Origin of the sequence: Qipengyuania flavescens (assembly GCF_029688735.1) — a bacterium.
GTDB lineage: Bacteria > Pseudomonadota > Alphaproteobacteria > Sphingomonadales > Sphingomonadaceae > Qipengyuania.
On the sequence record NZ_JARULD010000001.1, the window covers coordinates 786,200 to 843,870 of the forward strand.

At 60.3% G+C, this 57,671-nt stretch carries 43 protein-coding genes (2 of these 43 running past the window's edge); 22 read left to right on the top strand and 21 right to left on the bottom strand.

Going from position 1 to position 57,671, the window contains the following annotated elements; genetic code table 11:
• A protein-coding gene (locus P8R33_RS03855) for a calcium-binding protein (protein ID WP_278327666.1) crosses the window boundary here: on the bottom strand, positions 1 to 10,203 show its 5' portion. The gene continues 213 nt to the left of window position 1, outside the view; the window shows 10,203 of its 10,416 coding nt (coding positions 1-10,203); the start codon lies at positions 10,201 to 10,203; its stop codon lies off the left edge, out of view.
• 373 nt (positions 10,204 to 10,576) lie between these two features.
• Between P8R33_RS03855 and P8R33_RS03860 the strand changes: the two genes are divergently transcribed.
• Positions 10,577 to 11,748 (top strand): IS3-like element ISEli1 family transposase gene (locus tag P8R33_RS03860; RefSeq protein ID WP_278327667.1). Its coding sequence is split into 2 segments (ribosomal slippage): positions 10,577 to 10,829 and positions 10,829 to 11,748, totalling 1,173 coding nucleotides; the frame shifts between segments, so codons are not numbered across the junction.
• A gap of 29 nt (positions 11,749 to 11,777) precedes the next feature.
• Here P8R33_RS03860 and P8R33_RS03865 read toward each other — a convergent pair.
• From P8R33_RS03865 to P8R33_RS03880, 4 genes are all read right to left on the bottom strand, one after another.
• Positions 11,778 to 12,119, bottom strand: coding sequence for a hypothetical protein (locus tag P8R33_RS03865; protein WP_278327668.1), 342 nt, complete (start codon positions 12,117 to 12,119; stop codon positions 11,778 to 11,780).
• Positions 12,120 to 12,625: 506 nt separating this feature from the next.
• The gene (locus P8R33_RS03870) at positions 12,626 to 13,969 is read right to left on the bottom strand and encodes an efflux transporter outer membrane subunit (RefSeq protein ID WP_278327669.1); all 1,344 of its coding nucleotides are present in this window, start codon (positions 13,967 to 13,969) and stop codon (positions 12,626 to 12,628) included.
• Positions 13,966 to 17,082: an efflux RND transporter permease subunit gene (locus P8R33_RS03875; RefSeq protein ID WP_278327670.1), complete on the bottom strand. Its 3,117-nt coding sequence runs from the start codon at positions 17,080 to 17,082 to the stop codon at positions 13,966 to 13,968. The genes P8R33_RS03870 and P8R33_RS03875 overlap by 4 nt, the downstream gene beginning before the upstream one ends.
• Complete coding sequence (locus P8R33_RS03880) at positions 17,072 to 18,070, bottom strand: efflux RND transporter periplasmic adaptor subunit (protein WP_278327671.1); 999 nt, start codon at positions 18,068 to 18,070, stop codon at positions 17,072 to 17,074. Before P8R33_RS03880 ends, P8R33_RS03875 begins: the two co-directional genes overlap by 11 nt.
• Positions 18,071 to 18,549: 479 nt before the next feature.
• Between P8R33_RS03880 and P8R33_RS03885 the strand changes: the two genes are divergently transcribed.
• On the top strand, positions 18,550 to 19,902 hold the full coding sequence (locus P8R33_RS03885) for an MBL fold metallo-hydrolase (protein WP_278327672.1): 1,353 nt from the start codon (positions 18,550 to 18,552) through the stop codon (positions 19,900 to 19,902).
• 220 nt (positions 19,903 to 20,122) lie between these two features.
• On the opposite strand, the gene P8R33_RS03890 is transcribed toward P8R33_RS03885, so the two are convergent.
• Positions 20,123 to 21,544 carry an aldehyde dehydrogenase family protein gene (locus P8R33_RS03890; protein WP_278327673.1) on the bottom strand — a complete coding sequence of 474 codons (1,422 nt, stop codon included), beginning with the start codon at positions 21,542 to 21,544 and terminating at the stop codon, positions 20,123 to 20,125.
• A gap of 127 nt (positions 21,545 to 21,671) precedes the next feature.
• On the opposite strand from P8R33_RS03890, the gene P8R33_RS03895 reads away from it, so the two are divergent.
• Positions 21,672 to 22,808: an acyl-CoA dehydrogenase family protein gene (locus P8R33_RS03895; protein WP_278327674.1), complete on the top strand. Its 1,137-nt coding sequence runs from the start codon at positions 21,672 to 21,674 to the stop codon at positions 22,806 to 22,808.
• Positions 22,805 to 23,533, top strand: a complete 729-nt coding sequence (locus tag P8R33_RS03900) for an acyl-CoA dehydrogenase family protein (protein WP_278327675.1) — start codon at positions 22,805 to 22,807, stop codon at positions 23,531 to 23,533. The genes P8R33_RS03895 and P8R33_RS03900 overlap by 4 nt, the downstream gene beginning before the upstream one ends.
• Here P8R33_RS03900 and P8R33_RS03905 read toward each other — a convergent pair.
• On the bottom strand, positions 23,530 to 24,546 hold the full coding sequence (locus tag P8R33_RS03905; protein WP_278327676.1) for a helix-turn-helix transcriptional regulator: 1,017 nt from the start codon (positions 24,544 to 24,546) through the stop codon (positions 23,530 to 23,532). The genes P8R33_RS03900 and P8R33_RS03905 overlap by 4 nt on opposite strands.
• Before the next feature lie 23 nt (positions 24,547 to 24,569).
• Between P8R33_RS03905 and cysD the strand changes: the two genes are divergently transcribed.
• Together cysD and cysN are read left to right on the top strand one after the other, a co-directional pair.
• Complete coding sequence (gene cysD, locus P8R33_RS03910) at positions 24,570 to 25,547, top strand: sulfate adenylyltransferase subunit CysD (protein WP_278327677.1); 978 nt, start codon at positions 24,570 to 24,572, stop codon at positions 25,545 to 25,547.
• Positions 25,547 to 27,454 carry a sulfate adenylyltransferase subunit CysN gene (gene cysN, locus P8R33_RS03915; RefSeq protein WP_278327678.1) on the top strand — a complete coding sequence of 636 codons (1,908 nt, stop codon included), beginning with the start codon at positions 25,547 to 25,549 and terminating at the stop codon, positions 27,452 to 27,454. The genes cysD and cysN overlap by 1 nt, the downstream gene beginning before the upstream one ends.
• Positions 27,455 to 27,518: 64 nt before the next feature.
• Here the strand turns inward: cysN and P8R33_RS03920 are convergent, their stop codons facing one another.
• From P8R33_RS03920 to P8R33_RS03930, 3 genes are all read right to left on the bottom strand, one after another.
• Positions 27,519 to 27,935, bottom strand: a complete 417-nt coding sequence (locus P8R33_RS03920) for a hypothetical protein (RefSeq protein ID WP_278327679.1) — start codon at positions 27,933 to 27,935, stop codon at positions 27,519 to 27,521.
• Positions 27,936 to 27,996: 61 nt separating this feature from the next.
• A complete protein-coding gene (locus tag P8R33_RS03925) occupies positions 27,997 to 30,111 on the bottom strand; it encodes a peptidase domain-containing ABC transporter (protein ID WP_278327680.1) in 2,115 nt (704 codons plus the stop codon).
• Position 30,112: 1 nt separating this feature from the next.
• Positions 30,113 to 31,345, bottom strand: coding sequence for a beta-barrel domain-containing protein (locus tag P8R33_RS03930; RefSeq protein ID WP_278327681.1), 1,233 nt, complete (start codon positions 31,343 to 31,345; stop codon positions 30,113 to 30,115).
• A gap of 253 nt (positions 31,346 to 31,598) precedes the next feature.
• Between P8R33_RS03930 and P8R33_RS03935 the strand changes: the two genes are divergently transcribed.
• Positions 31,599 to 32,228, top strand: coding sequence for a LuxR C-terminal-related transcriptional regulator (locus tag P8R33_RS03935; RefSeq protein ID WP_278327682.1), 630 nt, complete (start codon positions 31,599 to 31,601; stop codon positions 32,226 to 32,228).
• Between the two features lie 96 nt (positions 32,229 to 32,324).
• Here the strand turns inward: P8R33_RS03935 and P8R33_RS03940 are convergent, their stop codons facing one another.
• The 4 genes from P8R33_RS03940 to P8R33_RS03955 all read right to left on the bottom strand — a co-directional run bounded on the left by P8R33_RS03940 (position 32,325) and on the right by P8R33_RS03955 (position 36,244).
• Positions 32,325 to 32,486, bottom strand: a complete 162-nt coding sequence (locus tag P8R33_RS03940) for a hypothetical protein (protein WP_278327683.1) — start codon at positions 32,484 to 32,486, stop codon at positions 32,325 to 32,327.
• A 96-nt stretch (positions 32,487 to 32,582) separates the two neighbouring features.
• The gene (locus P8R33_RS03945) at positions 32,583 to 34,724 is read right to left on the bottom strand and encodes an ATP-binding protein (RefSeq protein ID WP_278327684.1); all 2,142 of its coding nucleotides are present in this window, start codon (positions 34,722 to 34,724) and stop codon (positions 32,583 to 32,585) included.
• 414 nt (positions 34,725 to 35,138) lie between these two features.
• On the bottom strand, positions 35,139 to 35,918 hold the full coding sequence (locus P8R33_RS03950; protein ID WP_278327685.1) for an SDR family oxidoreductase: 780 nt from the start codon (positions 35,916 to 35,918) through the stop codon (positions 35,139 to 35,141).
• Complete coding sequence (locus tag P8R33_RS03955; protein ID WP_278327686.1) at positions 35,915 to 36,244, bottom strand: nuclear transport factor 2 family protein; 330 nt, start codon at positions 36,242 to 36,244, stop codon at positions 35,915 to 35,917. Before P8R33_RS03955 ends, P8R33_RS03950 begins: the two co-directional genes overlap by 4 nt.
• Before the next feature lie 123 nt (positions 36,245 to 36,367).
• Between P8R33_RS03955 and P8R33_RS03960 the strand changes: the two genes are divergently transcribed.
• Positions 36,368 to 37,276, top strand: coding sequence for a LysR family transcriptional regulator (locus P8R33_RS03960; protein WP_278327687.1), 909 nt, complete (start codon positions 36,368 to 36,370; stop codon positions 37,274 to 37,276).
• Between the two features lie 171 nt (positions 37,277 to 37,447).
• Here the strand turns inward: P8R33_RS03960 and P8R33_RS03965 are convergent, their stop codons facing one another.
• Together P8R33_RS03965 and P8R33_RS03970 are read right to left on the bottom strand one after the other, a co-directional pair.
• Positions 37,448 to 39,286 (bottom strand): AMP-binding protein, encoded by a 1,839-nt coding sequence (locus P8R33_RS03965; protein ID WP_278327688.1) that lies wholly within the window; start codon positions 39,284 to 39,286, stop codon positions 37,448 to 37,450.
• Between the two features lie 55 nt (positions 39,287 to 39,341).
• Positions 39,342 to 41,846, bottom strand: a complete 2,505-nt coding sequence (locus P8R33_RS03970) for a TonB-dependent receptor (protein WP_278327689.1) — start codon at positions 41,844 to 41,846, stop codon at positions 39,342 to 39,344.
• A 105-nt stretch (positions 41,847 to 41,951) separates the two neighbouring features.
• On the opposite strand from P8R33_RS03970, the gene P8R33_RS03975 reads away from it, so the two are divergent.
• Together P8R33_RS03975 and P8R33_RS03980 are read left to right on the top strand one after the other, a co-directional pair.
• On the top strand, positions 41,952 to 42,605 hold the full coding sequence (locus tag P8R33_RS03975; RefSeq protein ID WP_278327690.1) for a TetR family transcriptional regulator: 654 nt from the start codon (positions 41,952 to 41,954) through the stop codon (positions 42,603 to 42,605).
• A gap of 44 nt (positions 42,606 to 42,649) precedes the next feature.
• The gene (locus P8R33_RS03980; protein WP_278327691.1) at positions 42,650 to 43,744 is read left to right on the top strand and encodes an acyl-CoA dehydrogenase family protein; all 1,095 of its coding nucleotides are present in this window, start codon (positions 42,650 to 42,652) and stop codon (positions 43,742 to 43,744) included.
• On the opposite strand, the gene P8R33_RS03985 is transcribed toward P8R33_RS03980, so the two are convergent.
• Positions 43,741 to 44,970 (bottom strand): acyl-CoA dehydrogenase family protein, encoded by a 1,230-nt coding sequence (locus P8R33_RS03985; RefSeq protein ID WP_278327692.1) that lies wholly within the window; start codon positions 44,968 to 44,970, stop codon positions 43,741 to 43,743. The genes P8R33_RS03980 and P8R33_RS03985 overlap by 4 nt on opposite strands.
• A 91-nt stretch (positions 44,971 to 45,061) precedes the next feature.
• Between P8R33_RS03985 and P8R33_RS03990 the strand changes: the two genes are divergently transcribed.
• Genes P8R33_RS03990 through P8R33_RS04000 form a run of 3 tightly spaced genes read left to right on the top strand, consistent with a single transcriptional unit; the run spans position 45,062 to position 47,718 of the window.
• Positions 45,062 to 45,955: an oxygenase MpaB family protein gene (locus P8R33_RS03990; RefSeq protein WP_278327693.1), complete on the top strand. Its 894-nt coding sequence runs from the start codon at positions 45,062 to 45,064 to the stop codon at positions 45,953 to 45,955.
• 25 nt (positions 45,956 to 45,980) lie between these two features.
• Positions 45,981 to 46,766: a glutathione S-transferase family protein gene (locus P8R33_RS03995; RefSeq protein WP_278327694.1), complete on the top strand. Its 786-nt coding sequence runs from the start codon at positions 45,981 to 45,983 to the stop codon at positions 46,764 to 46,766.
• Positions 46,767 to 46,788: 22 nt separating this feature from the next.
• Positions 46,789 to 47,718 (top strand): glutathione S-transferase family protein, encoded by a 930-nt coding sequence (locus P8R33_RS04000; RefSeq protein ID WP_278327695.1) that lies wholly within the window; start codon positions 46,789 to 46,791, stop codon positions 47,716 to 47,718.
• Positions 47,719 to 47,960: 242 nt separating this feature from the next.
• Here the strand turns inward: P8R33_RS04000 and fixJ are convergent, their stop codons facing one another.
• Both fixJ and P8R33_RS04010 read right to left on the bottom strand, forming a co-directional pair.
• Positions 47,961 to 48,584: a response regulator FixJ gene (gene fixJ, locus P8R33_RS04005; RefSeq protein ID WP_103022816.1), complete on the bottom strand. Its 624-nt coding sequence runs from the start codon at positions 48,582 to 48,584 to the stop codon at positions 47,961 to 47,963.
• Entirely contained in the window at positions 48,574 to 50,124 is a 1,551-nt protein-coding gene (locus P8R33_RS04010) for a two-component system sensor histidine kinase NtrB (RefSeq protein ID WP_278327696.1), read from the bottom strand. Before P8R33_RS04010 ends, fixJ begins: the two co-directional genes overlap by 11 nt.
• 81 nt (positions 50,125 to 50,205) lie before the next feature.
• Between P8R33_RS04010 and P8R33_RS04015 the strand changes: the two genes are divergently transcribed.
• From P8R33_RS04015 to P8R33_RS04035, 5 genes are read left to right on the top strand one after another with little or no spacing between them, the layout of a single operon-like run.
• Positions 50,206 to 50,895 (top strand): alternative oxidase, encoded by a 690-nt coding sequence (locus P8R33_RS04015; RefSeq protein WP_278327697.1) that lies wholly within the window; start codon positions 50,206 to 50,208, stop codon positions 50,893 to 50,895.
• Positions 50,896 to 50,924: 29 nt separating this feature from the next.
• Positions 50,925 to 51,284 carry a response regulator gene (locus tag P8R33_RS04020; protein ID WP_278327698.1) on the top strand — a complete coding sequence of 120 codons (360 nt, stop codon included), beginning with the start codon at positions 50,925 to 50,927 and terminating at the stop codon, positions 51,282 to 51,284.
• 1 nt (position 51,285) lies between these two features.
• The gene (locus P8R33_RS04025) at positions 51,286 to 51,630 is read left to right on the top strand and encodes a TehB family protein (RefSeq protein ID WP_048884285.1); all 345 of its coding nucleotides are present in this window, start codon (positions 51,286 to 51,288) and stop codon (positions 51,628 to 51,630) included.
• A complete protein-coding gene (locus P8R33_RS04030; protein WP_278327699.1) occupies positions 51,617 to 52,117 on the top strand; it encodes a group III truncated hemoglobin in 501 nt (166 codons plus the stop codon). Before P8R33_RS04025 ends, P8R33_RS04030 begins: the two co-directional genes overlap by 14 nt.
• Complete coding sequence (locus tag P8R33_RS04035; protein WP_278327700.1) at positions 52,110 to 52,586, top strand: hypothetical protein; 477 nt, start codon at positions 52,110 to 52,112, stop codon at positions 52,584 to 52,586. Before P8R33_RS04030 ends, P8R33_RS04035 begins: the two co-directional genes overlap by 8 nt.
• A gap of 40 nt (positions 52,587 to 52,626) precedes the next feature.
• On the opposite strand, the gene P8R33_RS04040 is transcribed toward P8R33_RS04035, so the two are convergent.
• Entirely contained in the window at positions 52,627 to 53,109 is a 483-nt protein-coding gene (locus P8R33_RS04040) for an MgtC/SapB family protein (protein WP_048884282.1), read from the bottom strand.
• Positions 53,110 to 53,293: 184 nt separating this feature from the next.
• The gene (locus P8R33_RS04045) at positions 53,294 to 53,773 is read right to left on the bottom strand and encodes an Lrp/AsnC family transcriptional regulator (protein ID WP_146029793.1); all 480 of its coding nucleotides are present in this window, start codon (positions 53,771 to 53,773) and stop codon (positions 53,294 to 53,296) included.
• 143 nt (positions 53,774 to 53,916) lie between these two features.
• Between P8R33_RS04045 and P8R33_RS04050 the strand changes: the two genes are divergently transcribed.
• The 4 genes from P8R33_RS04050 to P8R33_RS04065 form a co-directional block, all read left to right on the top strand.
• Complete coding sequence (locus P8R33_RS04050; protein ID WP_278327701.1) at positions 53,917 to 54,861, top strand: DMT family transporter; 945 nt, start codon at positions 53,917 to 53,919, stop codon at positions 54,859 to 54,861.
• A 14-nt stretch (positions 54,862 to 54,875) separates the two neighbouring features.
• Positions 54,876 to 55,277 carry an META domain-containing protein gene (locus tag P8R33_RS04055; protein ID WP_278327702.1) on the top strand — a complete coding sequence of 134 codons (402 nt, stop codon included), beginning with the start codon at positions 54,876 to 54,878 and terminating at the stop codon, positions 55,275 to 55,277.
• Between the two features lie 56 nt (positions 55,278 to 55,333).
• Positions 55,334 to 57,010, top strand: a complete 1,677-nt coding sequence (locus P8R33_RS04060) for a mechanosensitive ion channel family protein (RefSeq protein WP_278327703.1) — start codon at positions 55,334 to 55,336, stop codon at positions 57,008 to 57,010.
• A gap of 85 nt (positions 57,011 to 57,095) precedes the next feature.
• Positions 57,096 to 57,671, top strand: partial view of an META domain-containing protein gene (locus P8R33_RS04065; RefSeq protein WP_278327704.1) — the 5' portion only. The gene runs 117 nt beyond the window's last position; only the first 576 of its 693 coding nucleotides appear in the window; it begins with the start codon at positions 57,096 to 57,098; its stop codon lies off the right edge, out of view.

A 57,671-nucleotide genomic window follows, 5' to 3' on the forward strand; every position in this document is an offset into this window, starting at 1 on the left:
GGCGACAAAACGGCGGACTCGCGGATGAAGCTCACCGATCATGTCAGGTCTGAGTTCAGCTAGCAAATCCTGCAAATCCCGACCGAAGTTCGAGCGCCAATCCGCCAATGGGTCAGTGAGTGCGTCTGACTGCTGCGGTCCCGAGAAATACGTTAAGGCAGCATCTGCAAACTGAAGGCTCGTTCCATTCGAGAGAGTGAAGGTGCCGTAATTCAGGATAGCAGTTTCGCCGAACCCGGTTCGCGCCTCAACGCTTTCGCCCGCAAGATCGATTGATGCAATCCCCAATGATGCGAGTGTCGCTGTTTCTCCTTCGTCAACGATTCCGTCCCCATTGGCATCGCACCAGACACCGAACGCCATGAACGCTTCGTCATCGGAGCTCAGGATGCCGTCTGCGTTGCTATCGAATGCGCGGAGCCCGGCCAGATCGGAAGGCGCACCAGGCACATCGTCAGTAAAGCTGATTTCCGAGGCATCCGTCATCGTCCCGTCCCCGTTGCGGTCGAGGAAGAGGAAGCCATCACGAGAGCCGATCCAGCTCGTGTCGTCGCCTATGCCATCGCCATCGAGGTCGAATGAAGCTCGGCTATCGGAAGCGCTTACAGTCTGGATACCATCACCGCCGAGATCGAGGATGATTGGTGAAGTAACTCCCACGGTGGTGCCACCCTGAAACTCGAGCGTCTCGATACTAATGATCCGATCGACCCCGTCATCGCCATCGATGGCGGCTTCATCGTCGGTAACGTAGACAGCGCCGCCGCTGGTCGTGATCGAGTAGTCCGTGGACAGGCCGCTATATACTGCGCGGTCGGTATGTCGCCCGCCATCGAGCCAGTCGTCGCCGGTCCCGCCGAATAGGATGTCGTTTCCATCCTGGCCGTAAAGCGTGTCATTGCCAACGCCACCGCTCAGGCTGTCCGCACCTGCCGTGCCGTAGAAGACATCATCGCCGCTGGTCGGTGCAATCGATAGGGAGACGAGATAGCTATGATCCCAGATTGTACCATCGGCGAAATGCACTTCTTCGATCTGGTTGCGACTGTCCGTCACCGCATTGTCGAGCGTGATGCTGTCGGTCGATCCTGCAAATGTCAGTACCAGGTCATTGCCACTATCGCCTTGGGAAACCGTGACATTGGCCGGATCGATCCCGATCCCCAATTCGAGAACGTCGAAGCCGCTGTGTCCGCCGACGAACCTGTCGACCGTGTCTCGGATGATATCCTGGCCGTCTCCGACCTCGAAAACGAAGATATCGTCGCCACCTTCGCCTGACAGCAGGTCGTTGCCCGTCCCGCCAGTGAGTATGTCATTGCCATGGCGACCGCGAAGCGTGTCGTCACCACCTGCCCCGGCGATAATCTCGGCTGCCTCGCTGCCATGGAAAATGTCGTTGCCTGGGGTCGGAGTCATCGATCTCGCCATGAGATCGTCGTGAGACCAAACCGTACCGTCTGCAAAGTGTACTTCTTCAATTCTGTTACGAGTATCGGTAATCGCGTTGTCGATGGTGATTTGGTCAGTCGATCCGGCGAATGTCAGGACAAGGTCATTACCGTTATCCGCCTGACTGACGGAGACATTGGCCCAATCTATGCCAGCCCCCAATTGCAGGATATCGAAACCACTGTGTCCACCGACGAACCTGTCGACCGTGTCCCGGATGATGTCCTGACCGTCTCCGACCTCAAACACGAAGGTGTCGTCGCCGCCTTCGCCTGACAGCAGGTCGTTGCCAGTCCCACCAATAATCGTGTCGTTGCCGTGACGACCGCCGAGCGTGTCATCACCACCTGCCCCAGCGATGATTTCGGCTGCCTCGCTGCCATAGAAAATGTCGTTGCCCGCCGTCGGTGTCATCGATCTAGCCATAAGATCAGTGTGCGACCAAACCGTACCGTCTGCAAAACGCACTTCTTCAATTCTGTTGCGAGTATCGGTAATCGCATTATCGATCGTGATGCGGTCGGTCGATCCGGCGAAACTCAGTACAAGGTCATTACCGTTGTCCGCCTGAGAAACCGTGACATTGTTCGGATCGATCCCAATACCCAATTCGAGAACGTCGAAGCCGCTGTGTCCGCCTCCAAAGCGATCCACCGTGTCCCGAATGATATCCTGACCGTCTCCAGCCTCGAACACGAAGGTGTCATCACCGCCTTCGCCGGAGAGAAGGTCGTTGCCCGCTCCGCCTATCAGAGTGTCGTTCCCTTGACGTCCACGGAGCGTATCGTCTCCTGCTTCGCCAGAGATGGTTTCTGCGGCTTCGCTACCGTAGAAGGCATCGTTGCCCGCCGTCGGCGTCATCGATCTTGCCATGAGGTCACTGTGCGACCAGACCGTGCCGTCTGCAAAACGCACTTCCTCGATCCTATTCGGTTCGTACGTGATGGCGTTGTCGATAACGATTTGGTCTGTCGAATTCGCGAAGGTCAGGACCAGGTCGTTGCCGTTATCTGCCTGCGCTACCGAAACATCGGCTGCATCGATCCCAGCACCGAGAAGCAGTACGTCATTGCCCCCGTATCCGCCGCCAAAGGTGTCGACCGTATCTCGGATGATGTCTTGGCCATCTCCAGCTTCGAAGACGAAGGTGTCGTCGCCGCCCTCGCCCGAAAGCAGATCATTGCCCGTTCCGCCGATTAGCGTGTCATCTCCCTGACGTCCGCGTAGAGCATCGTTCCCAGCCAATCCAACCAACGCGTTCGGATTTTGATCTCCGAATATAGTATCATCGCCTGTAGTTGCGCCAGTTGCCAGAGACAGCATGTATTCGTGCGTCCAGACTGTGCCGTCGGCGAAATGAACCTCCTCGATGCGGTTGCGATCATAGGTGATAGCGCTGTCAATCGTAATCTGGTCAGTCGACCCGGCGAAGGTCAGGACAAGATCATTGCCGTCACCTGCTTGCGAAACAGTTACGTCAGTCGAATTGATGCCCACGCCAAATTCTAAGACATCGTTCCCGCCATAGCCGCCGCTATAAACATCGAAAGTATCGCTGATCGTGTCTTGGCCATCGCCTGCGTCGAAGAGGTACGTGTCGTCGCCCCCTTCGCCCGATAGGATGTCATTGCCAGTGCCGCCGATCAGCGTGTCGTTACCTTGACGTCCACGCAAGATGTCGTTGCCAGCCAGCCCAGCAAGAGTCTCCGTGTTTACTGTCCCGTAGAGCAGATCATTGCCGGTAGATCCGACGGTCGCGCTTGCTAGCAGGTCGTCGTGGGTCCACACTGTACCGTCGGCGAAGCGAACCTCCTCTATAGCATAGCGGCTATCGACAATCGCCTGATCGAGGGTGATGCTGTCACCGTTTGTTCCTATTGTCAGGACGATGTCGTATCCGCTGTCCGCTTGGCTAATCGTTACATCGCCTGGAGCAATTCCGGCACCGAGCTCGATGATATCGAAACCCCCGGATGTGCCACCGAAATATTCGCTGATGGTATCTTGGCCGTCTCCTAGGGCAAAGACATAGGTATCGTCGCCGCCCTCGCCCGAGAGCACATCGCTACCCGCACCGCCGATAAGGACGTCGCTGCCATCCCGCGAGCGGATAATGTCATCGCCCGCCTCGCCGGAAAGCGACTCTCCGCTGCTACTGCCATAGAGCACATCATCTCCGGGCGTTGCAATCATGACCCGGGCGACAAGATCGGCATAAGTCAGCACCGTTCCGTCAGCAAACTCCAACACTTCGATCGTCGAGGCTTCGTCGGTGGCGACATTGGCCAGAGTGATCTGATCGCTGGAGTTGGTGAAGGTGAGAATGATATCGGAGCCCGTGACGTTTCTCGAGAAGACAAGCTCGCTTTCCAGGATGCCGGTGCCAAAAAGAAGGCGATCATTGCCTCCACCCAGGACGGTTGCGCTATTGTCGCTAATCGTGTCCTGACCGTCTCCGCGCGAGAAAATATAGGTATCATCGCCAAGACCGCCATGAAGGACATCGTTTCCGCCGTTTCCTGCGAGGACATCGTCGATCCAGAAACCTTCGAGCGTTTCGTCGGCTGCCGTCCCTTGGAGCAGGATGGCCATGACGTCTTCTTTGGAAAGCACCGTACCGTCGGCAAATTCGAACCGCTCGATGTCGCGCCATGTCCAATCGTGATTGCCCTCACGTTCGAGACCGCCTTCGACCGTGAGTGTATCCGACGAGCCAACCAAGCCGATAATGAGGTCGCCGCCGCTTCGAGACCAGATGACATCGGCTTGCGTTACATCTGTACCAAAGAGGATGCGATCGTCGTCCGCTGACAGGACATTACCGACGCTTTCGCGGATGATGTCATTGCCCGAGCCATAGCCAAAGACGTAGGTGTCCGAACCATCGAGTCCGCGAAGGATGTCGTTGCCAGCGCCGCCGTCGATATGATCATCCGTATTGAACCCGAGGATCGTCTCGTCCGCCTCGGTTCCGGTAGTGAGGATATTCTGGATATCGGTCTTCGTCATGACCGAGCCATCTGCAAACTGGATTTGCTCGATATCATGGTTCGAGAAGCCCGAACTCATGTGGAACTGATCGACGATGGTTATCGAGTCCGTCGTCCCGGCAATCGATATGGTCAAGTCATTCCCGTCACGCACGAAAGTGAGATCGTTTGCGGCGATCCCGGCGCCGAAGACGATCTGATCGAAATCAGAGAAGAACTGGTGTCCGACAGATTCCTCGATGATGTCCTGCCCGTCGCCGAGATTGAAGTAGTATGTGTCCGATCCATCACCGCCACGCAGAATGTCGTTACCACCCAAGCCAGTAAGCTCATCGTTCTCAGAGGTACCATCGATAGTGTCGTCGCCGCTCGTGCCCGCCATCACGAAATTCGCGACATCTCGTTTCGTCCATACGGTGCCGTCGGCGAATTCGAAGAACTCGATATCTTCCCAGGTGAAACCGAGCGAGTAAGAGAACTGACCGATAATCGTCACGGAATCCGATGTGCCATCAATCGAGACGATGAGGTCTTCGCCATCACGGGAAAGACGGATGTCCAACGGAGTTATTCCGCTTCCGAAGACAAGGCAATCGCTGTCGTCCAAATTGGCGAAGCGAACACTCTCGACGATCGTGTCCTGACCATCTCCGAGATTAAATTCATAACGGTCCGACCCGTCGCGTCCGAACAGTGTGTCGTTACCTAAACCGCCAGCGAGCGTGTCGTCGGTATGATAGCCCTCGATGATGTCATCACCATCGGTCGCAGCGAGTAGCTGCACCATGATGGCCTCCTTCGTGATCTCAGTGCCATCTTCGAAACGAAAAAGCTCGATGTCGTAGTTCGTAAAGCCGATATAGTTCCTGAACTGGTCAACGATCGTGAGCGTGTCGGTCGTGCCGATGATCCGAACAATGAGGTCCGATCCATTTCTTTCGAAAGTCAGGTCATCGGCAGTCAGGCCAGGGCCGAATTCCACCACATCGAAATGACTGAAGTTGAGGTCGCCTACGCTTTCCTCGATCCGGTCGGAACCTGAGCCGATCCCGAAAACATAGGTATCATCGCTATCACCCCCGCGCATGATATCATCACCAGCGCTCGCCTCGAAACGATCTTCCATGGCAAAGCCGGTGATGACGTCATCACCGGAAGTCGTCGCGGCCTCTATCGCGAGCCGGTTCAGATCCTGCCAAGTCCAGACCTCTCCATCTGCGAATTCAATTCTTTCGATGCGACTGTTCGAAAACGCGCCGAAGACGCCGGTGTGGTAGTAATCGTTCTGGCCATGGAGGGTGACCGTATCTCCGCCCGAGCCTATCGCGAGCGTAAGATTTGTCCCGCTGGTGATGATCGATATGTCACTGGGCGTAATTCCGGCACCAAGCCTGAGTATATCCGGTGTCGTATCGACGGACACGAACCCTGATCCGAGGATAAATGGGTTGTTGTCATCGATGACGTCCTGGCCGTCGCCCAGATTGAAGATGTACGTGTCGGCGAAGCCGCCACCGGACATGTAATCGTTGCCAAGACCGCCGGTAAGCGTGTCTTGGTAGAGATCACCCCAAAGACTGTCGTCGCCATCCGTGCCGGTCGTGACGTCCAGCAACACATCTTGCCAGCTGATACGAGTACCGTCGGCAAATTCGAACCATTCGATCCGGTCGAACCACTGCGAGCCCAATGTGCCAGTCTGGAAACCGTCGAACTGGTTGAGGACAGTCAGCGTTTCGCCCGTATCGAGCGTAATCGTCAAATTTGGTGCGGACGAAGCGCGCGTAAAGCTGACGTCGGAGAGATCGATGCCCTCTCCGAAAACAATAGTGTCCGCGCCGTGAAGGAGCGACAAACCGCCGAGGCCGACATTGATATCGATAAAGACCGCTTGCTCATCGATGGTGTCGTTGCCGAACCCCCGAGCGAAGTAATAGGTGTCGTTGCCGTCGAGACCGATCAAGAGGTCATCGCCCAGGCTCGGCCCAAAGACATCGTCGTCGCCGAAGCCGCGCGTCACGTCATCGCCATCGGTTGTTTCCGCAGCGATCAGCATCTGCTGAACGTCGCGGTGGGTGTAGACCTCACCATAGTGGCGGAACGAGAAAATCTCGATCCGCGAGTTTGGCGCCAAGGGATCGTTGTAACCTAGGGAGAGATACCCGAACTGGTCTTCGATCGTGACGCTGTCGCCGCCGGTGCCGATCGTGATCACAAGGTCGTTAGGATTTGTCCCACGCGTGAAGACCAAGTCTTCGGGCGCGATATCGTCGCCGAAGATAACCATGTCGGCTGCACGAAGCAGCGGGGTAGTCTGGAAATCGCGAATGATGTCCGCGCCGTCGCCGAGATCGAAAACGTAGAGGTCGGCATCGTCACCGCCGCTCAGGATATCGTCGCCCTCGCGCCCCTGGAATACGTCGGTGTGCATGGTGCCTTCCATGACATCGTCGCCTGACGTTCCCTCACCGATTGCGATGGCGATGTCCGGGATTTCCATAACCTCGCCGTCGGCGAACTGGATTTCTTCCAGACCGAGATTGTTGCTGAGCAGTGTGTCCGTACCGATCGGGACTACGTCTGCAAATTGACCGATTATGGTAACCGTATCGCCGGTCGCATCGACCGTGAGCACCAAGTCCGCTCCGACCCTATCGACCGAAACTTCCGACCGGTCGATATCGACGAAACGGATGCGGTCGCCGGTCTGTGCGCCTTCTTCATCATAGATGGTAACCGCACCGAAGCCGCGGGACAGCAAATAGACATCCTGCCCCGCACCACCATTGACAGTATCGCCGTCGCCGATGCTCGAAAAGATCGTACCGCCCTCGCTTTGGACGAGCGTTTCCGCAGCGGACGTTCCGACCACGAGATTGTCGATACCAAGTGCGGGCGCGAGGCTCGCGATATCCAGCGAGGTTCCGCTGGCTACGATCGCGGCTTGCAATTGCGCCGCCGCAAAATCGGCTCGCACGATATTACCGTCGAACCGGTGCGAAGCATCCTGTATGGCGGACAGTAACTCGCCCCAGCTTTCCCATTCGGCGAGGGCGGCGGTCAAATCGCTCGATAGCCCGCTTAGGATTGCGGAATACACGTTTTTGAGGGAGTCTGCGCCGTCCAAGACGATAAGGTCGAGGTCGGAGCGGTAGGTCAGCCCGGCAAATGCGGGCAGCGCGTCGCTCTGCACGATGAGGCGTAGCGTCAGGCTCTGCAGGGTGTCCGTCCAGCTCGCTTCGAGCTCTGGCAGGTTGTCAAGCAGCACTTCGCCAGTGGCTGGATCGCGCGGAGCGATTTCTTGGCCGCTGAACGCTTCGAGGAAGGCCAGCTTGCGCATGTCGAAGCCATCGGTTCCGAGCGCATCGGGTGCCATTCCATCGACGCCGGCCCAAGCGTAGAGGATCGCCTCGGCGCTTGACTTCAGAAGAGAGAGGTCTGTGGTGGCCAGCTGGTCGAAAGCATCGACCTGAGACAGGATTGCGGCGTCCTCGCTCATAACAACGCGCAGATCGGCGACATTGCCGAAACCGCGCAATTCCGGCAGCGCGGCTGCGGCAGCCGAAACGCTCGTTCCGCCAAGATAGCGCGTATCGATATGGCTGATATCAAGTACCGCATCGCCCGCCATGCGGGTCGAGCCGTCGGTCATGGTGACGAGTGCTTCCGCGGCGATCGTATTGCCGCCGATGTTTATCGGATCGGTCGGAGCGGCTGCAGCAAGACTGATCGACTGGATTCCAAGCTCTGCCAGCGTGAACAGCTCGCCCGCATCGGTCTCGCCGTCGCTGTCGAGATCGCGCCAGACGCGCAGTTCGTTGAAGACGGCATCTGCAGCGTCGATCACGCCATCCGCGTTCACATCGTGCGTCGCAAGTTCGGCGAAACCACCCTGAGTCTCGTCGCCGAAGAACTCGGTGCTGTCGTCGACGATGCCGTTGCCGTTTGCGTCCAGCACAAGAAAGCCATCGTCCGGCCGAACCCAGCCGGTTTTCTCGGCAAAGCCGTCGCCATCGAACTCGAAGTGGACGCCGCTGTTGCGCTGGGTGGTCAGTTCATAACCATCGCCGTCGAGGTCGAGGACGATCGGGTCCCAGCCGTTGAAACCGACACCGAAAGCGGCCTTGAGCGATAGATTTATATACTGGGTGAAGGTATCTAGTGTCGGATTTTCCGTGAGGCTTGACTGAAAGACGACCACTCCACCGCTGGCTGCGCCTGAATCGAGGTCGAGGTGGTAGTCATCGATTCTGGCAACGCCCCCAAGGCCCCAGCCGATATTGATACCGAGGCTTCCGTCTGCGTTCTTCTGATAGCTCGCGAACTTCATTGTCACTGCGTCGACGAAGAAGGAAGCAGCCAGAAGCATAGACGCGCCGGCGACAGGGAATGCGTTGACCAGATTGGAGAACGGCGTCCAGTAAGCCGTGCCGCCTTCCATCCACCATTGCTTCGTTCCGCCGAACAGTCTTATGCCATAGTACGTGGTGTCAGCCGCCTCCCCGTCAGCGATTACGGTATTGGAGCCTATGTGAAACTCATCCGCCCCCTGCCCGCCGTACATGACTGTTGAGCGACCTGCTGAATGCAGCTCGTCGTCATCAAAACCACCATCCAACACGTTAAATGCACTTCCGCCGAATAGATGATCCGAGCCAGATCCACCATGAAGAACATCTGTTTGTGTTTGTGACGGATTGGAACCGTTAAGTTCAGGATAGATCCATTCCTCCTCCTCGGTCGACGTTTCGGAAAGCGACCACCAAGATGAAATTGAACGATTGGCCGCAAATGCCCGACCATCACCGTAGATGCGATCAGCCCCTCCACCCCCAACAATATTGTTAGACGCCAAATTTCCGATCAAAACATCGTCAAATGCTGATCCCTCAGCATTTTCAACGACTGTACCAAAAGCAATCCCAATATTGTAATTTCTGCCTTGCAGGCTATCTATGTCACTGAGCGAGCCCTGGCGCAAATCTATAAGCACGCTCGTTGATTGGTTTGATCCACTGAATGTGTCAGATCCACTAGCATCCCATACAGCAAGCTGATCGTAATCAGAGTCAAGCTCACTTGAATGGCCCACACCCATATTCTGAAAGTTCGTAGACGAGGAAAATTGATAGAAATCGCTAGGATTGTATCCTGCGTTTATTCCATATCGACTTTGAAGCGCATATATATCGAAAATAGCTAAGTTGGTATTCACTCTATCAGAAATACCTTGCGTGTACGATGTTACCGTATATCGATCATCAAAGCTGCTTGAAAATGTACCGTTCACAGAGTCTGTAAGACCGAAGACATGAAGTATTTCATGCAGAACGACATAATCGGTGGGACGTATAAGATTACCCTGATTTAAGGGGAAAAAGAAAATTTCGTTATGATACAAACCAGTATTAAGATCAAGCAGAGATGGCGCCGTCTGCCCCATGTGATTTAAAGTCGAATTCGCCGTATAAAAGTTGATATTCGCGGTACGGGCATCACCTTCAAGAAGCTCTTCAAATTGTATGCCCGCTATTACGTTCTGTATCTCAGTAAAAGATCGATATATGCTTTCTCTATACTCATATATTGAATTATTTAAATACTCAGACCACGGCGCGTCATTTAAAAGACTTTGATGTATCTGACCGTTACTGTCCAGCCATACCTCATCTAAATCAGATCTCAATCGAAAAAGAGTGATTTCAGGGAGTATTTCAATACCATTATTGACGATGGCAAGTGCGTTCGATGAACTTGTCATTTCATTTGTCGCTTTCCGATGGAGCTTCAAGTAGCAAAACGTCGTCGCACGTGAATGGATTGCCGTCTATCTTGCAAGAATAAGGAGCGTAGCGATACAATGCCGTGGCATATCCAGCGAAAAAACTCACGGTAATAAGCACTATCGCGTATAATAACTGCCTCATATTGGAAGCTCCAATTTCTCTCAGAAGGCGAAACCTAGGGATCTACCCTAACAAATGATGGCCGTCTTGGCGACATGAGATTTCGTACTTCACATATACTGACGTAACTCCCAAGCTTCCCACCAGCTAGTCAGAAGCACGTGACGTGACCCCCTGATTTTCCTCCAAGTTGGATTAGAGTCCGGCCCTGACAGAAGGACGGACGAGATGAAGAGAACGAGGTTTTCAGAAGAGCAGATCATCGGCGTGCTCAAGGAGGCGGAGGCGGGAGCGAAGACCGCCGACCTGGCCCGGCGACACGGGGTTTCGGAAGCGACGATCTACAACTGGAAGTCGAAGTATGGTGGGCTGGAGGTGTCTGATGCCCGGCGGCTCAAGGAGCTCGAGAGCGAGAACGCCAAGCTCAAGCGCCTGCTGGCCGACACGATGCTGGACAAAGCGGCGTTGAAGGATCTTCTGGCAAAAAAGTTCTGACGCCCGCCGCGCAGCGGGAAGCTGTCGCTCATCTTCAGGCATGCCACGGGATGAGCGAGCGGCGGGCGTGCCGTGTCATCGATGCCGATCGCAAGAGCGTGCGTTACCGTTCCACCCGGGGCGATGACGCCGATCTGCGTGAGAAGCTGCGCGAGCTGGCCAACCAGCGACGGCGGTTCGGCTATCGCCGTCTGCACATCCTGCTGCGCCGGGAGGGGATCATGATCAACCGGAAGAAGACCCAGAGGCTCTACAAGGAGGAAGGCTTGGCGGTGAGGCGTCGACGCAGTCGCAGGCGCGCAGTCGGCACGAGGGCACCTGCTCCGGTGCTCGCCTTACCGAACCAGCGCTGGAGCCTGGACTTCGTGCACGACCAGATGGCGTCGGGCAGGAGGTTCCGGGTGCTCAACGTGGTCGATGACGTGACAAGGGAGTGTCTGGCAGCGGTGCCGGACACGTCGATCTCTGGTCGCCGTGTCGTTCGAGAGCTGACCGAGCTGATCGCCCAGCGTGGCAAGCCCGGCATGATCGTCAGCGACAACGGAACCGAGCTCACCAGCAACGCCGTGCTGGCATGGTGCGGCGAGATCGGCGTCGAGTGGCATTATATCGCGCCCGGAAGGCCGATGCAGAATGGCTATGTCGAGAGCTTCAACGGTCGCATGCGGGACGAACTGCTCAACGAGACGCTGTTCATGAGCATGGCCCATGCCCGTGTCGAGATCGCCGCCTGGGTGGATGATTACAACCGGGAGCGACCGCACTCATCGCTTGGCTACGCAACACCGGCGGCGTTCGCCGCCGAACTGGATAAGCAATGGCCTGCTTCGCTACGCCCTACGGGCTCCACTACGCAGCCCATTGCTTCAATCGCGCTTATGCGCAAAACAACCGCCCAGCTCTAATCCCAGCTGGGGGAAAGCTGGGGGTCACGTCACACGAACTGCATGCGGTCGTTGGGGAGATCGACCGCCACCGCTTCTCCGCGCAGGCTCTTATGACGATCGGCCATATCGGGCAAAAACGCTGTCCGGTTTCCCGCAGTTACTTCGTGAACCGATAATCCCGCCCGCAATTCGTCAGGCGTCTCGACTTCCAAAGTCATTCGGAATCGATGTGAATCGTCGGTTAGTGGTGAAACGAAATCGCATGAGGGGAGGAGCAGACTGAGAACGCCAAGTGCCGCAATTTTCGCGAAAAATCTGCGCTCAAGGACTTGTGTTCGAGCCGAGCTGCAAATTAAAGATTGACGAAGTTTTTCATAGAACTGCAACATTGCGACCGCCCTGCCTCTGCTGTTAATCTCTAATGTGGAAAATATTGTACCCAATATTGGAAAAACGGACACGGCTCAGTGCGCTCACTAAATTTCTTCACGGCTCGATAGTTGCACTCGATCTTCACCGTTGTCATGCAAAAATCGGCATTGTGACAGCTCTAGTGATCGTAGTGACCCACACGGGTGGCGTTCGGGCCGACCAGTAAGAATGTTTACCAGCAACCGATCGCCATAAATTGATGTGTAGATGGACTGACCGCTTCCAGCCCTTCCCCTCGTTGTCTGGCAGAACCGTAATAGCTTCGATAATATCCGGGACAGTCCATCCCAGACCTTACCATAGACTTTGGCTCAATTTATGTCGCAAGGAATATTTGAAAAAATCCCCTTTACTTTCAATCATTTTTGCATCCCTCCTGCTCCGCCACACATAGCCTTGCCCTGGCCGTATCGCGCCCCAGTTTCGCTCGTTCCGGGAACGCGCCCCGGACATGCGGGAAAGATCAGTCCGAACCGATGCCTGCGTGGAACGCGGTGTGGGAACTGGCCAATGCAGCATCGCTGTCGATCAACGACTGCCTGCTCGCAATCAGTTGGCGTTGCGCATCCAGCACATCGAACAGCGATGCGAGACCTTCGCGATAAAGAGCATTGGATTGCGAGAGGGCGACCTCGCTCTGTTCGATTGCTTCCGACAGCGCCTCGCTGCGCTGTTGATAGGCTTCGATCGCGACCAGAGCGTTTTCGACTTCGCCCAGCGCGTTCAGGAATACGCTGTTGTACTCCGCGAGCCGGGCTTGGGCCTCGAACTCGGCAGCGGCGACTTCCGCCCGGCGCCGACCACCGTCGAACAGCGGCAGATCGAGCGCGGCGCCGATCCCGACGAGAAAGTCGCTGAACAGGCCGCCGAGCGTGCCGTCACCGATACCGATCGTCCCTGGAATGGTCAGCGAAGGTCGCAAATCCGCTCGTTCGATCCCGATCGCGGCTGCCGCTTGCGCGAGCCGCGCTTCGGCCGCGAGAATATCGGTCCGCCGCCGCATCAGGTCTGCAGGAACACCTGCGGGCGGACCCAGTCCGTAATCGGGGATTTCGGCCTCTTCACGTGTCGGAACAGCGAAAGCGCCTGGCGGCTCGGCCAGAAGGATCGCGAGGGCGTTCTGCGCTTCGTTGCGTGCGATCTCGATGAGACCGCGCCGGGCCCGCGTCTGCGCGAGGTCGGCTGCGGCTCGCCGCACGTCGAGGTTGGCGGCAAGACCGGCTTCGAACCGCAAGGTGACGATCCGGAGCGTCTGTTCCTGCAAGTCGGTCGATTGCTCCAGCAGTTCGAGCTGCGCTCCGGTGCGACGATACTCGATATACTGGCTGGCGATAGCCGCGGCCACGATGCGCCGTTGATCCGCAAGCAAATATTCCGCTTCGGCATAATCTGCAGCGGCAGCGCGGACTTCGGCCGCAAGCCTGCCGTTGATATCGGGATTGAACAGACCGAAAAGGCCCGCACTCGCAGTGATCGCGCTGTCGTTTGTCAGGGATGCGCCAATCTCCGCCGTTCCATCGACCGAAGGAAGGAGGTCCGACCGTTCGGCGCGCAACAGTTCCGCTGCCGAACCGAGCCGGTCGGTCGCCGCGTCGATATTAAGGTTGGCGGCAAGGCCCTGGCGCACGAGCGTGTCGAGCACCGGGTCGTTGTAGCCAAGCCACCAGTCCCGCTCGATGCCCGAGGGCGGAAGGTCCGTCGCATAGGCCGGCGGTGCCTCGACGACCGGGATCATCACCTCCGGCTCGACGCCCGCACAGGCGGACACCATCAGAGCCACTCCGGTGGCAGCCAACAGCCTCTTCATGCCGGAGCCATCGTCATGTCTTCGTCCACGTCCTGGATCTCGCTATTCAGGCGCTCCAGATCGACGTTGCGCGGTTTGCCGAAACGCGCGATGGCGAGGTAGATGACCGGCGTGAGGAACAGGGTGAAGATGCCCGCGATGCCTAGACCGCCGAAAATTACCCAGCCGATCGACTGGCGCGCTTCCGAGCCGGCTCCGCTCGCCAGGATCAGCGGTACTGCGCCGAGCACGGTCGAAATGAGCGTCATGGCGATCGGGCGCAGGCGAATGGCGGCGGCTTCTTCGACTGATTCGCGCACGCTACGGCCCTGCTGGCGCAACTGGTCGGCGAATTCGACGATCAGGATGCCGTTCTTCGCCATCAGGCCGATCAGCATGACGAGGCCGATCTGCGAATAGATATTGAGCGACACGCCCGAAAGATACAGCGAGAATATGGCCGCTGCGAGAGCGAATGGCACGGTCAGCAACACCACGAACGCGCTCGTGAAGCTTTCGAACTGCGCCACCAGCACGAGGAATACGATGATCAGCGAGAAGCCATAGGTCAGCAGCAGATCGTTCGAGGTCTCTTCGAGGCTTTCGGCCTCGCCTTGCAACAGCATGTCGATGCCCGGACCCACGGCGTCTTCCGACAGGCGTTCGATTTCATCTACCGCATCGCGTAGCGGCGTGCCCGCTTCGATGTTCGCGCTGACCTCGATCGCGCGGCGCTGTTCGGTGCGGTCGAGTTCGGCGGCGATGCCCTGTTCTTCGATCTGGGCCAGCGTGGAAAGCGGGACCAGGCTACTCTCGCCGCCGACTGTGCCCCGAACGTAGAGGTTGCGCAGGTCGGAAGGGTTGGTGACCGTCACCGCCTGCGCTGTCAGGAAGATCGGCACCGCCTGGTCGCCTACGTTAAGATCGACGAGGTCCTCTCCCCCGATCATCGCCCGCAAGGTTTGGGACAGATCGTCCAGATCGACGCCGAGATCGGCAGCGCGCTGCCGGTCGATCTGCACCGACAACTGTGGCTGTGTCGGCTGGTAGGAGATTTCGGCATTCGAGAGGATATCCGACTGGGTGTCGATCGCGGTCGCGAGCGCCTGCGCCGATGCGTAGATCGTATCGTATTCGGCGCCGGTCAGGGCGACCTCGATCCCGTTGCCGCCGCCGCCGAAGCTCAGCGTCCCGCGCCCGCGCGCGTTGGTGCGTGATCCCGGGATTTCCTGCAGCGGTTCGTTGAGTTCGTCGACGATCTCCGTCTGGCTACGGTCGCGGTCGCTCCAGTCGGCGAGCTGTGCTGTCACGCGCACGCGGTTGGGATCGTATCGGCCGACGATGGAGAACGTGCTCTCGATTTCGCCACTGTCGAGATAGGGCTGGAGGACGCGCTCCACCTCGTCGAGTTCGCCGTCCATGAAGTCGAGGCCGACCCCGTCCGGTCCGGTCGCATCGACCGTGATCACTCCGCGATCCTCGTCCGGCACGAGTTCGTTGTCGAGCTGCGAATAGAGCAGGCCCGCGGCCACTGCGACCACAATAGACGCGATGCCGACCAGTTTCGGCCGGTCGAGGCAGCGCCTTAGTGCGCTTTCGTACCAGTTGTTCGCCTTGTGCCCCCAGCGAGAGAGGTGTCCGCCTTCCGTCTCCTCCTTGTCGCTCGTCAGATCGAAGCGGGCGGCGAGTGCGGGCACGAGGGACAGGGCAACGAAACTCGATATGATGACTGCAACCGCGAGGACGAAACCGAATTCCCGGAACAGCCGGCCGGCCTCCGACGGAAGGAAACTGATCGGCACGAAAACCGACACCAGCACTGCCGTGGTCGCGACCACTGCGAAAAACACCTGCCGCGTCCCCAGCACGGCGGCCGCGCGCCTACCAAGCCCCTTGTTCTGCAATCGCTGCGCATTCTCGAGCACGACAATGGCATCGTCCACGATAAGACCCGTCGCCAAGACCAGAGCTAGCAAGGTCAGCAAATTGATCGAGAAGCCCATGAGCCAGATACCGGCGACCACGCCGACAAGGGCAACCGGGATCGTCGCACTCGGGACGACGGTCGGCCGCCATGCCCGGAAGAACACCAGCATCGTCCCGACCACGACGAGGATCGTGAAGCCGAGCGTGATGAGCACTTCGCGCACGGAAATCCGGATGAATTCGGCGTCGTCGGATACGACTTCGATGGATATGTCGGAGAAGCGCTCGTTCAGCCGGTCCACACCCTGCCGGATGCCGTCCGAAATCTCGATCGTGTTAGAACTTGCCTGCCGCACGACGCCCAGTCCCACGATGGGCCGTCCGTCGAGCCGCACGAAATTCGTGGCATTGGCGGGCGCGAAATCGGCCTGGGCGACGTCGCCGACGCGGGTGGTTCCGTTAATGACGACGTTCTCGATCAGTGCAGGGCTCGTCGCACTCGCTTCGGCGCGCACCACCAACTCCTGCGCATCCGAGCGGAACGAGCCGACCGGTACGTCGTAGGGCGCATTCTCCAGCGCGTCCGCCACGTCGGTCAGCGTCAGGCCGAAACGATTGAGCCGCGCCGGATCGACCGAGACCCGCATCTGCCGTGCGCGGGTCCCGAACTGCTCGATGCTCGCCACACCTTCGGCAGCCAGCAATTCCGGCACGATGTCGTTCTCGACGATGCGTGTCAGCTCGGCTTGGTCGTATTCGGTCGATTGCACCGCCAGCGTCATGATGGGCTGGGCATCCTGATCGGCCTTGACCACGGTCACCTGCTCCACCCGCTCGGGCAGGTCGCGATTGACGCGGCTCACCGCCTCGCGCACGTCCGATGCCGCCGTATCGAGATCGATGCCGGGATTGAACTCGACCCGGATGCGCGAATTGTTTTCCTCGCTGGACGAGCTGATCTGGCGTACGCCGGAAACACGCGCGACCGCATCTTCAAGGATGCTCGTCACTTCGGAATCCATCGTCTCGGGCGCGGCCCCGGGCAGGCTCGCCGTGACAGAGACGATGGGGCGGTCGACATTGGGCAGTTCGCGGACCTCCGCGCCCAACAGCGCTGCAATCCCGGCAATGACGATCAGCAGGTTGAGCACGCCGATCAGCAGCGGTCGCTTGACCGCCAGCATGGGCAGGTCGAACTTATTCTTCATCGGCTGCGGATTGCGGGGCCGCGCCTTGCCGGTCGCGAACCCGGACCTGCTGCTCGCCCGATCCCCCATTGCGCACGATCCGGATATCCTGACCGTCGCGAACCTTTTGCACGCCTTCGACGATCACGCGGTCCTGCCGGCGGATTGCGCCGTTGACGAAGACACTTCCTTCCCGCCGCGCCGTGATGGTGACCGGCACCCGGACCGCTTTCGCCTCGCGGATCACGAAGAGGTGCGAACCTTCGCCGCCCCACACGATCGCTTCTTCGGGGACGACGGGCCGGGTTTCGCCTGCGCGATTGAAGGTTACGCGAAAACTCATGCCGGGACGCAGCCGGTCGTCCTCGTTCGGAATCGCTGTGCGTACGATAAAGTCGCGGCTGTCCTGCGAGATGCGGGTGTCGGTTGCCACCACCCGAGCATCGATTTCGCGCGAGGGGTCGGAGAATGGCGTAACCTGCACGACCTGCCCCGGCCGAAGCGCGCTAAAGACAGCCTCCGGCGCAGGAAAATCGACGTAGAGCGTGCCGCGCTGGTCGATCTGGGTGATAGGCGTCGCATCGTTCACCCGGTCGCCCGGATCTATCTCGGTCAGGCCGACATGGCCACTGAACGGCGCGCGCACGACCCGATCGGCCAGTGCGGTTCGAGCCTGTTCGAGGGCGACACGGGCGGACGCGAGCGCGGTTTCGCCCGCCTCGATCTGGCTTTCGGAAATGGCCCCGGTATCTTCGATGCGCCGATACCTCCCGAGAAGCTGATCCGCCTCGCGCACGTCGACTTGCGCCGCTTCCACCGCGAGCCTCTCCTGTCTGGAATCGAGACGAACGAGGGGTTGCCCGCTGCTGACGAAATCGCCTGCGCTGAACAGCACGTTCGTAACACGGCCGTCGGTCTCGGCATAGATTTCGGCCGAGGTGGCAGCCCGCGCGGAACCGATCGCTTCGACTTCCAGCTCCTCGGGAAGAAGGCGGATAGTCTGCGCCACGACCGGAACGGCCTCTCGTTGAGGCTCGGTTTCGGATTCTCCGCAAGCCGTGCCGAGAAGCGCAAGAGCGACGGCGCTAAGTCGAAAGATCGGACTGGGCACCCTTGCGACCTAACGAATATACAGGGCCGGGGGAAGCAGGATAGGCAGACTCTACGAAGAATTTGGCGGATCGCTGTGACCAGAAAAACTGCACGGCGGGAATTGGTATTTCCAAGTCGAAACGTACAAGTCTAGCCCGCTGGCCGGGCATTCCCTTCCGCATCCGGCTCGATCGAGGAGTTGGTGCCGGTTGCAATCGACGATTAAAAGCTACGGCAACACGAAAAGCGTTCCCGGGACGGTGCGGCTGCTGTGGAGCGACTCCTGTTTTTTCGCCGCTAGCGCGAAGGCTGTGCCGTCGGCGTCAGACGTGTAGCTTGTCCGAGGGACGGGATCGGTTCGCGCCGGTCCCGCTTTTTCCTTACGAAGGAGGCACCATGCTGCTCGAGAAAATCAAGACACCCGGCCTGTCCCACCTGTCCTACCTGATCGGTTCCGGCGGCAAGACGGCCGTTATCGATCCGCGGCGCGACTGCGAATGCTACGTGGAAATGGCACGCGCCGAAGGGTTGGAGATTACCCATATCTTCGAGACCCATCGCAACGAGGATCTGGTGTCCGGAGCGCCGATCCTGAAAGAACTGACCGGCGCGCGCGTCTTGCACGGTCCCAATTCTGCCGGCCCTGTCGAGTATGCCGAAACGGCGCATGAGGGTGACGAGTTCGAAATAGGCCAGCTTAAAATCAAAGTGCTGGAGACACCGGGACACACGGACGATCATCTTGCTTTCGTGCTCCACGACACGGCCTATCCCGAGGGACCGGTCGGCGTGTTTACGGGAGATGCGCTGTTCGTCGGGGACGTTGGCCGCACGGACTTCTATCCCGATCGCAAGCGCGAGGTTGCTGGCCTTCTCTACGATTCCCTGCAGAAAATTCTGGCGCTCGGCGATCAGGTCATCCTCTACCCGGCACATGGGGCAGGATCGGTCTGCGGGTCGGGCATGGCGGAACGCGAGTTCTCGACCCTCGGCCACGAACGCGCAAACAATCCGCGGCTGCAATTCGAAAGCCGCGATGCTTTCATCGACTTCAAGGTGGAGGAAAACCACTACCAGCCGCCCTATTTCCGGCTGATGGAGCGCCTTAACCTGGAGGGCGGCGATGCTGCACCTCGCGTGATGCGGCCCAAGCGGCTGTCGCTGCCCCAGTTGGGCGACATCGAGGTCGAGCATCTGGTGGATGTGCGCGAGCCGCTTGCCTTTGCTTCAGGCCATCTTCCCGGTTCCACGAACCTGCCGGTCGGGATGATTTCGGCATTCGCAGGATGGTTCATTCGCGAGGGCGAGAAGGTCGCTCTTGTTGCTTCCGATGAAGACCAGCTCGAAGCTGCCATGACGCATCTCGTGCGGATCGCTCTCGACACTATCGAAGGCGGCTATGTCGGCGTCGTGCCTGCCGCTGCGCAGGGCCAGGCGATGCGGACCATTCCGATGATCGGAACCGAGGAAGTCGAGCGTCGCCTCAGAGGCGGCAGGGATAATTGGACGCTGCTTGATGTAAGGGATGCGGACGAACGCGCAGAAGGCGCTATCGAAGGCTCTCGGCATATCTACGTGGGCGAACTTAACGAGCGTTATCGCGATCTCGATCCGGCACAACACTACACTTTGATGTGCGCCAGCGGAATGCGGGCCACGGTCGCTGCCGGCTGGCTTGCGAGCCGCGGTTTCGACAAGCTGGACATCTATCTCGGCTCCATGGGCGCATGGAAAGCGGCCCATGGCTGAAGCGGATCAGGCGACCTTCTGGAGTGAGCGATACGCGAAGGACGAGTATCTGTTCGGGACCGCACCGAACGCCTTTCTGGTGCGCGAGGTGAGAGGTTCAACCTCCGTCGCCCGATTTCACCGCCGATAAAGCTTTTTACCAGCCCGAGATGTCGAAACGACTACGCCAGCAGCTGCATGCCGCTGGCGTAGCCTGTAGAATTGACGCAGTCCGATGTGCTCAGACGACCGCGTCGCGCTTGACCGTGATCACCTGCGGGTAGGTGAATTCCTTCAGCCCATCGACGCCGTATTCCGCGCCGAAGCCCGACTGCTTGTGCCCGCCGAAGGGCGAGAAGGGCGACAGGTGCATGAATTCATTGATCCAGACGGTACCGGTTTCGAGCTGCTCGGCGATCTCGACGCCCTTGTCGGTATCCTTGGTCCAGACCGCACCGGCGAGGCCGTATTCCGAATTGTTCGCCCGCTCGATGACTTCGTCGATGCTGTCGAACTTGAGCAACGGCATGACCGGGCCGAACTGTTCCTCGGCCACGATCCGCGCATCTTCGGGCGGATTGTCGAGGATGGTGATCGGCACGTAATAGCCGGTGCCCGACGGGTCCTTGTCGCCGCCGGTCAGGAACTTGTAGCCATTGTCCTTGGCGTCCTGGATCAGCTCCAGGACGCGGTCGTACTGCTTCTTGTTCTGGATCGGGCCGACGCCCGTCCCCTGATGCGAGCCATCGCCCACGACGACGCTCTTGGCATATTCGGCAATTGCCTTGCTGAGATCGTCGTAAATGTCCTTGTGGATGTAGACGCGCTTGGCGGCGATGCAGACTTGGCCGGCGTTTGAGAAGCTGGACCAGAACAGCTGCTCGGCCACCTTCTCGACATCGGCGTCGGGCAGCACGATCGAGGCATCGTTGCCGCCGAGCTCCAGCGTGATCCGCTTGAGGTCGCCCGATGCGCCCTCCATGATCTTCTTGCCGGTCGCTGTGGAGCCGGTGAAGGTAATCTTGTCGATATCCGGATGCTCGGTGATTATCGGGCCGAGGTGATCCTCGCCGGTGATGATGTTGACGGTCCCTGCCGGAACCACGTCCTTGATCAGCTCGGCAATGCGCAGCGTCGTCAGCGGCGTGAAGGGCGAAGGCTTCAGCACGATGGTGCAGCCCGCGACCAGCGCGGGGACGATCTTCTGGATCGCCATCATGACCGGGAAGTTCCACGGCACGATGCCGCCGACCACGCCTACCGGCACGCGGCGCGTGCGGCTGAGGCGCTGGTCGTCGTCCTGGTTGACGACATCGTCCAGCGTCAGCGTCGACTGTGCTGCGGCGAGGCCCGCGGCACCGTAAATCTCCTGCTGGGCCTGCGCGTGCGGCTTGCCCTGTTCGGTGGTCAGCAGGCGGAACAGTTCATCGGCATTGTCCTTGATCGCTGCGGCAATGCCCTGGACGACTTTCTGGCGCTCTTCTTGCGAGGTCTTGCGCCAGTCCTTGAACGCACGGCGGGCGGCGGCGACGGCGCGGTCCAGCTCGTCCTTGCCGCAGGCGGGCACCCGGCCGACGACCTGCTCATTGGCCGGGTTCAGCACGTCCAGCCATTCGCCGTTGTCGACCATCTTGCCGTCGATGAGGTTCTTGTAATCGGTCATGGGCTCTCTCCTCGCAAATTGGGGGACTCGTTTCTCTTGCCGATACACTGTCGGGATTCGTTGCTCGTTGCAACGGGTCTTGCGGTGCGGCGGCAAATTGGTGAGAGAGGCCGTGAGAGGAGAATGCGTGCAGACCTTCGTCACCGAAGCCGTCGATTGGCCGGACAGCGCACCCGAGTTGCGGGCCGGGGTCCGCGGGCTGGTGGCCGAGCATGGCGAGCGCGATCCGGTCTGCCGGGCCAATTGCTGGACCAAGGCCGATCCGGACTTCAGCCGCAGGCTCGGTGAGGCAGGGCTGCTCGGCATGACCTGGCCGAAAGAGTATGGTGGCCATGAGCGCAGCCAGCTCGAGCGCTATGTGGTGATCGAAGAATTGCTGGCCGCCGGCGCTCCGGTCGGCGCGCACTGGATCGCCGACCGGCAGAGCGGGCCGCTGCTGCTGCGGCTCGGCAACGACGAACTGAAGGAGCGCTGGGTGCCCGGCATGGCGTGCGGCGAGGTATTCGCATGCATCGGACTGTCCGAACCGAATTCGGGCTCGGACCTTGCCTCCGTCAGGACATCCGCACGGCGGGATGGAGACGATTGGATCATCAACGGGCAGAAGGTCTGGACCACCGGCGCGCACTGGTCGCATTTCATGATCGCGCTGATCCGCTCCGAAGCCGGTTCGGAGCGCCAGCAGGGCCTGTCGCAATTCGTCATCCCGATGGATGTGCCGGGTGTCTCGGTGAAGCCGATCATCGATCTCACCGGTGCGCACGAGTTCAACGAGGTGTTCTTTGAGGATGTGCGCCTGCCTGCCTCGGCATTGCTCGGCGAAGAAGGCCAGGGCTGGCGACAGGCAACGGCGGAGCTGTCGCTCGAGCGCTCCGGGCCGGAGCGGTATTTATCGTCGATGGTGCTGTTCCTGGAACTGGTGCGTCATGGCGAGAAGCACGCCGATCCCTCGGTCCGCGACCTCGTCGGCAGGATGGCATCCGATGCCTGGACCTTGCGCATGATGAGCGCATCGGTCGCGGCCAAGCTCGCGCGGGGCGAAGATCCCGCGCTGGAGGCGACCATGGTCAAGGATCTCGGCAATGCCTACGAACAGGCGATCCCCGAGCTGTTGCAAGGTGCGATCGAGATGGACCTGTCCGGCGACGAGGTCCTGGCAAGCGTCACGGCCTATCTACTGCAGGTCGCGCCCAGTTTCTCGCTGCGCGGCGGAACGCGCGAAATCCTCAAGGGTATCATTGCGCGGGGACTTGGACTGAGATGAGCGATACCCGCCGAATGCTGGCCGAGATGGCCGATCCGCTGTTCGCCGAGCTGGGGCCTACGGCGAGCGAGAGCGACTGGTCTAGGCTCGATGAGCTCGGCCTGCCACTGCTGCTTGTGCCCGAAGCGGACGGCGGCTTCGGCGGCAATCATGTCGACGCACTGACTGTCTTCCGGCTCTCCGGCTATCACGCGCTCGGCCTGCCCTTGGTCGACCGGATCGTCGCCAGCCGCGAAGAGGAAGGAACCGAAGCGCATTTCCATCTCGGTGCTTTTGCCCGCGCGGCGCAAATCGCCGGCGCTCTCGATGCAGCATTGGCGATGAGCGTTGCTTACGTGAACGAGCGCCAGCAATTCGGCCGCCCGCTCGGCAAGTTCCAGGCGGTGCAGCAGGAGCTGGCAACGTTCGCCTGCGAAGCGGCAGCCGCCAACTGCGCCACGATGGGCGCGGCCGAAGCGCTCGACCGCGGCGATGCTGCGTTCGAGATCGCCGCAGCCAAGCTGCGGGCCAATCGCGCGGCGAGCGAAGGCGCACGGATCGCCCACCAGGTCCATGGCGCAATCGGCTTCACGCAGGAATATCCGCTTCACACCTTAACCGGCCGCCTTCGGCAATGGCGCAGCGAGTTCGGCAGCGATGCATATTGGAGCAAGGCGCTCGGCGACAGCGTGATCGCCCGCGGCGCGGATGCCTTCTGGCCGGACCTCACCGCGCGGACCGACTAGGCCAGCGCCAGCACTCCGGTAAGGATGTTGCGCACGAGGTCGACCTGCCCGCGCGCGCCGGTCTTGGCGTAGATCTTCTTCGAATAGTACCGCGCCGTCTCGATGGTCAGGCCGTGTTGTTCCGCCGCTTCGGCAATCGACAGCCCCTGCGACAGCGACCATGCCAGCCGCGCCTCGGCGGGTGTCAGGTCGAACAGATCGGCCAATTGCTCGTGCCGGTCCGCGCTGGAGGAGCGGTCGCCGCGAAGATAGAGCATGGCAACGGCACGGCTGTCGCCCACGAGGGTGTCGAGATGGATGGGCGATACCAGCACCTCCACCCAGGGATCTCGGCTGAGATTGAGAGCGCGGGGACGCAGGTGCCGATCGGCTGCACATTCGCGTACCAGCGCGGTCAGCTGGCGGTCGAGTTCCGGCGAAGATGGTGTCAGGCGATCATACGGGCCGCGCCGCAATGCCCCCGACCTGGAGAGGAAGCGGTCTGCCTGGGGATCGCATTCGACGATGCGACAGCGTTCGTCCAGCGCGACCCACCCGAAATTCATCCGCGCCAACGCATCTGCGCTCAGCGAGGCCCGTGCCTTTTCGCGCTCGATACTGGCAAGCACGCGCAGGGACACGCGGAAATATGGCGCGAGAGCGGTGAGCAGGCGCGAATGCTCGGCATCGAGGTCGTTTCCGAGCAGCGCCATCCACGCCTCTATCCCTTCTGCCCCCGTCATTCGGATCACGCGCATGTCCGGCCCGCCCGCAATCGGCTCACCCAATTCGTCCGCCGAATAAACGCGGCCCTCCCGCAGATCGGCGAAAGGCAGTTCTGCCGATGCCGGCATATTTCCATCGACGAGATAGATTTCGCCCCGCGCACCGGGAATTCTCAGGCGGATCAGCGCGCTGTCGACGCCTGCAACGCGCCTCAGGCGACGTAGAAACGTGCCCCACATCGGCTGCTCGAAGACACCCTCCTGCAAGGGCACAAGCAGTTCGACCTCGCCAATATTGGGAATACGCATGCACGCATTATAATGCCTCCCATTTGGGAGGTCCATCCGATTGCCGGTCCGCTACGCCTCGCCGCCGAAAAGGAGTTCCGATGAGCGACGCGAAGACCCTTACCCATCTCCAGCGCCTCGAGGCCGAAAGCATCCACATCATGCGCGAAGTGGTTGCCGAGGCGGAGAAGCCGGTGATGCTCTATTCGATCGGCAAGGACAGCGCAGTAATGCTGCACCTGGCGAAGAAGGCATTTTATCCCTCGCCCCCGCCCTTCCCGCTGATGCATGTCGACACGACCTGGAAGTTCCAGGACATGTACGCCCTGCGCGAGAAGAGCGCGCAGGATGCGGGCATGGAGCTGATCGTCCATCAGAATCCGGAAGCCAAGGAACGCGGCATCAACCCGTTCGACCATGGCCCGCTGCATACCGATATGTGGAAGACCGAAGGGCTAAAGCAGGCCCTCGACAAATACGGCTTCGACGCGGCCTTCGGCGGCGCCCGCCGCGACGAGGAAAAGAGCCGCGCTAAGGAGCGCATCTTCTCCTTCCGCACCGCCAGCCACGGCTGGGACCCGAAGAACCAGCGTCCCGAGCTGTGGAACCTCTACAACGCGCGCAAGAAGAAGGGCGAGAGCATCCGCGTCTTCCCGCTCTCCAACTGGACCGAGCTCGACATCTGGCAGTATATCATGGCCGAGAACATCGAGATCGTGCCGCTCTATTTCAGCGCGCCGCGTCCGACCTTCGAATATGAGGGCGGCCTGTTCATGGCCGACGACCTCGACCGGCTGGAAAAGGTCATGGGCTATCGCCCCGAAACCACCGAGAAGTCCATCCGTTTCCGCACGCTGGGCTGCTTCCCGCTGACCGGCGCAGTGGAGAGCGAGGCTGCCACGCTGAGCGAGGTGGTGCAGGAAATGCTGCTGACCACTACCAGCGAACGCCAGGGCCGCGTGATCGATAAGGACGCGGGCGACGCGTCGATGGAGAAGAAGAAGCAGGAGGGTTATTTCTGATGACCGACCCGATCTACCAGACCGACGCCCTCATTGCCGAGGACATCGACGCCTATCTCGAGCAGCACCAGAACAAGTCGATGCTGCGCTTCATCACCTGCGGCAGCGTGGACGATGGCAAGTCGACCCTGATCGGCCGCCTGCTCTACGATTCGAAGATGATTTTCGAAGACCAGCTCGCCAGCCTCGAAGCCGACAGCAAGCGCGTCGGCACGCAGGGGCAGGAGATCGATTTCGCCCTGCTGGTCGATGGCCTCGCCGCCGAGCGCGAACAGGGCATTACGATCGATGTCGCCTATCGCTTTTTCGCGACCGAGAAGCGCAAGTTCATCGTCGCCGACTGCCCGGGCCACGAGCAATACACGCGCAACATGGTCACCGGCGCCTCGACCGCCGACCTCGCCTGCATTCTGATCGATGCGCGCAAGGGCGTGCTGGTGCAGACCAAGCGCCACAGTTTCCTGTGCCACCAGCTCGGTATCAAGAATCTGGTCCTCGCCGTGAACAAGATGGACCTGATCGGTTACGACCATGCCAAGTTCGATGCGATCGTCGCGGACTATGAAGAGTTCGCCAAGAGCATCGGGATCGAGAGCTTTACCGCCATTCCGATCTCCGGCCTCGCGGGCGACAATATCACCGCGTCGTCGGACAATACGAGCTGGTACGACGGCCCCACGCTGGTCGATCACCTCGAGGCGGTCGAAGTGCGCAGCGCTGCCAATCTGGCCAAGCCGTTCCGCATGCCGGTGCAGTGGGTCAACCGCCCCAACCTCGACTTCCGCGGCTTCAGCGGGTTGATTTCGACCGGCAGCGTTAAGCCCGGAGACACGCTGCGCTCGCTGCCTTCGGGCAAGACCAGCAAGGTCAAATCCGTGGTGACGATGTCGGGCGAGCTCGACGAAGCGATTGCCGGCCAGTCCATCACGATCACCTTGGACGACGAGATCGACTGCTCGCGCGGTGACGTGCTCGCTGCCGCCGACAATCCTCCCGAAGTCGCCGACCAGTTCGAAAGCACCATCGTGTGGATGGACGACGAGGCGCTCGTCGTGGGCCGCGCTTACTGGCTCAAGCTCGGCACGCAGACGGTCAGCGTGACTATCGCCGAGCCGAAGTACGAGATCGACGTCAACACGATGGACCATCTCGCCGCGCAGACGCTGCACCTCAACCAGACCGGCGTGTGCGAGATCACCACCGACAAGCGGATCGTGTTCGATCCCTATGAGGAAAACCGCGCGCTGGGCGGGTTCATCCTGATCGACAAGATCAGCAACCGCACGGTCGGGGCCGGCATGTTGCACTTCAGCCTGCGCCGGAGCCAGAACGTGCATTGGCAGGCGACCGACATCACCCGCGATCATCACGCCGGCATGAAGAACCAGACGCCGCGTGTGCTGTGGTTCACCGGCCTGTCCGGCTCGGGCAAGTCGACGATCGCCAACGAAGTCGAGAAAAAGCTGGCGATCATGAATCGCCACACCTTCCTGCTCGACGGCGACAATGTCCGCCACGGTCTGAACAAGGACCTGGGTTTCACCGAAAGCGACCGGATCGAGAATATCCGCCGCATCGGCGAGGTCGCCAAGCTGATGACCGATGCGGGCCTGATCGTGCTTACCGCCTTCATCAGTCCGTTCCGGGCAGACCGCCAGCTGGTACGCGACATGATCGACGCGGGCGAGTTCATCGAAATCCACGTCGACACGCCACTGGAGGTCGCCGAGGCGCGCGATGTGAAGGGGCTCTACAAGAAGGCCCGCGAGGGCAAGCTGAAGAACTTCACCGGCATCGACAGCCCCTACGAGGCACCGGAGGATCCCGAAATTCGGGTCAACACGGTGGAGATGAGCCCGGAAGAGGCGGCCGATTACATTATCGGCAAAATCCTGCCGCTTAAATAGCGCTACAACGAAAAGGGGCGCCTCGCCGGGCGCCCCTTTTTTGCTCTAGCTTTGGAGTCGGCGGTCAGCCCGGGCTTTTCGGGCCCGATCCGTTCGCAGCAACGATCAACCCGGTTCCGAATGCCGTCACCGCACCGGCAATCAGGCCGCCGGATGGCCCGCCCGAGACCGAACCTTCGGCCAGACCTACCGGGCAGCCATTGTCCTCGGCCCAGTCGAGCCAGTCCTGCCAGGTGTAGAGTTCGCCGGTATCGACTTCGCGGTAGGTCTTGCCGACATAGCGCCACCTTTCCGGACTATTGCCATCGTCGAGCCAGCGCGAATATTCCGGCTGGATGCGGGTGCAATTCCAGGTTTCCGGCTCATCGAGTGCGCCATCCTGGTCCGACGCGATCGCCTGGTCGCCGACGCTCTGCGCCACTGCGGCACCGCCCGCTGCAAGCGAGATTGCAGTAATGGTCGAGATCAGAAGCTTACGCATTGCGCACCCATTAAGTCGTAAACGCTGCGAACTCCTTACCCTGAAAGCGCTCCGGTGGCAATCAGGCGCCCTCGCGATGCCATTCGGCCGTTGCCCCGCCCATCATCACCAGCGTGCGGTCGGCCGCTTCGATGGTTTCCTTGCGGTGGGCGATGATCACGCGGGTGATACCCATGGCGGAAATCGCTTCGTTCACTTTGCGCTCGTGGCGGGCGTCGAGATGGGCGGTGCCTTCGTCCATGAAGAGGATCTTCGGCTGTCGATACAGAGCACGCGCCAGGATCACGCGCTGCTTCTGACCGCCCGACAGGGTCGAACCCATGTCGCCGATCAGGGTTTCGTACTGCATCGGCATCTGGATGATGTCGTCGTGGATCGAGGCGGCGGTCGCGGCGGAAATGACCCGCTCCATATCGACCTCGTCGTCGAACAGTGCGATATTGTCGGCTAGCGATCCGGCAAACAGGCTGTCTTCCTGCAGCACCGCGGCCGTCTGCGAATGGAAGCTCTTGTAGCCGAAGCGGTGCAGCGGGATGCCGTCGATCAGCACTTCGCCGCTTTCCGGCTCGACAAGGCCGAGCATGACCTTGAGCAGGGTGGATTTGCCGCCGCCCGAGGGGCCGGTGATCGCCACGTGCTCCCCCTGCTCGATGGTCAGGCTGACGCCCTGCAACACCATCGGGTCGCTCGACGAATAGCGATAAAAGATGTCGCGCATCTCTATCTTGCCCTTCAGCTCGGTCACGGCATCTGTGCCGGGCTGGAAGCTGCGGTCTTCGGGCGAAAGAGCGATGTCCGACAGGCGCTCCAGGTGCAGGCCGAGCATCTTGAAGGCGATCGCCTGGTCGATCAGCGCGGCAGACTTGCTGATGAACTGCCCCTTGTAGGCGATATAGGCGAAGACCATGCCGACGCTGAAGCCCGCGCCGTCGATCACGAAACCGACTGCCAGCCAGATCGTGATGATGTTCTCGATCCCGAAGATCAGCATATTGGCCGTCGATTGCCAGATGCCGATCCGCGCGAGCCGGACGTTGGAATTGACCGCATCGGTCAGCCGCGTCTGCCACAGCGCATGGCGCAGCGCCTCGCGCCCGAACAGGCGCAGGGTCACCATGCCGCGGACGGTTTCGATCAGCGTCGACTGTTCCTTGCCCTTGGTAATGATGCTCGCTTCCTGCGCCTCTCGCTGGAAGGAGAAGCTGATCGCGCGCACCAGCGCGTAGAGGCCGAATGCCACGATCGCGATGAAGGCCAGCATCGGGCTGTAATAGAACATCACCGCCAGCGTCAGCAGCGCCATCACCCCGTCGACCAGCGCCGCCACCGCGCCCTGCGTCAGCAGCGACTGGATCGGGGTGATCGACTGGAAGCGCGAAAGAACGTCGCCCGTATGGCGCTTCTCGAACCATTCCACCGGCAGGCGGAACAAGCGGCGCGCGATGTTCGAAGCGAGCGAGAAACCGATGCTCGTCCCTGCGTTGAGGAGCACGAAGGATCGCAGCAGGCTGGCCATCACATTGATGATCGTGAACAGGCCGAAGCCCAGTGCCAGCACCGTCAGCAGATCGTTGTCCAGCGCGGGCAATGCGCTGTCGATCGCGACTTGCATGTAATAGGGCGAGGCGAGAACGAAGGCCTGCAGCACCAGGCTGAGCAACAAAATCTGCGCGAGCGACCGCTTGAGGCCCGTCATGCTCTGCCAGAGCTGCGATAGATTCAGCCGCTCGCGCAGCGACTTGCGATCGAAATCGCTGCTCGGCCGCAATTCCAGCGCGACGCCGGTAAAATGCTCGGACACTTCCGGCAGCGGCATCCAGCGCGAGCGGCCGTCGGGATTGTGGATCAGGGCCTTGCCGCCTTTCACCGCCTCCAGCACCACATAGTGGTTCATGTCCCAGTGCAAGACCGCCGGCATGTGCAGATTGCCGAGCTCTTCCAACGGCAGTTTGACGGCGCGCGGGGTCAGGCCGATCTGGTCGGCAAGGTTGATCAGCGCCCGCAGCGGCGCACCGCGCAGCGAAGGCGAATAGCGCCGCCGCATGGTGCCGAGATCGATGTCCAGCCCGTGATAATTGGCGACCATCGTCAGGCTGGCGAGGCCGCATTCCGCCACCTCCGTTTGCCGGACGAGGCGCACGCGGCTGCGGGTGGTGAGGCCGAGGTCGAGTTCCATCCTAGCGGTTCCGCACTGCAAAGAGGGGTTCGAACAGCCACTCGATCAGCGACTGGTTCTCGGTCACGATCCGGGCGGTCAGCGACATGCCCGGCACCAGTTCCTCCATCCGCCCGAAAGCAGAAATCTCGCTCGCCGCAAGGTCCACGATCACCGGATAGACCGAAACGACTGCGCCGTTCGGCAGTGCCTGGCTGATCGCGCTGGAAGATACAGTGCGGATCGTGCCGGTCACCGTACCGAAGCGCTGGTAGGGGAAAGCATCGACTGCCAGCCGCACTTCCTGACCGGGCTCGACGAAGCCGATCGCCTGGCTCGGCACCGCGAGTTCCGCCCGCAGCGTCGAGCCTTCCGGCACGATGGCCATGACCGGCGATTGCGGACTGACGAGCTGGCCTGCCCGCATGGTCAGCGCGGTCACCCGACCCGCGACCGGGGCCGTCAGCGCATAGGATCGCGCACCCGCATTGGAGGCCGCCTGCTGCGCCACCTGCGCCCGCGAGGCCGCGATGCTCGCCGCCTGGCTTTCCGCCTGTGCCGAGATGCCTGCGGCACTGTTGGTCAGCTCCGCCAGGGTCGCCCGGCGCGACGTGAGCGATTGCTGGAGCTGCGACAATTGCTGGCGACGGGAGAGATACACATCCTCCCGCGCGCGCAAATCCTGCTGGCTGATGAAGCCGCGTTCCGCCACCCGCCGGGCCCGTTCGAGATCGGCTTCGGCCGAATTGACGAGGTCCCGCTGGAGCGCGATTTGGGACTGCAACTGGTCGATTTCGGTGCGGAGGCCGGCTGCCTGGACGGCTATCTGGCTGCGCTGGGCAGACGCGGTGCGCTGGGTCGCGGTCAGCTGGGCAAGCAGGCTGGCATCCTGCTGCGCGATGGCCTGTTCGGTCATCGCCAGTGCGGACACGCCGGACGCGCTGTCTTCCTCGGCGCGGATCGCGACCAACGTCTCGCCCATGCCGACCGATTGCCCGTCCTCAACCAGCATTTCGGTGATGACGCCGCGGCGGTTGGGCACGATCGATGCGACACCCTTGTCCGGCACGATTGTGCCGGTGACGGTCTCTACTCGCGCGTAGCTCGCCAGCGAGAGGAAGATCAGCGCCGCCGCGAGGCTGCCGAAGATGAGATAGCCGATAAGCTGCCACTTGACCGGGACGGCAATGGCCACTTCGCCCGACAGGCGATCCTTCTTCTGTTGCAGAGCTTCCGTGCGGAAGAGCTGTGTCATCGACCCCAATTTCCCCCCGCGTCTCTATGCCGGTCCGCCTACTGCCGATCAGTATGCCGCCCTGTTGATTTCAGCAACGAACGACTGCGGGCAACAGTGCGAATGTACTATGCCGCGATCCGCATGTGGGCACGGAGCAAGCGGCGGCGACCGTTTTCTATCGCCAACCGATAGTCGTCATGTGCTATGGTCAGCGGCCCCCACCGATGCATGATTGCGGGAGTTTGAAGTCGTGAGAGTGCAACGCAGACCGATGGACAATAGACCGGCCAGGATGATGGTGGCGGATGACCATCCGATTTTCCGCGAAGGGATCAGCTCGATCCTGAAGAAGCTCGACCCCGAAGCGAAGATCGACCAGGCAGGCACCTATGAGGAGATGCTGGAGACCGCCGAAGCTGGATACAGCCCGAACCTGTTCCTGCTCGACCTGCGCTTCCCCGGCATGGATATCGAGACGGCGGTCCCCCAGTTGCGGCGCAAGTTCCCGCTGGCGTCGATCGTCGTCATCTCGATGGCGGACGACAAGCGGTCGACCGACAATGTGATGGCCTGCGGTGTCGACGGCTTCATCAGCAAGGCCGCCACACAGGACCAGATCCGTGACGGTATTGCCGCCGTGATGGAGGGGGAGTTCGTCAACGTCAGCGTCGGGAGCGGTCTGGCGCAAGCCGCTTCGGTATCGCAGTTCTCGCGCCTGACACCGCGTCAGATGGATGTGTTGCGCGGCATCGCCGATGGCCATTCCAACAAGCAGATCGCCAAGGACCTCGGCATATCGCCTTTCACGGTGCGCATTCACGTTTCGGCGCTGCTCCGCGAATTGCGCGTGGAGACCCGTACGGCAGCAGCGGCGATGGCGATGAAATACGGGGTGCATTGAACTGCCGAGGCCATCGGTTCGCGCAGCCGCATCCGGCCCCGTGAAACAGAAAGGGCCGCCCACGGGCGGCACCTTTTTTGGCTAGATTATTTCTGTTTAACTTTGCGTAGGGGAGCGCCAGGGCGGCATCCAATTGAGGATGTCTTCCGGGCCTGGGGGTGGTGGCGTGACGACCGACGTATCGGTTTCGTCATTGCCGCCGACAACGAGTTCGACCTCGTCTTCGATCAATATTTCACCAGCCGTCGTCTTATTCATCGCGTCCTCCTGATTGCGAATCTAGTCTCCTTTGATAACAGCAGCATGGATGGCGCTTGCCTAGCTTGCACTAGTCAATTTGCACTAGTTGCGGTATTATCTGCGCCCGTCGCCTGCTTTCATGGACATCAGTGCGGATCGCAATTCGGCTGCCCGTAAGGGCTTGGTCAGAACCAGTCCCGGGAAGTTCGGCAATTCCTCTTTGATCTGATCTGGATGGCGCCCCGAAAGGATGGCAATCCTCGTGCCGTTCGAGCGTATCCGCTCTAGCACTGCAACATGGTCGGCTAGGGTCTCGCCATCGCCGAAGTCGAAATCGGTAAGAAGAACGGCCTCCTTCATATCTTCGGTCGGAGGTTTGAAGGTCGTGCGGACATCGCAGCCCCATTGGCTCAGCACCTTCACCGTCGCTTCGACCAGTTCCGGATCATCATCCGCAATACGGATCGACAATCCCGCAAGAGGAAGAGCATGTCCGGTTCCGGGGGTAGCAGGCTCAGGCCGGGCATCGGTCACCTTGAGGCCGCTGATGATCGCCGACGTACCTTTTCCTTCTTCCGATTTCAGCGTGAACTTCAGGTCGAGTAGCGAAGCAAGACGGTTGACGATCGAAAGGCCAAGCCCCTTGTTGTCGCTCCGCATCAGCGAGTTGCTTCCGCCGCGATAAAATTCCTTTTTGACGAGCGAAAGATCGGATTGCGAAATACCCGTGCCGGTATCAACGACATGTATCGCCATCCGTCCCCGCACGCGCCGACAGCCGACGACGATCCGCCCGCCGCGCGAATATTTGATCGCATTCGACAATAGATTTTGCAGCATGGTGCCGATCAGCGCTCGGTCGGTCAGCACCCTGACATCGCAGGGGACGAACCGGACTTCGACCCCTGCCTGCTCGGCCGCCAGCGAGTTCTGACCATCGATCTTGGCCAGCAGCTCGTTCATCGAAACGGCCTCGATGTCCGGTTGCAAGGCGCCGCTTTCGATCGCGGCGATATCGAGTAGGACCCGGAACATCCTGCTCGCATTGTCGACGGACCACGAGATCTTGGCCACCATATCACCTTGCTGCGCCGAAAGCCGTGTCTGCTCGAGCCGATCGGCCAGCAATCCGATCGCATGAATCGGCTGGCGCAGATCATGGCTGGCCTGGGCCAGGAAGCGCGACTTGGATTCCGCCGCCTCGCGATAGGCACGCGCCGCGTGCCCGCTTTTCTGCCATAGCCGTCCGATTATCAGCACAGCCAGGAAAACGACAGCGGCCGAACTTTCCAGATAGATCAACCGCGCTTCGAGGATCGTCGGTGCCACGACCAGGCAAACGATGCTGGCGAACAGCACGGTGCGCCCGACCACCGGGGTCAGGAACAGCCAGGCGGCGGCACCACACAGCGCGACCAGAAAAGCAGGGAGCCAGTCGATGTAAACCGGCGGACCGTCGAGAAGGGTCTGGGCCGCCAGTAGGGTGATAATTGGCTTCGGCGTATAGAAATCGTGTGGTGTCGCTACATAATCGCGTCTGGCATCGGTAACGAGGCCGATTACTACCGTTCGCTCTGCAAGAGTGGGCCGAAAATCTTCACCCTCCAAAACGGAACCTGCACTTATCAGCGGCACCGTTTCCGGATCGTAGCTGACGTCGATATTGAAGATGTTCTCCCCCGGCCGACTGCCATCTGCCAACAGATTCGCGACTGAGGGGTAGACGCCGGTCGCAGCGCTGGCGGTATAGACCGTCCAGACAGGAGCGGGCGAGAACGTCGCCTTGACCGGCATGACTGCAGCAATGGTTGCAGGGCCCGGCAGAGCGTCTCCGGTAAGGGCGACTTTGGAATATTCGACATCCGGCGGGGGCAAGGAACTGGTGCTCAGTTGCTGCCGGTCGTCGGTCGGCAAGCTGGTTTCCCAGATGGGAGCGGCCGTAAAGCGGCCCAGCGCCTGCGCAAGCGCGTCCGTCCGCTGCGTTTCTCCCGGATCGAGATACTGGTTTTCCACCACCACCCGTGCAGGCTTTGCGGCCGCGATCCGATCGAGGAGCGCCGCGAGTTGTTGCGGCGTCCATTCGCCCTCCGGAGAGGCAGCAATGGTCGCGTCGTCTATTGCGACGACGACCCCATCCCCATCGTAGGGCTTCTGGTTGATATGTGCGGATACGATGCTCTGCATCCAGTCGTAGGGAGCAAAGATCTGCAAAGGTGCGATCAGGGCGAAAAGAGCCGCGACGGTTGCAAAGAACACCTTCTCGCGGCGCGACGAAGTGCGCAAGAGGGATGTTTTGGCCGAACCTGATGCCATCTTCCGCCTCGAACCCCTGCTTGCCAACCGGGTGTGACCCGATCGTCCACCGCATGGTTGTCTATCCTCGGCCTCAATGCCGCAAATAGTGCCATTGCACTAGTCGCGCCGCCGAAGCCTGGCGATATGCAGGTTCGAGCGCGAAGCGCGAGGCGGACGAAGGAGAGATGGGTAGAGTGGTGCCCCATAGACGACAAAAATGGGCACTCAAAACATTGGGAAATTTCTTTGCGCAGACCCTGATTTCAGTCAATTATCCCAATTCGCCGGCAGCTTTGGGGCCGAAAGCGGCCGGTCGGCTTCTGCGATGCGCGCGGTCAGAAGCCGCCGTTCTTGGCCAATTGACATTCACCGCGATCACACCGTTGGGACTGTCCCGCCGTCTATGACATATTCGGACCCAGTGATGGTCGCCGCTCGATCGGAAGCCAGAAAAGCAATCAGATTTGCGATCTCTGCAGGTTCGGACGGCCGACCGATCGGAACACCGCCGAGGGATTTTATGATCATCTGCTTTCCTTGCTCTACGCTCACGCCATGATCCGCTGCAAGGCGTGTTGCGAGAGCAACGGAGCTTTCCGTTGCGATCCAGCCAGGCGAGACGCGCACGACGCGAACGCCCTTAGGCGAGACTTCCTTTGAAAGCGCTTTGCTATAGGTCGATAAAGCCGCCTTTGCTGCAGCATAGGCTGTCGTAGCCTCGGGCAATGGCATTTCTCTCTGGATCGATGTTACGTGGATCACCACACCCGATCCTTGTGCTGTCATCGAAGGAAGCAATGCACGGTCCAGACGTACCGCGGGCATCAGGTTGAGGTTAAGTTCACGGCGCCATTCTTCCTCGTCGAGCGCTTGATACCCACCGGCCGGCGCGGAAGAACCGCCGAGCATGTGCACAACGATATCTACCCCGCCTAGGCGATCGAACACGGCCTGCGCCACGACAGCACACTCATCCGGAGAAGTAAGGTCGGCGGCTACGAAGCCCTCTTTCTCCATGTCCCGTGGCTTACTCCTTGCAGTTGTCAGAACGTGGACGCCAAGGTCCTGAAGAAGTTCGACGGTAGCCGCACCTGCGCCGCGAGTTCCCGAAGTGACGAGCGCCCGTTTGCCACCGAGCGATAGAAAGCCGCTCATGGCACGATCTCCAGTTGGGCGATCTTGTCGTCTGCGAAGGCGAAGATGTAGCGCAAATCGACCGGGCTACCGGGAAAATTACCGACAAGATGTCCTGTTACGACGATCCGACCGTTCTCCGGAGCGATGGCAATCGGTTTCACCGTGTAGCTGTATTGAGTCGTGGCATTTGCCATCCACTGGCGGATGGCCTCGCGTCCCGTGTAGGTATTTCCTTCGTCGATCACGACGGCGTCGTCAGCGAAGCATTGGGCGATCGCATCAGGGTTTGCAGCCTTGTCGGCCTCGAAATACTGACGGACCACGTCGGGCAAATGGATAGGCATGGGAATCCTCCAAGTTGAATTGGTGCGGAGAGGAGCACTCGCTTCGGTCCCATCTAAATAAGCCTTTACTCGCATCCTGATAATCGGGACAAATCGGGACGAGCTATTCAGGATTTCAGGATAATGGCGAATTACAGCTTGAGCGATTTCGACGCCGTCCTCGCGATCGGTCGCAAGGGTTCGTTTCGAGCAGCAGCGGTTGATCTGGGGATGTCGACAAGTGCCTTGAGCAACGCAATTGCCAAGCTGGAAGGCCAGGTGGGCGTTCGCTTGTTCAATCGTACGACCCGCAGCGTTGCTCTGACAGAAGCAGGCCGACGCTTTGTAGATCAGGTCACGCCAGCCTTAAGAGACGTCCATCAAGCGCTCGACACCGTCCGATCACAACAAGATACGCCTTCCGGGACTTTGCGTATCAATACATTCCCTACTGCCGCACGCGAGATCATGGGGCCACTCGTTCTGGAGTTTCTGAGGCGGTTTCCCGACGTCCGCATCGATCTCGTCACCGAAGGCAATCTTACAGACATCGTCGCCGACGGTTTCGACTTCGGTGTGAGAAGCTTGGACCTGGTCCCGTCCGACATGATTGCCATTCCGGTCACTCCAGCCAGACGGTACGTCGTCGTGGCGTCCCCAGCATATTTGGCTGATCAAGAACGCCCGCGAGTGCCAGCAGATCTGCTCTCTCACCCGTGTATCCGCGTACGCCTTCCGAATGGAGCAATTTACCGCTGGCATTTTGAGTCCCAAGGCCAACCTGAGCAAATCGATGTCCGCGGTCCTATCGTCCTCGATGAGGCAAGCGTAGCCCGCATGGCCGTCCTTGAGAACGTCGGCTTCGGCTTCTTCATGGAATCTGATGTCCGGCCCGACATCGACGCGGGGAGAATGGTGCAAGTTTTGGAGAAATGGACGCCCGCTCTAGCTCCCCTGTGCCTTTATTATCCCAGCCGCCGGAATCCACCGGCGGCGCTCAAGGTTTTTGTCGATCTAGCGCGCGAGCTCTCATGCGCGGCAAAGGAGCCTTAAAAGCAAGAAGCCTAATTGATGGAATGCTTTGGAGCCGTTTGCAGACAGTCTGCTATTGGTCGTCAAATAAAGAAAGCCGTCGAACAAGTAGCGACCCGCCATCTGAATTATTTCTTGGAATCGGCAAATGTAAACCTTCCCTTTCTCGAGCTTGAGCCTTGCGGCTGAAGGTCAGGATATTTTAAGGACAAGAGGCGAGCCTTCATCCGAGTACAGCGCATGGACCGCCTCTGCACGCTGGGAGAGAACCGCGCCTTGGTTGATGTAGCCTTTGTCGGTGATCTCGCCGGCATCGAGCGAGGGCGGCTCCGTCAAGAGCACCATGCTTTTGACTGTCCGCGAATGGCCGCCGGACTGTGCGTTGAAGGCCGCAAGTCTCGCGGCGATGGCGTTTGCGAGAAGCGAGAGACCGGCAGGGCCGCTTTCGGTCACGTATTTCTGGGCAGCTGCAGGGTTGGGCCAGACTAACAAGCCGATATGCTCCCGGTCCTGACCGGCAATTACGCAATCATGCATGAGCGGACTGCATGCAGTCACCAGTTCCGGCCTGAGCGTGCCGACCGAAACCCATGTCCCGGTCGAAAGCTTGAAATCTTCGGTCACACGGCCGTCGAAAACCAGTCCGCGATCGGGATCACCCTCGTCGAGGAAGCCGGCCGCATCTCCCAAACGGTAGAAACCCTCCTCATCGAACGCTTGCGCATTCTTCTCTGCGTCGTCCTTGTAGCCCGGCGTGACCGAGGCGCCCTTTACTCGCACCTCCATCTTCTCGCCATTCGGAACGAGCTTCAGCGTGATACCGGGCATCGGTAGGCCGATCAGGCCCACGCGATCTACTTCCCAATGCACCATGGTGATGCCTTGCGTTTCCGTCGCGCCGTACATCGTCGTGATCGGGATCCGCTTGCCGGTTTCTGCAATGGCGAGTGCCTGCAGCCGGTCGTAGAGGTCGTCCGACAGAGTAGCCCCGCCGTAACCGAGCGATATGACATCCTTGAAGAAGGAGCCCCGCAATTTTTCGTCCTGTTCCATGGCATCGGCGAGCATGGCGAAAGCCACAGGCGCAGAGCCAAAGACGGTTGGCGAGATCTCGTAGAGGTTCTTGATCGTCGTCTCGAACATGCCCGGAACCGGCTTGCCCTCGTCGAGATACATGGTTCCCCCCGACCACATGCAGCCGTTGAAGAAGATGTTGCCGCCGCTGATGTGGCTCCATGGCATCCATTCCAGCGTGACGGGGGGATCGCGCTCGTCGCGGCTCTCTTCCGCGAGACCTTCCTGCCCTGCGATCACCGTCGTCATCATGCCGTGCGTTTGCGGCACGCACTTTGGCATTCCGGTAGAGCCCGAGGTGAACAGATATTTGCCGACTGTATCGGCGCCGATCGCCGCGACACGTCGATCGACTTGCGAGGTTGGCTCGAGGCGGCAAAGTTCGGTGAAATCGACTGTCCCTTCAGGTCTGCCGTCGCAGGTCACCACCACAAGATCGGGCGCTGCTTCCCGAAGCCGAGCCAGAGCAGCGGAGTGCAATTCGCCCTCCTTGGCGAACACTGCCTTGGCACCGACATTGCGGAAGCAATGAAGAAGTTTTTCGTGGTCCTGCGACATCAGCGAATAAGCCGCGCTGACCGGAGCGATAGGGACGCCTGCGGTATAACAACCGAGCATCAGCAGTCCGTGTTCGAGTGAGTTGCCCGAAATGACCATGACCGGATCATCGGTCCCGAAACCGTGATCGATAAGCCACTGGGCAATAGAGTCTGCGGAGGTTCTCGCCTCGGCCCAAGTGACACCGGTCCATGGTCCATGACCCGGCTGGCGTTGAAGGAGGAACGATCGGTCGGGATGCGCCTCGCTCCGTTCTCGGAAGATCGCTGCGAGGTTGTCAGGAACGTTCGCTGGATAGTGGCGGGACCAGATCAGGATCGATCCGTCATCGCGGCGCTCCACATCGGTTGCAGGTCGCTTCTGAGGAAGCGGGCTGAAGGGCGGCTTGGTTTCAGTCATGAAGTCGCTCCCGGCACCGCGGATGAGCAATTACGGTGCCGGAAACCATTCCTTTTCAGAAGCGGAAGCGAACTGTCGCGCCGTAACTCGCGCTGCGGCCCGGGAAACGGACCGCGGTGTTCGCGTTCGTGGCGGCCGAAGCCCAGTAATAGGTGTCGGTGACATTGCGCCCCCACAGCGAAGCTTCCCACGCACCGTCCAGGTCATAGACCGCCAGACTTGCATTCAGGATGCCATAGCTATCGATTGCGAGGGGCGCGAAATCCTCGATCGAACTGGATGTCGATGACTGATAGCGCCCGTTGGCGATTGCCCTCAGGCCAAGCCCTGCCGTGATCGGCGTATCGTAGGTGATCGTCGCCGCGCCCGAGAATTCCGGACTGTAAGGGAATTCGAAGCCATCGTAATCGAGCGGTTGGCCCGCGGCGTTGATACCCTGGTAGCCAACGATTTCCGTCTGCAGCCAAGTGCCAGCCAATGCGAAGGTCAGTTCGTCGGTTGCGAACCAGGTCAGGTCGCCATCGATCCCGTAGGCGCGCGATTCCGGGATGTTGTCGAGACGCAAGAGCGTAGTGTAGATCGGGTCGGCGAAATACACCGCGAGCTGCTTGTCGACATAATCATAATAGAAGCCGGCTAGGTTCAGGTTGAATGAGTTGTTGGCCAGCGCCAGCTTCGTGCCGACTTCGTAGGCGGTCAGCTGCTCCTGCCGCGCAGGACGGTTCTGCGTCGCGATATTTGCCGCATTGACCGGAGTCGACCCCGATTTGAAGCCGCGTGAGACCGACGCATAAAGCAGCGTGTCGTCATTCGGCTCCCATGTCAGGGCGCCGCGCCAGGCAACATTGTCTTCATCGAGCTTCGACGTAACGGGCCCGAATGAAAGCGTGTCGACATCAAAGGTATTGCACTCGTTCTCCGAGATAGGCGGAACGATTGCGCCATAGTTCACGAAGAAGAAGAAGCGGTTGAACAGGTTTACGTTGGGCAGCATCGAGCCATTGAGATCGCGCGAGCAGCCCTCGTAATCCTGCGTGTCCTTGGTGTAGCGAACGCCGGTTGTCAGCGTGAGCGCGGGCGACAACTCCCAATCGGCGCTGGCAAAGACACTCATGGTCTCGACATCGAATTCCGCTTCGTCCCGATAGGTGCGGAACGAGGTGAGGACGTCGTTGATCGAGTAAGGCGCATAGCCTTGCGCGGCGAAAAACTGGTAGATGCTGGCACCGCCGAGGGCGTCCTGCGGCGCGAGGATCAGAGCCCGGATTGCGCCGACATTGGCGTTCTGGCCGAGCAATGTCTGGTTGGTATCGATCACCTTGTCGTTGGCGTAGTAGCCGCCGACCACCCATTCGGCCGGTCCGGTCGTGCCCTGGAACCGGATTTCCTGTGATAGCGACTCGACTTCGCCCTCTGCATGCTGGCTGAGGATTTCGTAGGGCGCACCGCTCCAGTCATAGGCGGCGTCGCGCTCGACACGGTTGTAGCCGGTCAGCGAGATGAAGCTGATATCGGGCGCGAAATCGAACTGCAGCATCCCGCGTAGCCCGACGAAGTTGCTGTCTTCGGCATTGGGCCGGTCGATCCCGGCCCCCCGCCCGATGTCCTGCGCCCGCGCATCGAGCGGCTGCCAGTCGGCCGTGTCGCTGGTCCAATTGTCGGCATTCGCGGCGACATAGTCCGCAAGGCCCGGCGCATTGAACAGGCTGAAAAGCGTGCCGTTGGCCGGATCGGTGTTCGGGGTGAAACCGACTGCCTGCGCCGCCAGCGTATCCGATTTGTTAATCCAGAAATTGCCGGCCAGCTCGAACCGCATGTCCGGCACCGGTTCGGCGGCGATGGTCAGGCGTCCGCCATAGCGTTCCACTTCGCCCTGGGTCTCGTCGCGGCTGATGCTCTTCTGCCATCCGTCCCAGCTGCGTTCGGTGCGCCACGCGGCGCGCACCGCCACGGCATCGCCCACCGGAATGTTCAAATGGCCTTCGGTGTTGAGCGTTTCTTCGGTGCCCAATTCCACGGCAACGCTGCCGTTGAAATCGCCGAATTCGGGCTTGGCGGAGATGAAGTTCACGAGGCCGCCGGTGGTGTTGCGCCCGTAGAGGGTACCCTGCGGACCCTTCAGAACCTCGACACGGTTGAGGTCGAAGACCGGCCCACTGTTCATGAAGGGATAGGCGAGCGCGACCTCGTCCTGATAGGTGCCGACGGTCGACGTCGCCGAAAGGTTGATGGTGTTGAAGCCGATCCCGCGCAGCGTGTAGATCGGGATGCCCTGATAGCCGCGCGACACGTTGAGACTGGGGACGACGACCTGAAGGTCTTCGGTAGAGTTGACCTGAAGGTTGTCGAGCTGTTCGCCCGAGAACGCCTGGATCGATACGCCGACGTCGGTGATCGCCTCTTCGCGGCGATTGGCCGTCACGATGATCACATTGCGATCGGCACTGGATTCGGCTGCGACGGCTTCGTCACCGGCGGATTGCGCCCATGCAGGGTTCGGCATCCCGATCGCAAAACCCGCCACGCCACAGGCGAGAAAGCCCTTTGTCATCCTTATCATCGATCCTCTCCGCTATGACCCCTCAGGGGGTCTTTATCATTGCTGATAACTTATCAGGACTGATAATATTGGCAAGCGCAATTGCCTTGCGACGGGGAAAGCCCCATGACCGAGGTGATGAACCGGTCGGGATCGAACACAGCGGCGAAGCAGATGCCGAAGGGCGCCATCCGCGACACGCTGCTCGAAGCGGCGAGCTCGCTGATGCGAGAGCAGGACACGGTGGATATCGGCATTCTCGACATCGCGGCGCGCGCGCAGGTCAATCACGGGATGATCCGTTATTATTTCGGCAGCAAGGAAGGCATGATGCTGGCCTTGCTGGACCGCGATGTCGGGGTGCGGATCAGGCAGCTGGGGGCTCTGTTCCGGCTGAATGTCACCCCGACGGAGCGGATGCGCATCCATCTTGAGGGCATTCTGGATACCTACTACCAGATCCCCTATCTCAATCGCCTGATCCAGTTGATGGTGCGCGATGCCACGCCAGAGCGTGTCCATCATATCGCCGAAGAGCTGCTCAAACCCATCGCTAACGCGCAGCAGCGCATCATCAAGGAAGGGATTGCCGCCGGCGAATTCCGCAAAGTCGATCCCAAGCTTTTCTATTTCAACACGATCGGTTCGGCAGACGGCCTCTATGCCAATCGCTTTACGCTCTCGGCCGTGTTCGGCGGGATCGCCGCGGCCGACGACGCACTCCATGCGCGCTATAAGCGGCAGACCGTAGAGACGCTGATGGCGGGGCTTCTCATTTAATTATCAGACTTGATAATTTCGCGACGGACGGCATAGGTACGCGCATGGATCTCAAACTCGACGAGCAACAGGAACTGCTCAAGCAATCGCTCGACCGCTACCTCGAAAAGACGCTGCCTTTCGATGTGCGCCGCGAACAGAAGGCACAGGGGCGCTTCGTGGCTTTCTGGAAACGGCTCGAAGCCGAGCTGGGTGTGGCAGCGGCCGGAATAGCCGAGCGGTCAGGAGGCTTCGGCGGCGGCGCCGAAAGCGAGATGATAATTTCCGCCGCGCTAGGCCGCGCTCTTGCGGTTACGCCCTACATCACCTGCCAGGTCCTGTCGGCGAACCTGCTCGACGCGCTCGGAGAACATGAGTTGGCCGGACGGATCGCCGCTGGCGAGCTGCTTGTTACGACCGCAATTGAGGAACCACAAACGCGCGGCGACGTAAGACATATCCGCCTGCGTGCCGAACGCGATGGAACGACGTGGCGGCTGACCGGGACCAAGCTGGTCGTCGACTTCGCCGCAGAGGCCGACCTCGTCCTTCTGCCTGCAAGAGTGGACGGCGAAGAGTTCGCGCTGTTCGTGGTCGATCCAGCGATTCTCGGCAACGCGCTCAAGCCCTTCGCTCTGATCGACGACACGCCCTCTGCAGACATTGTCTGCCAAAGCTTCGAACTGGCTGAAGACGCGTGTCTGGCGACTGGCGATGCGGTCCTGCGGGCGCTGAAGGCGGCGGTGGCCCGTGCGCTCGCCGCCATCTGCGCCGAAGCCTCGGGCATTGCCTCGGTAATGGTCGGCGACACGGTGCAGTATACCAAGGAACGCGAACAGTTCGGCGTGCCCATCTCGTCCTTTCAGGCGCTGCAGCACCGCATGGTCGATATGTGGTCGAAGGCGCAGGAGATCGAGGCGGCTTCGCTGCTTGCCGCGCTCAAGGTCGACGATCCGGCCGCGATTTCGGCGGCCAAGGCGACTGTGGGCGATGCCCTGCGCCTGATCGGTCAGGAGGCGGTTCAGCTGCACGGGGCGATGGGGCTGACCGAAGAACTGCGCGTGGGCCATTATTTCAAACGCGCGACGGTAATCGAAAACCGGCTCGGCACGGCGGCGGACCACGTCGAGCGATACCGCAAGCTGCGGCAGGCGGGCTAAAGCCCCAGCACCGCCTTGGCGAGGATGTTGCGCTGGACCTCGTTGGAGCCGGCGTAAATCGAGCCGGCCCTTTCGTTGAGGTAGCGCAGCGGCGCGATCGCCTGCCAGTTTTCGCCCGATACATAGCCGTCTTCGGGCGGCTCATAGCCGGGTATCGCCGCCCCCGGCCGCGTGGGATGGGGCTGGAACACGGTGCCGCTCGCCCCTGCTGCCTCGAAAGCCAGTTCTGTCAGATGCTGTGCCAGTTCGGTGCCCATGATCTTCATCAGTGAGGACATCGGGCCCACGCTCTCGCCGCGTCCGGCCGACGAAAGCAGCTTCAATTCCAGTACTTCGAGAACGTCGATGCGGATCATCGCGCGAGCAAGGCGCTGGGCGAAGTCGCCGCGTTCCAGCAGGCTTTGCCCGCCTGCCTCCTGCGACCTTGCATGGGCTTCGATTTCCTTCGCCCTGATCTTGAGCCCAGCCGAATAGGCAGAGCCTCCGCGTTCGAACTCGAGCAGATATTTCGCCACGCTCCAGCCATGGTCGACCTCGCCGATCACGTTTGATTTCGATACGCGGACATCGTCGAAAAATACCTGGTTCTGCACCGTCTCGCCCGACAGCATGGTGAGCGGCCGTACCGTGACGCCGTCCTGATCCATCGGGACAAGGATGAAGGTGATGCCCTGCTGCTTGCGCCCCTCGCTGCTGGTACGCACGAGGCAGAAGATCCAGTTGGCTTCCTGCGCGTGCGTGGTCCAGATTTTCGAGCCGTTGAGGATGAAGTCGTCGCCTTCCGGGACTGCGCTCATCTGGAGTGCGGCGAGGTCCGATCCCGCGTTGGGTTCGGAGTAGCCCTGGCAAAAGAAAACCTCGCCGGTCAGGATCCGGGGGAGAAAATAGTCTTTCTGCTCCGGCGTGCCGAACGCCGCGATGACATGGGCGACCATGTGAATGCCCATCGGCGAAAGCGACGGCGCGTCGGCCTTAGCCTTCTCATTCGCATAGAGATAATGCTGCGCGACGCTCCAGTCCTTGCCGCCATGTTCGAGGGGCCAATGCGGTGCTGCGAGGCCGGCTGCATGCAGCTTTTCTTGCCAAGCCATCGATGCTTCATGGTCGGGATAGACGCTGGTCGCATTGCGACCTGCGTCGCGGATATCGTCGGTCAACTCGCGCTCGAGCAAAGCCGCGATTTCGGAGGCGAAGGCGGTGTCTTGCGGGGACCAGTCGAGATTCATGGGATATCCGTTTGCCGAAAATTATCAGGCCTGATAACAGGGTTTGCGCGCGGGTCAATTGCGCGAGAGGGAAGTTTGGAACGGGGAAGTCATGAACGAACACGCATCGATCACCAAGTCGGTAGACAAGACTTACCAGAAGAGCACGACACCAACGAAATTCGATTTTACAAAGCCGGCTGGCGAGCCCGCCTTCCACGCGCCGGACTCAGTCCATTGGCGAATATTCAAGAACAGCATCGCCATGGCGATAGGTGGCGTTGCCGCCGTGCTGCTCGAATTCGCCGATGCCCGCATCCGCTCGGGTGTGTGGGATCATTCGGTTTATCCTGTCGATCCGATCGGTCGGTCACAGCGCACTGGCATGGCCGCGATGCTAGGCGTGTATGGCCCGCAGAGCATGGCGCGCAAAGTGATCGCCGGGGTTGGCCGGATGCACGCCAAGGTCTCGGGCGAGACTCCGAGCGGCGAGGCCTACACTGCGCTCGATCCGGAACTGCTCGACTGGGTTTCGGCGACCGCGCAATACGGTTTCCTCACCGCCTACGATCGGTTCGTATCTTCGCTGAGCGCGGATAAAAAGCATGCGTATTGGACCGGGGGCGACGAGGTGGCCAAGCTTTATGGCGTGACCGAAATCCCCCATTCCGAGGCCCAGTTTCTCGCCATGATGATGCGGCTGGTACCTCGCTTTGAACCGCACCAGATCAACAGCGATTTCCTCGAGATCGTGTCTTCGGGCAAGGCGCGTCCCGAAATTCCCAAATTCATCCACAAGGCCCTGGCCCGCGCTGCGGTGGACATCCTCCCGCCGATCGTGCGCGAGAAGCTTTGCCTCGGAAAGGAATGGGACCTTTCTTGGCCAGAACGGCAACTCGTGCGCTTCGTCGGGCGGCAGGCAGACAAGAAGGTCGAACCGGAACATCCCGCTTATCAGGCAGCGCTTCGGCTCGGCCTTCCGGGCGATACCGCCTGGCGTCGCTGACAAGACCTCCGAACCGGAATACGCCATGATCCTGCTCTACGAACACCCGCTTTCGCCCTATGCGCAAAAAGTGAAAATCGCGCTCGACGAGAAGGGCATCGGCTACAAAACGCGCGTGCCCGACGGAATCGGCGTGGGCGGCGCACAGGGCGAGTTCGCTGCCGCCAGCCCGCGACTGGAAGTCCCGGCCTTAATCGACGGCGAAACCACGCTGTTCGATTCGACAATCATTTTGGAGTATATCGAGGACAAGTGGCCCGATCCTGCACTGCTGCCCATCGACCCGGCAGAGCGCGCGCGGCAGCGCCTGATCGAAGACATGCTCGATACGCATTTCGAAGCCGTTATCTGGGGCCTTGGCGAGCTGCACTGGTTCAAGCGTGGCAAAGGCGACCTTGCGGGAAAGATGGAGCGCGCGGCGAAGGAGCAAATCGCGGCCTACCACCGCTGGCTCGAACAGCAGCTCGGCGATGCCGAGTGGTTCGCCGGTGACCGGTTCGGCTGGGGCGATCTCAGCACCGCACCTTACATCAATGGCGCCGCCGGTTTCGGTTATGAACCGCCGCAAGGCTCGCGGCTCTCCGACTGGCTCGGGCGGGCGAACGAGCGCGCCTCCGTCGCCTGGGCCAATGCGGCAGCGGTTGCGGCCTTGAGCGGCATGGAAAATATCGCGGGTGCGGTCGATGCAGGTATGTTCAGACGCGAGTATCGCGACCACCGCCTCGAATGGATCGTCAAATCTGGCGGGCTGGCCATCGTCGAAGCGGGCCTGCAAAAGAACAATATCCGTTTTACCCCGCCACCCGCCTGATCATTTCCCACAGGGAGAGCCCATGCCGCGTTCAGACGACATCATCCTGCACCACTACGATGCATCGCCTTTCTCGAACAAGGTCCGCATGCTCCTGGGCCTGAAGGGCCTGGCCTGGCAATCGGTCGTGACGCCCAACATGATGCCCAAGCCCGATCTCGTTTCGCTCACCGGCGGCTATCGCCGCGCGCCGGTCATGCAGATCGGGGCCGACATCTACTGCGACAGCCAGGTCATCATGGCCGAAATCGAGCGTCGCCATGCAGAGCCGAACGCCGACTTCGGCGCGAGCTGGCCGATCAATTTGTGGTCGGACCGTATGTGGTTCCAGCATTCCGTGGCGATCATTTTTGGCACGCTTGGCGACAAGGTCGATCCCGCCTTCGTGGAAGACCGCGAGAAGCTTTCCGGTCGGCCTTTCGACGTGAATGCCATGGCAGCCGCTTTGGGCCATTCGAAAACCCAATGGCGTGCACAAGCCGCGTGGATCGAACAGGCGCTTGCAGCGGACGGGCGGGAATTCCTGTTCGGTTCCGAACCGAGCATCGGCGACCTCGCCGCGCATATGAACATCTGGTTCGTATCGTCCGTATTCTCCAAGGTCGCAGAGGAGCTTCTGGACGGGTTCGACCGTGTGCACCGCTGGCGCGCAAGTCTCGAAGATTCCGGTCAGGGCACGCGACGCGAACTCGATCCGGCCGACGCACTGGCAATCGCCGCAGAATCCGAACCGGGCTCCCGGTGGCAGGCGACAGGCTGTGCGCAGTCGAAGGGCCTATCGGCTGGCGACCCGGTCATCGTATCCGCCGACGACTACGGTCGCGACCCGATCCGCGGAGATCTCCTCGCTGTAACCGACAGCCGCATCGTCATCCGCCGCTCCGATGATGCGCACGGTCAGCTCAACATCCATTTTCCACGAACCGGCTTCGTCCTCGCCCGGGCGAACTGAGTGCACCCCGTCATCCGCTGATTGGGAAATGGCGGAGACGGAGGGAGCGAAAGTGATAGAAGCAATCAATCACTTATCCGTACATTGAGGTGCCAGCCACTACCTCAGCCATAACTTCGCGCGTGGTCTGCGATGGTCTATTGCGGACTGACGAACAACGGCTGGAGGTTTTTACGACAGCTATGGGGCCGGTTACGGACCGTCCGCTTTCATCTGAAATCCGGTGAAAGCAGACGAACCAGCTAGCCCAGCCGGGCAATCGTCACCATGCGCACGAGATCGGAGAGGGTCTTCGCCTGCATCTTCATCATCGCATTCGCGCGGTAGACTTCAACAGTTCGGGGGCTGATGTCGAGATCGAAGGCGATCACCTTGTTGGCTTTCCCGTCCACAAGGCCATCGACCACCTGGCGCTCCCGCGCGGAGAGCAGAGCGAGACGGTCGAGCACTTCGCGACGTTCGTTTTGTTTCTGCTCATCGTCGGTGCTCTCGTTCAGCGCCTTACGGATTGCCGCTAGTATGGCCTCGTCGTCGAACGGCTTCTCGATAAAGTCCGCAGCGCCTGCCTTCATCGCCTGGATCGCCAACGGCACGTCGGCGTGACCGGTAATGACGATCACCGGCACAGTATCATCGCGCTCCTTCAGCTTACCGGCCAGTTCGACACCGTTCGTGCCGGGCATGCGCACGTCGGTCACCACGCAGGCGCCGGAAAGCGGAGGTGCGGATTTCAGGAAAGCATCGGCCGAGGCGAACGAGCGAACTCGGATTTCGGCGACGTCGAGAAGAAACTCCAGCGAGTGCCGTGCGCTCTCGTCGTCGTCGATTACGTAGACGATCGGATCACTCGCACCTCTACTCGCCATCGTATAGTTCCTCGCTTGCGACACGCTGGACCGTAAAGCCGAACTCCGCCCCGCTGCCGGGAGCTGGCCGGACCCAAATACGCCCGCCATGCGCCTCGACGATCGTGCGCGAAATCGACAGTCCGACGCCCATACCCGTGCGCTTGGTGGAGATGAAGGGTTGAAAAAGCCGGTCGGCGACTTCGGGATCGATGCCGGGACCGGTGTCGGTCACCGATACCTGTGCCATGTCCTCGTCGTCGACTTGTTCGATCACAATCGTCAGATTACGTTTCGAAAACTCTGATTCCGCCATCGCATCGACAGCATTTCGCACGAGGTTGAGCACGACCTGCTGGATCTGAACCTTGTCGACCAGCACCAGATCGATTGCAGGGCTGAACTCATACTGCACCCGGATGCCATGCTCCTTGGCACCCACGAGCGCGAGAGCGCTGGCCTCCTCGACGAGCTTCGGCAGGCTCTCGATCGTGCGTTCGGTTTCGCCGCGGGCTACGAAATCCCGCAGCCGGCGGATGATGTCGCCCGCCCTGAGCGCTTCCGCGGCGGCCCGCTCAACGGCTTCCGCTACGCGCTTGTGCTGGACCTCCTCTCGCATGAGCAGCAACCGGCTACCCTTAAGGTAATTAGCGATCGCCGAGAGCGGCTGGTTGATCTCGTGCGCGAGCGCAGACGCCATTTCACCCAAAGCGGTAAGCCGCGAGACGTGCACCAGCTCGCTTTGTAATTCCTGCAATCTTGCCTCGGCCTGCTGGCGCTCGGTCAGGTCCCGGATGAACCCGGTGAAGAAGCGCTGCCCTTCCGCCTGCATCTCGCCCACCGCGAGTTCGAGCGGGAAGGTCGAACCGTCCTTGCGCTCGCCGACGACCACGCGACCCTTGCCAATGATCCTCCTCTCGCCGGTGCGATAGTAGCGCTCGAGATAGCCGTCATGCGCGCTGCGGTAGGGATCGGGCATCAACACCTTGACGTTCTCTCCGGCCACCTCTGCCGCATGCCATCCGAACATCCGTTCGGCCGCAGGACTGAAATCGCGGATCAATCCGGATTTGTCGATGACGATCATCGCATCTGGCACGGTGTCGAGGATCGATTGCAGATGGGCTTCACGCCGCGCGAGAGCGACGGCGGCGGTTTCAGTTTCGATCCGCGCGCGTTGAAACCATTCGCCGCCGATGGCCACGGCCAAGCCGATAAGCACGAAGGCTGCGGCGGCAATCAGGCTTCCGCCCTCGATCGGTCCGCTCAGCGCGTCGCACCATAGACCCGCGGCTGCGCCGACCACAGCCGCAAGACTTCCGGCTCGAATCCCGGAAAGTGCGCTCGCGACGACCACGCCGGGAACGAAGAAAATGAACGTCGCGCGTTGACCGAGTTCGTCGGCTGCCAGCAGGCGGACCGCCACGCCCGCCGCTATAGCGAGCAGTGCCAGTAACAGCGCGGTCGAAAACGACAGACGCGGCAGGAAGCGGCTGACAAAACTGGTGCGCCCTACCTCCGGTAAGGCCCTTAGGGTGCTTGGCGTAGGGTGATCATCCAAATTTCGCGGTCCCGTGCATCGGCATAGAAGGAGGTCATCGGCGGCGCTCCAACAACATTTGCCGCAAGCGGAGAAGTTTCAATGACTGCACCCTTCATCGATCTCGGTGTCCACCACAACCCCCGCGGAATGTCGGACCGGATTGCCTTCGGTTTCACCAAGGCGCTGCGCTGGTGTGCCGATACTTTCTTTGCCGAGCGTTACGGCCACCGTGCCGTCGTGCTCGAGACGGTGGCGGCCGTGCCGGGTATGGTTGGGGCAACGATTAACCATCTCGCCTGTCTGCGCCGCATGTGCGACGACAAGGGCTGGATCAAGACGCTCATGGACGAAGCCGAAAACGAGCGCATGCACCTGATGACCTTCATCGAGGTCTCGCAGCCCACCTGGTTCGAGCGCGCGGTGATCATCGGCGTGCAATGGGTGTTCTACCTGTTCTTCTTCGCGCTCTACCTGATCAGCTCGAAGACCGCGCACCGTGTCGTGGGCTATTTCGAGGAAGAAGCCGTCATCAGCTACACGCATTATCTCGCCGAGATTGACGAGGGTCGCAGTCCGAACGTGCCCGCACCGGAGATCGCCAAGCGCTACTGGGATCTTCCTGAGGATGCGACGCTGCGCGACGTAGTGCTGGTGGTGCGCGCCGACGAGGCCCATCATCGCGACGTCAATCACGGCTTCGCCAATGAGCTTGCGGGTCTGCCAGTCGGTCAGGTCGCCGAATGCCCGCCGCACGTGACGCTTGAACCCAACTGGAAGAAGGCCGCCTGATCCAGGCTGCTCAGCGAGGAGGACGGAAGATGGTCGATCAAGCCAAGATCCTGTTGCTGGTCGAAGATATCTCCGTCCTTTCCGCGCTGCGTTTCTCGCTCTCGGTCGAAGGGTTCGAAATCGCCGAGGGGATTGCGAAGGAGGGCGACCTTTCCACGGCGGCCGCACTGGTCATCGACGAATGCTACGCCGGAAACGGTCTTGTCGCTCTCGATGGGTTGATGAGACAGGGCTGCTGCGCGCCCGCAATAATCCTTGCGACCAATCCTACTGTCAAGCTGCGAGCCCGTGTCGCCGCCGCAAACGCCGAGCTGATCGAAAAGCCGCTTCTGGGTGACGAGCTGAGCAGTGCGATCCGCGCCATCTTCGAAACACGAAAGGCGGCCTGACGTGACCACCGATCTTCCCGACGGCATCAAGCCATACAAGCGTACGGCAACTTTCAGCGAAGACACCGTGCCGGCAGGTCTGCTGGCTGAGCATTCCACCAAGGACGGCGTCTGGGGTCTCATCCGAATCGAGGAAGGCAAGTTGCGATACGTCGTCACCGATCCGCGCCGCGCCTCGACCGAAGTGCTGCTCACGCCCGAATGCGAACCCGGCGTAGTCGAACCGACAATCCTTCACCGTGTCGAGCCGGTCGGAGCGGTGCGGTTTCATGTGCAGTTCCTGCGCGTTGCAGACGCAACACCTTTCGCCGACAAAGACGAGGGAGGCGCTCATGACCAGCGCTAACATCCGTTCGCATCCGGGCGATCCCAACACCCGTTCCTTCGCGCAGCAAAAACGCGCTGAAAAGCGCGCAGCGGCCGAGGAAATCGGGATTGACGCGGCGTTTATCGATCGCCTGGTCGAAGCATTCTACGCTAAAATCCGTGAGGATGACCTTCTCGGCCCGATCTTCGCCGAACGCATTGCGGATTGGTCGCCGCACCTAGCCAGAATGAAGGGTTTCTGGCGCTCGGTGCTCCACAATAGCGGCGAGTTCTCGGGCAATCCCATGCTCAAGCACCTTGCTATTCCGGGCCTCGAACTCCGGCATTTCTCGCGTTGGCTCGACCTCTTCTACGAAACGCTTCAGGAAGCAGAAGGGAATCCTGCCGCGACCGATCTCGTCGGCGCACGGGCGAGGATGATCGCCGACAGCTTGCTGACTGCCATAGAAATGCGCCGAAACGGACTTGCCGGAGGGCGCGCAGGAAAGGACCTACCCCATGCCTGATACCGTTCTTCGCACGCAATCCGCGGCGCCACTGCCGGAGTCTCTCGATGCACTGCCCGATGTGCTGGTTCCGATTCCCGCGCTCGAGGCCAACGACAACGAAGCGCCGAGGCAAGCACAGCAGCCCGAATCCCGAATGTTCGAACTGCCCGCATCGGTATGGCGGGCGATGATTGCCTGCTACGCGATCTTCCTGATTGCCCTGCTTGGTGCGACCGGCGGCGCTCACGCCGCGTTCGCGATCGCAATCTCGGCGATCTACGTCACCATGTTCTTCGGAACCGCCCGTGTGATGCTACGGCAAGCATCGTCGCAACCGCGCAGCGTTCTCGATCGTCCGGGCACTGTCCTGCAAACTGCCTACGGACCGCTGGCGCGCAAGGAAGTTTATGGCCAGGTGCTCATAGTTCCGGCAGCCGTCGCCTTTTTCGGGATAGGTATCAGCGTCATTAGTGCGGTCGTAATGTAGGAATATCAGCCGACGTATCGCAAAAAACCACTGCCTGCTGTTACTTCTCCTTGCGAACTTCGTCGCTGCCATCCTCCTGTTCAAGATGACCGAAATGCTTCAGTGGCGCCATGATCCACAGCGTCGCGACGGTTATGACAGAAAGCATGATCGCAACATCAAGGCTGCCAAGACCAACTGCCGCGCCGATAGCACCGGTAATCCAGAGGCTGGCGGCCGTGGCGGTGCCCTTGACCGAATCCTTGAGGCGCAGAATGGCCCCGCCACCGATAAACCCCATGCCGGTTATCAGACCTTCGACAATGCGGGCCATCGCCTCCGGAGTATCTGCAGTCATCGATTCCGCTGCCTGGATAAACCCGCAACTGGCAACAGCGACGAGCGGGAAGGTCCGAAGCCCCGCACTCCTTTCCGATTTTTCCCTGTTCCAGCCGATCGGGAACGCCAGAAGATAGGCCAGGCCAATCGCGACCAGGTGAGGCATGATGTCGAAATGGTCAGGCCCCAGAAACTGTTCAAACATCCCAAACTCCGCAGCATTTTAGGAACTTAATCAAAATCAGCGAGGAGGTTCCGCGCCACGATCATACGCAAGGAAATATGTTCTAAGCCCCAGGGCGTGCCTCTCGGGATCCGGGGCCAACGGAACATGGTTGAACTGGCGGTGCCATTCATTTCGGAGCCTGCACTTGTCTCAGACGCGAGGATCAGGTCGCTCCTAGAGGAACCCCCACCCATCCTTTTATCCGGCGCATTACGGCCACGGTTCTTACGGTCTCGATCTTTAGTTCTCCATCGGCCAACTCGTCTGCCAGATTGGTCCAGAACTCCATGTCCGGAACCAGGAAACGAACCAGAAAATCGTAGCTCCCGCTCACCTGATAAGCCTCGATTGCTTCGGGGATGTCGGCAAGCGCCTGTTCGATCCTTCGCGTGCTTGCAGGATCGTGTGCCGAAGCAACAATCTCTGCGAACACGGTAAGATTAGGACCCAGCTTGGCTGCATCGACCTGGGCCTTGTAGCCCGTGATGACCTCTTCTTTCTCCAGCCTGCGCAGGCGCGCGAGACAAGCACTCGGTGAAAGAGCCACCGCCTCGGAAAGACGCTGATTGGAAATCCGGCCATCGCGCTGAAGGATATCGAGGATTTTGCGGTCGATTCGGTCAAGCGAGGGTTTCTGCGGCACGCTCGCCTCCTTTCCGCAGATTCTATTGTGCAGGGCGAAAACTTCGAAGGGAAATACGGTTTTCCAGCCTCTATATTTGCAGTCGACGCGCCGCAAGATCCGCGGCGCTCGTTCTTTTGGCAATAGCGAGACAGGAAGTCGGCATGCAGCGATTGCACATCCCCCGTCGTATTGTTCCCGAGCTCGCTCTGCTTGCTGCATCGGTGCTTTGGGGCGCGAGCTTTCTCGCGACCAAGATCGGCATGGAATCTACAGGGCCGCTCGGCTTTGTCGCCCTACGCTATCTGATGGCAACCGTTGCCTTCGCGCTGGTCCTGCCGCGTGCGACCCGCGGAATTGGTGCCACCGAAATGGTTGCCGGTATCGTCGTCGCTGCCACTGCGAGCATCGCATATGGCGCACAGGCCTATGCGCTGCAAACCACGGACACTGGGCGCGTAGCATTTCTTTCCGCACTCTACGTGCCACTTGTTCCTGTGCTTCAGCTGCTGTTTTTTCGCCAACGCGGAGCTGCCGGGATCTGGATCGGAGTTGTCCTTGCCTGTCTCGGTGTAGCCATCATGTCGGGCCTGTCGCCAGCCGACATCACCCTTAGCTACGGCGATACACTTTCGATCGTTGGCGCCGTTGCAATCGCGGTAGAGGTCGTCATCCTTGGATATTACGTGCGCCGGGCCGATCCTCTGCGGATCGCGTTCGTGATGATGGTCACCACCACGCTGCTGTGTGCTGCCTTCGCGCTCGCCACAGGGGAGCCAATGCCGGTTGCTTCGCCGACACTGTTCTGGGTGGTCGTGGGCTATGGTATCGCTACCGCCTACATCCAGTTCGCGATGAGCTGGGCCCAGGCCCAGGTCGATTCCTCGCGTGCCGCAATTATCTACGCGCTCGAACCAGTCTTCGGTGGGTTGTTTGGCTATGCGGCGGGCGAAATCTTCGGCCTGTCCGACGTGGTCGGTGCGCTCGTTATCCTGGCCGGCGTGATCATCGCTTCATTGCCGCGGCTGGTGGACAGGCTTCTTATGCGCAGACCGGTCAGGACGCCTGTTCGATTGGCCGATCGGCCCATGACGGAAACCTCGCCATGATCTCGTCTGTGAGAATGGTCGGCATCACAGCGATGTTTTATATCTCGGGGTGCGCGGGCGTCCCGAGGTCAACGGAGCCGCTCGTCGGAGCCTGGATCGTCGAAGACATCGCCGGGCGCGGGATCATCGATTATTCGCGTATCGAACTGGTCCTGGAGCATGACGAGCAGTTTTCTGGCTCGACAGGATGCAATCTCCTTCTCGGCCGATACCGCGTCGATGGCTCGGCCATGACGATCGACGTCGCAATGACGACGCGTAAAGTCTGTCCTGAAGCGCTGATGTATCAGGAACGGGTCTTCCTAGGAGCCATTGAGTCGATCGATAGCTACCGCTTCGACCCGACCGGTGCCCTCGTGTTGCAGGACGGCAACCAGCCATGGGTTTTGGCGCAATCCCACAAGAGACGACCATGAAATCCAACCCAATTTGTTCGATCTTGCGGCGTTTCCTTGTTCACGCAGTCGCGGTCATGGCTCTTCTTGTCGGGGCGACAGTTGCGCAAGCCCAGCTTCCGACGCCTGAGCCTTCCGAAACAGCGCAAACCGAAGCTCCCGTAGACACATTCGAAAGGCAAACTCCGCGCTCCAGCGTAACAGCGCTGCTGAATGCGCTTGCCGCCGAGGACTACGAACGGGCCGCGCGCTATTTCGCCGGCACTCCCGATCCGGCCACGCTGCCCCTAGACAATGAAGGCTCGCAAGCGACCAACGCGTCGGAAGGACTGGCACAAGGTGCAGATCTCGCTCGAAAATTGAAACTCGCGCTCGACAGCGGGGGGATGCTTCGACCCTTTGCCGTGCTTTCTAACGCTCCCGATGGCGACTTGGAGGACGGACTCGATCCCCTCCTGGAGCAAGTCGGCACGTTCCAGCTCGAAGGTTCCGAGCAGCCCATTATCCTGCAGCGCGTCGCCGTAGGGGAACGGGACTTACTGCAATGGCGAATTTCGCCGGAAACAGTGTCGGCTCTCGAAGATTGGACGCCTTCGCCTGAGGTCGCGGAACAAAACGAGGAAAAGGCGATCGAAGTCGCCGGCGCGCCAGTCCTCGACTGGCTTTTGTTGATCGGCGTAGCGGTCGCGCTTTTCGCAGCGCTACGCCTGCTCGCTGCTGCAATTATCTCGGTCCTGCGGCGACTCATTCCCGAACACAGCAGCAGCACCGTCTTTCGTTTGATCCACGCCGCTCTCCCACCGCTCGCGCTCTACGTGGCGACAATCGCCTTCTTCTATGTTGCAGGCACCATGGAGGCCTCGATCATCGCTCGCCAGCAGCTGCTGCGCGGCGCAGGTATCGCGGCCTGGCTTTCCCTTGGCTGGTTTTTGTTCAGGCTGATCGATGCTGTCGCGCGGATGGCGAGCGAACGGATGAACCGCGCGGAGCGGCGCCAGGCCGCATCGGTCATCACGCTGCTGCGGCGGATCGCCAAGCTCACATTGCTCATCATGATCTTCATCGGCGTGCTCGACACGTTCGGTGTCGACGTAACCACCGGTATCGCTGCTCTCGGCATCGGCGGGCTCGCTTTGGCGCTCGGCGCGCAGAAAACGATCGAGAACCTGGTCGGGTCTGTAACGATCATCGGAGATCATCCGGTGCAGGTAGGCGACGCTGCCCAGATCGGCGATACGTTCGGCACGGTCGAGGATGTCGGCATGCGCTCGACCCGTGTGCGCACGATCAACCGGACGCTGGTAACGATCCCCAACGGATTTCTTGCCGGCGAGAAGATCGAGAATTTTTCCGCTCGCGACCAGTTCCTCTTCAAGCACGTGATCGGAGTCAGCTACGACACGGATGCCGAGAAGATGAGCGAGGTTCTGGCCGCGTTCCGGACAATCCTGGCGGAAAACGATCATGTCCTCGAAGAAGATGCTCGCGCACGCTTCATAGGTTTCGGCGAAAGCGCACTCAACATCGAGATCTTCGCATATTTTCGGACTGCATCGTTCGCGGAATCACTCGAGATGCAGGAGGATCTGCTTCTCGCGCTGATGCGAAAACTGAAAGAACTCGACGTGGAAATCGCGTTCCCTACTCGCACGCTTCACATCGACGCTTACGGCTCGGCCAACGGCCGCTCGGCGCCGATCTCAACCGCCCGCCCAAATCAGGAGGGTAACAAGGAGAATGACGGTGAAATGTAATTTGCTGTTAGCATCGGCTGCCCTCGCCATGAGCCTGAGTGCCTGTGCCACCATTCAGCCCGCTGCAGAAAGCAGTGAGGTCGTTATGGTAGAAAGAATTACCGGCACACTGTCCTATCGCGAGCGCATCGCGCTGCCCCCGGGCGCACAGGTGGAAGTCGTTGTCTCCGACATCACCCTCGGTCGCAACCAGGAGCTCATCCTCGCGCGCACGATGAACACGATCGGACAGGCCTCGCCGCCGATCCCGATTTCGATTGACGTATCGAAGCTGAATTTGAGCGACGGCCCGCTCTACGGCCTGCGCGCCTTCATCCGCGAGCCCGATGGTACAATCCTGTTCCGCACCAGCGAACCTTTCCTGCTCAATCTTCGTAATGACACCGTCGATATCGGCGACATAAGGGTATCGATGACATCGCCAGGCGATCCCGGCCTTGCCGGTATTCCTGACCTGCAGGACGGCGAATGGCGTGTAACCCAGATCGGCGGCGATGTCGTGGCGCAGATCTCCGCTCCTACGATGACCTTCACGGCCGATGGTCGCTTGTATGGTTCCACCAGCTGCAACCGCTTCAGCAGTTCATATGGCCTCGATGACAACTTGCTCGAGGTTGGCAATGTCGCTGCGACGAAGCGCGCCTGTGAAGCCGGATTGATG

Excerpts from the sequence above, each read along its gene's own strand:
- P8R33_RS03920 (WP_278327679.1), bottom strand. The coding sequence starts at position 27,935 with ATGCGTAAGCTTCTGATCTCGACCATTACTGCAATCTCGCTTGCAGCG.
- P8R33_RS03950 (WP_278327685.1), bottom strand. The coding sequence starts at position 35,918 with ATGAGCGGCTTTCTATCGCTCGGTGGCAAACGGGCGCTCGTCACTTCG.
- P8R33_RS04000 (WP_278327695.1), top strand. The coding sequence starts at position 46,789 with ATGCCGCGTTCAGACGACATCATCCTGCACCACTACGATGCATCGCCT.
- P8R33_RS03900 (WP_278327675.1), top strand. The coding sequence starts at position 22,805 with ATGAGCGATACCCGCCGAATGCTGGCCGAGATGGCCGATCCGCTGTTC.
- P8R33_RS03865 (WP_278327668.1), bottom strand. The coding sequence starts at position 12,119 with ATGTTGCAGTTCTATGAAAAACTTCGTCAATCTTTAATTTGCAGCTCG.
- P8R33_RS04060 (WP_278327703.1), top strand. The coding sequence starts at position 55,334 with ATGGCTCTTCTTGTCGGGGCGACAGTTGCGCAAGCCCAGCTTCCGACG.
- fixJ (WP_103022816.1), bottom strand. The coding sequence starts at position 48,584 with ATGGCGAGTAGAGGTGCGAGTGATCCGATCGTCTACGTAATCGACGAC.
- P8R33_RS03975 (WP_278327690.1), top strand. The coding sequence starts at position 41,952 with ATGACCGAGGTGATGAACCGGTCGGGATCGAACACAGCGGCGAAGCAG.
- P8R33_RS04050 (WP_278327701.1), top strand. The coding sequence starts at position 53,917 with ATGCAGCGATTGCACATCCCCCGTCGTATTGTTCCCGAGCTCGCTCTG.
- P8R33_RS03885 (WP_278327672.1), top strand. The coding sequence starts at position 18,550 with ATGCTGCTCGAGAAAATCAAGACACCCGGCCTGTCCCACCTGTCCTAC.
- P8R33_RS03935 (WP_278327682.1), top strand. The coding sequence starts at position 31,599 with ATGGACAATAGACCGGCCAGGATGATGGTGGCGGATGACCATCCGATT.
- P8R33_RS03955 (WP_278327686.1), bottom strand. The coding sequence starts at position 36,244 with ATGCCTATCCATTTGCCCGACGTGGTCCGTCAGTATTTCGAGGCCGAC.
- P8R33_RS03875 (WP_278327670.1), bottom strand. The coding sequence starts at position 17,082 with ATGAAGAATAAGTTCGACCTGCCCATGCTGGCGGTCAAGCGACCGCTG.
- P8R33_RS03970 (WP_278327689.1), bottom strand. The coding sequence starts at position 41,846 with ATGATAAGGATGACAAAGGGCTTTCTCGCCTGTGGCGTGGCGGGTTTT.
- cysN (WP_278327678.1), top strand. The coding sequence starts at position 25,547 with ATGACCGACCCGATCTACCAGACCGACGCCCTCATTGCCGAGGACATC.
- P8R33_RS03925 (WP_278327680.1), bottom strand. The coding sequence starts at position 30,111 with ATGGAACTCGACCTCGGCCTCACCACCCGCAGCCGCGTGCGCCTCGTC.
- P8R33_RS04055 (WP_278327702.1), top strand. The coding sequence starts at position 54,876 with ATGGTCGGCATCACAGCGATGTTTTATATCTCGGGGTGCGCGGGCGTC.
- P8R33_RS04035 (WP_278327700.1), top strand. The coding sequence starts at position 52,110 with ATGCCTGATACCGTTCTTCGCACGCAATCCGCGGCGCCACTGCCGGAG.
- P8R33_RS03905 (WP_278327676.1), bottom strand. The coding sequence starts at position 24,546 with ATGCGTATTCCCAATATTGGCGAGGTCGAACTGCTTGTGCCCTTGCAG.
- P8R33_RS04040 (WP_048884282.1), bottom strand. The coding sequence starts at position 53,109 with ATGTTTGAACAGTTTCTGGGGCCTGACCATTTCGACATCATGCCTCAC.
- P8R33_RS03930 (WP_278327681.1), bottom strand. The coding sequence starts at position 31,345 with ATGACACAGCTCTTCCGCACGGAAGCTCTGCAACAGAAGAAGGATCGC.
- P8R33_RS03995 (WP_278327694.1), top strand. The coding sequence starts at position 45,981 with ATGATCCTGCTCTACGAACACCCGCTTTCGCCCTATGCGCAAAAAGTG.
- P8R33_RS03980 (WP_278327691.1), top strand. The coding sequence starts at position 42,650 with ATGGATCTCAAACTCGACGAGCAACAGGAACTGCTCAAGCAATCGCTC.
- P8R33_RS03985 (WP_278327692.1), bottom strand. The coding sequence starts at position 44,970 with ATGAATCTCGACTGGTCCCCGCAAGACACCGCCTTCGCCTCCGAAATC.
- P8R33_RS03940 (WP_278327683.1), bottom strand. The coding sequence starts at position 32,486 with ATGAATAAGACGACGGCTGGTGAAATATTGATCGAAGACGAGGTCGAA.
- P8R33_RS03990 (WP_278327693.1), top strand. The coding sequence starts at position 45,062 with ATGAACGAACACGCATCGATCACCAAGTCGGTAGACAAGACTTACCAG.
- P8R33_RS03960 (WP_278327687.1), top strand. The coding sequence starts at position 36,368 with ATGGCGAATTACAGCTTGAGCGATTTCGACGCCGTCCTCGCGATCGGT.
- P8R33_RS03870 (WP_278327669.1), bottom strand. The coding sequence starts at position 13,969 with ATGAAGAGGCTGTTGGCTGCCACCGGAGTGGCTCTGATGGTGTCCGCC.
- P8R33_RS04020 (WP_278327698.1), top strand. The coding sequence starts at position 50,925 with ATGGTCGATCAAGCCAAGATCCTGTTGCTGGTCGAAGATATCTCCGTC.
- P8R33_RS04015 (WP_278327697.1), top strand. The coding sequence starts at position 50,206 with ATGACTGCACCCTTCATCGATCTCGGTGTCCACCACAACCCCCGCGGA.
- P8R33_RS04030 (WP_278327699.1), top strand. The coding sequence starts at position 51,617 with ATGACCAGCGCTAACATCCGTTCGCATCCGGGCGATCCCAACACCCGT.
- P8R33_RS03965 (WP_278327688.1), bottom strand. The coding sequence starts at position 39,286 with ATGACTGAAACCAAGCCGCCCTTCAGCCCGCTTCCTCAGAAGCGACCT.
- P8R33_RS03890 (WP_278327673.1), bottom strand. The coding sequence starts at position 21,544 with ATGACCGATTACAAGAACCTCATCGACGGCAAGATGGTCGACAACGGC.